Here is a 56,947-nt window from a genome sequence, read left to right as displayed (position 1 = left end):
AGTAGGGATCTCCATTATCCTCTCTCACCTGTCAGGCTGGAAACTGGGCTGGTTTATTTTCATCCTTAATATTCCGTTTTTTTACATAGGATACAAGCAGATTGGGAAAACCTTTGCTCTTTCTACGCTGCTGGGGATTGCCGTATTATCAGCAACCACCCTCCTTTTGCACGACGTTCCTGTTTTTACAGAGGACTTGCTGTTAGCAACAGTATTTGGCGGCATTGTTCTTGGTGTAGGGGTCGGCATGGTGATCAGGTATGGGGGATCCTTAGATGGAACAGAGATACTGGCCATTCTGGTAAATAAAAAACTTCCGTTCTCTGTCGGGGAAATTATTATGTTTTTCAATATCTTCATCTTTGCTACGGCAGGCTTTGTTTTCGGCTGGAACCGGGCAATGTATTCAATCCTTGCTTATTTCATTGCTTTCAAAACAATTGATGTTGTTATCAGCGGGCTGGATGAATCAAAATCAGCCTGGATCATCAGCGACAAGCATAAGGTAATCGGCGATGCGATTATGGCCCGGCTGGGCAGAGGAGTTACCTACTTAAATGGGGAAGGTGCATACACGGGGGATGATAAAAAAGTAATCTTTTGTGTCATCACCAGACTTGAAGAAGCGAAATTAAAATCCATCGTTGAAGAAATAGATCCCGGTGCTTTTTTAGCAGTTGCTGATATTGCGGAAGTCAGGGGCGGTAGATTTAAAAAGAAAGCCATTCATTAAGACTAGTTTATTAAAAACATGGATGCGCCAGTTTAAATCAAAATAACAAATAAATATATTAGTAATAAGATAAATATCAAAAAGATAACAGCTGTTATTAAGTATATTAGAGATCGGGATGATGAGTAGGTCTGCAGGTTAATTCTTTTTCTGATCTGAAAATAATTCAAGGTAGAGTAAACCAGGATTGTCAGGCCGGTAACCAGAGAAAATAGACTTAATAAAATGGCAATGCTGTCCGCAAACTTATTTACTGTCTGCACATTATTAAAATGCAGTGTGGAAGCAAGTACGCCTATTCCAATTACAGCGATCGATGTTCTTACCCATGCCAGGAAGGTTCTTTCATTTGCCAGATGCTGCTGTATGTATTTCGACTCTTTGGTTTCTTCCATCAGAAACAGCTCTCCCTTATCTGAAGTATACGATTATTTTTACCGCTTAACCACAGGTTAAACATTAAAGGGAACAGCACCCGCTGCCCCCTCCCCAGAATTATAAAATATCCATCCAGATCTTAATGGATGTAGCCAGTATTAGTACAGCCAAAATAACTTGGAGAATTTTTGTATTTACTTTCTTTCCTGAAGCAGCTCCTAATGGCGAAGCAATTAAGCTGGCAATAATCATAATGGCTGCAGGAACATAGTCTACCTGTCCGGTTGCCAATTTACCAGCTGTAGATCCAATCGATGAAATAAAAGTGATTGCCAGTGATGTCGCAATCGTCATCCTTGTAGGAATCTTCAATACAACCAGCATAATAGGAACCAGTAAAAAGGCACCTGCTGCACCGACGATACCAGCCCCGATGCCGACAATCAAAGCAAAGAAGGCTGCAAGCCATTTATTGAACTTTACTTGATCCAAAGGGATATCATCCAAACCTTTTTTCGGTACAAACATCATGATTGCCGCAATTAAAGCTAAAACACCATATACAAGGTTAATGCCGCCTTCAGTCATAAACCTTGAACCGTAGCTTCCGATTAAACTTCCTGCCAGTATGGCTGAACCCATATAAGTAATTAGTGTTTTATTCAGATATCCGCCTTTCCTGTAGGCCCAGACACCTCCGATTGTTGCAAAAAATACCTGTACTGCACTGATTCCGGATACTTCATGAGCAGAAAAAGCAGCTAATCCAAATAACGGCGGAATGTATAAGAGCATTGGGTATTTAATGATTGAGCCGCCGATTCCTACCATGCCGGAAATATAAGACCCGATAAAACCAATTAAAAATATAACGATCAAAAAAGTAAAATCCATGTGGCCATCTCCTCCTTTTAAGCAATAAAAGGGAGTCGAAACCCCCTTTTATTTTTTCAATAGATTAGCCTTTTTTTATCCAGAACTTTAACACTCCGTTGTCATCCTCATGTTTTAAAAGCTCATGTCCTGTTGACTCTGTCCAGGCAGCCAAATCCTTAACTGCGCCTTTATCTGTTGTATGAACTTCAAGCACTTGCCCTGATTCGATTTCACCTATTGCTTTCTTCGTTTTTACGATGGGCATTGGACAAGCTAAACCCTTTGCATCCAGTACTTTTGCTGCGTTCATGTTCCATTCCTCCAATTTTTATAATTAATATTTTGAATTAAACTTACTAAAACATTATCTTACGGCACAGCGATTTGGACCGATTTCCATTTCACGCTGTTTTTCTTCGTCCGGGCTGATTTTTCCCATATTTGTTTCACGGATTTCCTGATAAGCATTTGGCTGAGGAGGAAGATTTTCAGAAACTAATTTTCTGAACTCCCCTTCGTCTTCAATGTTTAATCCGTGATTATTAGCAAATAATGTGCCAAGCTTTTCTGATACGCTGCCATCCTCATTTAATTCTTCAATAATCATGAAGTGTGCAGGCATAACAACTAATTCGCCTGATAGGTCTTTATAGCGTTTATAAAGTGTTTCTCTTAAATCTCCAGCCCAATCCCCAGCTTTACCGGCAAGGTCGGGACGTCCGATAGAATCGATGAATAGAATATCACCTGAAAGAAGGTATTGATCGTCCACTACAAAAGATGTTGAACCAATTGTATGGCCAGGTGAGTAAATAGCTTGAATGCTGATTTTAGTAGAACCAATCATTACTTCGTTTCCATCTTCAAGACGGTTGTATTCAAATGTTACTTCTTCAGCATCCTTAGGAGGAAGCCAGTAAGAAGCACCCGTTTTTTCAGCAATTTTGCGTCCGCCTGAAATATGATCTGCATGGAGATGTGTATCAAAGACATGCTTGATCTCTGCATTCTTTTCAGCAGCAAAATCAGTAAATACGTCTGTCATTCTTGTTGCATCGACGATTGCAGCTTCGCCGTTTGAAATCACCATGTAGGACAGGCAGCCTTTTCCGATGCGGACGAATTGATACATTTCTCCGCCATCCTTTAAATCGCCCACTTTAACAGGCTCAAGGTATTCACTCCATGATTTCATTCCGCCTGTCAGGTAGGAAGCATCGCGTCCTGCTTCTTCAAGCATTTCTGCGACCATTACAGAAGAACCTTCTTTTGCACACACTACTAAAAGCTCTTTATCTGCCGGAATTTTATCAAGAATAGGCTCTACTCCATCAAGAAGGTCGAAATATGGAACATTCAAGTATTCAAAGTTTCTGCCTTCAATCTTCCAATCATTAAAGTCGGTTTCATTGCGCACATCAAGTATAAATAGTTCTTCATTATTAATAACCTTTTTTGTTACTTCTTTAGCAGTCATTGCTTTCATCTTTTTATACCTCCCACCGTATAATTAAGATTAAATTTTTTTAGTTTACTTTTTTTGCAGTTGGTCCACTCCACTCGGACATTCCAGGAATAACGTTAATTACGTTTGTGAAGCCTTTTTTGGCTAATGTCTGTGACGCCATATCACTTCGGCTTCCTGTCCGGCATACAACGTAGGTTTTCTTATCTTTGTTAAGCTCTCCGATGCGCTCTTCCAGTTCGCCGAAAGGAATTGAAACAGCGTTCGGAATATGGCCGAATGCAAATTCTGCCGGTTCCCTTACATCAAGAATGACGATATCTGAATTTGAGTCCATCTCTGTTTGAAGCTCTTCATTTGAAGCTACAGTCTCAAAGTTTGCCGCATCTCTCTCTTCATTTGCACTTGCTTTGCGGATATAATGCTTAAGCACATCTCCTTCTTCAATGGTTCCCAGATACTGATGGCCTGAGCTCTTAGACCATGCTTGAATATCAGCTTTTGATCCTTTATCCGTTGCAAGAACCTCAAGGACCTCTCCTGGATTTAAGTCATTAATCGCTTTTTTTGTTCTAACAATCGGCATCGGGCAAGCAAGACCTTTCGCGTCAACCGTAAAATTTGTTTTCAATGCTTCCATTCATAAATCCCCCTATCATCTTTTGATTATATAAATAAGTTGACATTGCCATCTTCTGCATCAGCTAAGTATGCAGCAACACCGGCAAATTCAACACCATCAATAATTTCTTCTTGTTTAAATCCAAGTAGATCAACAGTCATTTGGCAAGCTACAAGCTTAACATCCTGTTCTTTTGCCATTTCAATAAGGTCGCTCACTGGCATCGTGTTGTGTTTTTTCATAATATCTTTTATCATCTTGGGACCCATTCCAGCCATATTCATTTTTGATAAGCCCATTTTTTCAGGTCCTCTTGGCATCATTTTGCCAAACATTTTTTCCATGAACGATTTATTCACTTGAATCGGTTCGTCTTTTCTTAGTGCATTTAATCCCCAAAAAGTGTGAAAAATTGTTACTTCATGATCATAAGCAGCAGCACCATTTGCAATAATATAAGCTGCCATTACTTTGTCATAGTCCCCGCTGAAAAGAACAATCGTTGTTTTTTTCTTTTCCATTCGTTCTTTTTCCTCCCTTTTACCCTAGTGGGTATTTATCAAAACAAAAAAATTTAGTTATTATAGTGTTATTAACTTAAATACCTTACAGGGTATACAATACAGTGTATTTGTCTTATTGTCAATACCCTTTCTATTCTAGGCTAACATGGGATTTTATTCTAATGGCCCTTCCCAATTCATCATACCGCCAAGCATATTAATTACACTAAACCCTTGCCCTTCAAGAAAACGTGCAGCTAATCCGCTGCGGTTGCCTGATCGGCAAACCATTACATATTCTTGATTCTTATCCAGCTCATGCATACGAAATTCAATTAATCCAAGCGGAATATGAATAGCTGAAGGTATCTTTCCTTCTTTTAATTCATCCGCTTCACGCACATCAATGATATTTAATTTTACTCCGGCAGCAAGCTGCTGCTCTACTTCTTTGACAGTCATTGTTTTCATTTAGAATTCTCCCCTTTATCTCCAGGCACTTACTCCGCCTTTGATGTTTGTAATGTTCTTATATCCGGCTTTTTTTAGAATTTTACTTGCTTTGCTGCTTCTCATTCCGCTTTGGCAGATAACAACTACTTCCTTGTCCCTTGATAGCTGTCCCATTTTCTGGTGAAGCTGATGAAGAGGCATGTTCTTAAATCCTGGAATATGGAAGCTCTTAAATTCTGCTGATGTTCTCACATCAATGTATTGCTTTGTTTTGTCCTTCATTTCATTCTTAAGCTGAGCAGTTGTCATCTGCTTTACGCCCTTTACCGGAATCAGCTTTTGAGCCAGAAAAATAATAACCAGGACGATAATAATTCCATTTGCAATAGTCATTTGCTTACCTCCCAATTTATGTGATAACTCTTCTGTTTTTATACCTATTTGGGTATATTATAACTAAATAAAAAAGGAAGTCAACTGAGCATCATCTGCTTTTAACAAGTAAGTTGACAGCCTCTTCAATCATAATGGAACTCTCAATTCCCTTTTCTGCGTTTTCAACAATACATTGTTCAAGATTCGAACTGACTATAACTGCAATTGCTTTATCAATTGCTGATCTTGAAGCTGTTAGCTGGGTAATGACAGATTTGCAATCTTTTTCACCCTCCATCATTTTTAAAATACCTCGAAGCTGGCCTTCCGCCCTTTTGATTCGATTTTTAGTTTTTGGATCGTATAACACAAGCTTCACCCCATTATAGTTTTATTTTACACATAGGCAATCAGGCATTGAAAAACCAACAATCTTATACCCCTTTTTTCGGAGCATCCTTATTCCCACATTTTTCTCTAATGAGCTGGATGCAATTAAATGGATTTGGTTATAAGGTATATCTTTTATATGCCTATTTATATATGGAATGGGCAGATTGATCGCTCCGGGTATTTCACAATGACAGGACTCATTATAGTCCCTGACATCCAGCAGTGCTGTGCCTTCCTCGGGCAGGCATTGATCCAAACGATAACAAGGGATGTCTCTAATAGGATAATACCTCTTAAATAATGGGAAACTAACTAGCAGCAAGGTTAAAAAAATCAGCAGCATATTTCTCTCCTCTGCATAAATAATTCATTTACAATTCATATAATATACCCTAATGGGTATATTGTCAACACCTTAGTTTTTAATAATAGAAAAACACCCAAGCGGGTGTTTTAATTTTAACTATTAGCAGCAGTCGCTTTCATTGCCTAACAAGACCAGTCTTTCATTTTCCTGATCATAGTCAAGAACCATACTTTCCGTATGCGGCTTGATTTCCGGGTCGATTGCCACCTGGATTTCATTTATTGTTTCGATTATATCATCTGCTTCCGGCTCATCCAGAGCCAGTCCAATTTGCGGGCCTCCTCAGCCAAAGCCTGCAAAATAAACTCTAATCCCGCCAGTATTTTTCTCTTGAAGAACCTGTTTCACGAGATCCCGTGCTGAATCTGTAATTATCAAGATCATCATCCTTTCCTCAGTTTATCAATGGATGTAAAGCAAATTTCAGTAACTGGGAGTTATCAAATTGCCTTTCCAATACCCCCGCCTGTACACGTTAATATTACTGTAATACTCCTTAGGAAGAAAGTATTTAGTTTTATCCTGCCCATTTTTTAAGAACCTGTTTGCAGCACAACTCAAAAAAGACGAACCACAACATGTGTGGTTCGTACGTCATTTTTATAAATATTTTCTGTGGATGCTCTTCCCGTCGTAAGTGAAAAGCATGTTCTTGCCTTCAACAATGGTCTCCATATGGACGCCCCTTCCCCAAAGCTGGTGTACATAGGGAAGTACTTTTTCAAGATATTTAAGATCAAGCTCCACACCTTCAAACCAGTGCTTTAAGTACAGTTCCCCGTTCTTCATATAATCTCCGTCATTAACCGTCAAATAGGGAAATCCTCCATTTACACGCATGCTGACAAGCTGATCGCGCACATGCTCCCACTGTTTATCCACAATTTTATAATCCTTGCCCTGTTTTTGGAACAGATACATATCTTCTCTCATGACAAGGTCTTTTGTTAAATAATTTCTTAAGAAAGATATATCTGACTCGATTTCACGCACCTCAAACATTTTTTCCCTGCCTGAACCTGGCACTACACCGCGTCTCTTCATTTCCTCCGTCGGATTGTTATACCGTTCTTCAATATCTTCGAAAATTTTCAGACCCAGATAATATGGATTGATTCCGGTTCTTGACGGCTGCACCACTCCTGCATTCAATTTGGCAAATTCAAGCGCTTCTGCAGATGTCAAATCCATTTCCCTTAAAATACGCTGATGCCAATAGGAAGCCCATCCCTCGTTCATGATTTTTGTTTCGAGCTGCGGCCAAAAATATAGCATTTCTTCCCTCATCATCGTTAAAATATCCCGCTGCCAGTCGGTGAGCTCCCTGCTGTAGCTTTCAATAAATAATAGTAAATCCTTTTCGGGTTTTGGAGGGAATTTCTTTTTCTTCTTCTTTGGCTCATGCTTCTTGTTCCTTTCATCCAACCCCCATAAATCATCATAAGGGCTAGGTGCTGCGGTATCACCGCTGCTTTCATATTCATCTTCCGTACTCCAGGCGAGCTTCGGTCTCATAAGAGACGGATCAATATGTTCTTCTATTGCCAGCACTGCATCAAGGAAAGTTTCCACTTCCTTCTTCCCAAACTCAATTTCATATTGTCTGATTCTTTCGGCGGTTGCAGCCATGCTCTCTACCATGTCCCTCTTTGTATTTTGAAAACGGACATTATTTTTAAAGAAATCACAGTGTGCTAAAACATGCGCTACAATTAATTTGTTTTGAATAAGGGCATTGGAATCGAGCAGAAACGCGTAGCAAGGATCCGAATTGATTACAAGCTCATAAATTTTCGATAATCCTAAATCATAATGCAGCTTCATCTTGTGAAACTGTTTTCCAAAGCTCCAATGAGAAAACCTGGTCGGCATGCCATAAGCGCCGAATGTATAAATGATTTCTGCAGGACAAATTTCATACCTCATTGGGTAATAGTCCAAGCCAAACCCATTTGCAATTTCAGTAATTTCCTGAATGGCATACTCCAATGGCTTATTTTCTTCTTCCCGCATTGCCACTCCCCCTTTTAGTCCTTACCATAATCTATGAACCAACAAGAGGATTGATGAGTAGTCTCTTCATAAGCTTGTAACAAATTACAGCAAAAAGCGGAGCATTCCGCCCCGCTTTTATTTGTGCTATTGCGCTTTTCTCTCTACAGTGAGGCTAACTGCTTTGTTATCCTTTAGGTTATGCGTGACCATCACCAATACTGTTACTGGATTCCCATCTTCTTTTACGGTAAAAGTGAAGGTGTCCGTTACATCTGTTTCAGTAACTTTCTTTCTTCCTCCATACTGATAATCCACTACTTCTTCCCCAGGATAGTCTTCTTTTACAACTGCAATGGCAATTCTCCCATACTTTTCATAATCCGGTTTTTGTACAGCTCCTGCCAATGAACCTCCCCCGGCTAATAAACAAATAAGCATAAAAATCGATAAATACCTTTTCATTCTTGCCTCCAAAGCATGTGTCGTTAATTCTATTTTTGACCCAGGCTTCGATTTTATGTATGGAATTGCCTTATAAATGAATGTGGCCAATATATACAGGAAAATGATGAAAACCCTTGTAAATCAACAAGTCCAAGATTTACTTTGAAATAAAATGCCGCATCATCATAAACTATAATCAACTCCTGGAAGAGGAGGAGAGGACAAATGAATAAAGTGGATTATGACCGTGCGTTATATTATACACACCGGTCTGAATGGGATAACCTGCTGATCCTGATGGTCAGGACAGAAGATCAGTTTCTTTCGAAGAAAATTGAACATTTTCTTCATGCCTACAATTTCGAAAAAGACTATTCTGTCATTGAGAAACATTTATACTCACTGCTTAGATATATTGACCATGCCAATGAATTATCGGAAAAACAGCTGCCAAACACTGTATTTTATGAACTAACCTGACAAAAGAATTCCACCAATAATAAAACACGGATTTTTAGGTCCGTGTTTTTGTTTTTTTATTGTTTTAATTCCTGCTTAACTTGACCATATGCCTTCATATATACCTGAAGTTCATTCATTAAACCTTCTACGAGTTTGGCTGGTTCCTCAAAAAGGCCATCATTTTCATAATCAAAACAATGCGGGTCCAGGACAAGCTGTTTAGGTATAACATTGGCATATACCCCTCTGCCGGCAATTCTTAAATTATTCAGCGCATTGATCCCGCCTTTACCGCCCCCTGCCACAACCAGCAGGCCGACTGGCTTATGGGCAAATTGCTCACTCCCCAGGAAATCCAGGGCATTCTTTAATGCTCCGCTCATGGCACTGTGGTACTCAGGGGATGCCAGAATAACTCCATCAGAGTCAGCAATCTGCTGGCGCAGTTTTTTAACAGCAGGCAGCCCATATTGTGCTTCTGTTCCATTGTATAAGGGAATTTCTCCAAGGCTTAAGTCGATCAGTTCAGCATTATATTTTCTTGCAATATAGCGGGAGGCTATTCCCGTGCGTCCCTTCATTCGCGGACTTCCATTAATAATTGTAAGCTTCATTATAAACTCTCCTTTAGGATCCTATATTCTTTAGTATATAGAAACATGCGCTTTTACACATCGTCAGGATGGCTGAGTTTTATAAAGCTTGTTTCAGTACTAAATCAGTAAATATCTCCTCAGACTTTTGGATGAGTTTTTTATTATGACTCTGCAATACCATGACGCACTGCATAAAGTGCTGCCTGTGTCCTGTCCGCGAGCTCTAATTTGGACAGCAGGTTAGAAACATGCGTTTTGACTGTCTTTTCTGTTATATAAAGGGATGAAGCAATTTCTTTATTGCTTTTTCCTTTTGCGATCTCTCTCAGTACCTCGAGCTCTCTCTTCGTCAGCTCTTCAAGCGGCTGTCTTTCTGTACTGTTTTTATTCGTTAAATGTGTGAGCAGATGGGAGGTGGCTTTTGGATGCAGCTGATTCTCCCCTTTCATCAGCTGGATAATTGCCTGAACAAGGATATCCGGCTCAATATCCTTCAGCTGATATCCTGATGCGCCAGCCTCAATTGCGGGAATTACATGATCCTGGTCTGAAAAGCTTGTGAGTATCATGATTTTTACAGCAGGATAATTCAGTTTAATCTGCCGTGTGGCTTCAATCCCATTCATTACAGGCATATCCAGGTCCATTAATATAACATCCGGCTTGTTTGTTTGCACCATCTCAACAGCTTCAAGGCCGTTTTTTGCCTCTCCGATAATTTCGATTTCCGGCTGAGTTTTGAGAAAAAATACAAGTCCCCTTCTCACAACATGATGATCATCCGCTATTAAAACCTTGATGGCCATTTATTTCCCTCCCTTTTCCAAAGGAATGATAATTTCAATATTCGTTCCTTTGTTTGGCTCTGTTTTTAACTTAAATAAACCATTCAGTGCTTCCGTTCTTTTCTTCATGCTTTTGAGGCCGAGAGAAGGGATATCGTTTTCACGATAATGAAACCCTCTGCCGCAATCGGAAATCACCATGGCAACTGTTCTTTCATCCACAGTCAGTACTACATCAGCTGTTGATTCACCAGAGTGCTTTTTACAATTAGCCAGGGCTTCCTGGCTAATTCTCCAAAGTGTTTCTTCGACTTTCCCCGGAAGACAGATTACACCCTTTACTTTTGAGTTCAGCTTCAGGCCAAGCATTTGACTGTAAGTCTGCATAGCGCATATTATTCCATTTTCCAGTCCGCGCGGTTTGAGCTGCCAGATAAGCGCTCTCATCTCGCTTAAGGCTTCCTGTGCGAGATCCTGCATGTAGGAAAAGGTCTCTTTTATTTCCGGGTTATCAGACATTTCCGCTCCTCCCCTCGCCGTTAAGCTTAAAGAGAACAAAAGCTGGTTGACAGAATCATGCAGGTCCCTTGCCAGCCTGTTTCTTTCCGCAGCAAGTGCCGTCTCCTGTTCCAGCTGTGTCAGCTTGATTCGTTTTATGGCTGTTCCGATTTGAAAAGCAACTGATTCAAGCAAAGCCAATTCTTCCGGTGAAAAATGGGTTTTAGCAGGTGAACCAATATTAAGAACACCAAACTTTTCCTCTCCTGCTCTCAGCGGTACGGAGGCATGATGGGTTAGCCCGTTAGTATCGTTTCTTTGCTCGGCAATTGCATCTTCTATTCTTTTGCATTCAATTATATTAGAAGCTTTGTTTAGTCTGCCGTCATTATAGCGGTCAATGCACCAGCAATCTCCTTTGCACATCGGCCTGCAGTTATCCGCCGAAAGGGCAGGGGGCAGTTTCTCTTCTGCTGCCAGACGGAACTCCCCATGGTTATCGATCAGAAATACCCATCCCGTTTCCAGACCGGTGATATGAAGCAATTTTTGCAGTACCTCTTTAAGAAGCGAATCTATTTCTGTTCCTTCATTCAATAGTTCTGCTATTTCTTTTAAAATTCCGATTTCTGATTGCCTTTTTTCCCCTAACACCCTTATCCCCCTTGGAACTTTCATATTATGTACTTTTATTATATAACTTTTATTCCCTTTCTTCCTTGGCATTTTGGAGGAAGCGGCCTGCGACTAAAGTTGCAGACAGAAAAACACCGAAGAGGAGGCCTCTTCGGTGGATATATTATGAAATTGGATAGTTTTGAACAAATGGATGAAGAACAATTTCGTCGATCATCATGTGTTTCGGGGCTGATGCCATGTAAACAACAGCATTTGCGATATCTTCGACCTTCAGCCAATCTTTTTTCTCTTCAAGTCCCTGCTTGGATTCTGCAAAAAACGTATCAACCATTCCAGGATTTATCGTTCCGACGCGAATGCCATATTCTCTGACTTCCTGAGCTAAAGATCCCGAAAAGCCTTGAACTGCATATTTTGTTGCCGTATAGGCTGAGCCATTTGGGATAGTATACCTGGCTACATCTGAAGAAATGGTAATGATTGTACCGGATTTTCGCTCTTTCATGTGCGGCAGTACTGCCCTGCTTCCGAGAAAGACTCCCTGCACATTGACTTCAAATACCTTTTTCCACTCTTCCAGTGTTGTTTCATCAACCTGTTTGAAAAATCCCATACCTGCATTGTTCACGAGAAGGTCAAGCCGTTTGTATGTTTGAAGAGTCTTTTCAACTGCAGCCATTACTTGTGCTTCATCTGAAATATCCGCCTGAATAGGCAGTACATCTGTAAATCCCATTTTATTAAGGTCTTCTGCTGATTGATGTATTTCCTCTGAACTTCCAATCAGGGTTAGCTTCATGCCCTGCTGAGCCAGCTTAACAGCGATTTCCTTGCCGATCCCTCTGGATGCACCTGTTACAATTGCCGTCTGTCCCTTTAACATCATATCTTCCTTTCTGTTAACACTACTGGGTGCAGTAATTTATTTTGACACTGAAATGCCCATTCTTTCTTCGACGATGTCCATAAATGCTTTTTGAACGGATTCCAATTTCTCCTTGCTGCTGACTAATGAAGAGTCATTGATTCCAAAGTAAAATTTAATTTTCGGTTCTGTACCTGATGGCCTTAGGCAGATCCAGTTCCCTTCTTCGAAGAAATACTTAATAACATTAGATTTTGGCAGGCAGATATTCTTCTCTGTTCCATCTGCTTCGGTTCTGATTCCTGTTAAGTAATCTTCAACCGCCTGCACTTTCATGCCTTCAAGTTCCTTTATCGGATTAGCGCGGAAAGAGGCCAGTGTCTGCTGAATTTTTTCTGCGCCTTCAATTCCTTTGAGAGTCATTGATTTTAATCCTTCAAGGAAATAGCCAAACTCTTCAAATAAGCTGAGCAATGCCTCATAAAGGGACATGCCTTTCTTTTTATAATATGCAGCCATCTCAGTCGCAAGCAGAGCTGCCTGAATAGCATCCTTATCCCTGGCAAAGTCGCCGATAAGATATCCATAGCTTTCCTCATATCCGAACAGGAAGCTGTATTCACCCGACTCTTCATATTCTTTGATTTTTTCTGCAATGAACTTGAAGCCAGTTAAAACATCTACGGTTTCTACACCAAAAGAAGAGGCAACCCTGCGGCCAAATTCAGATGTAACGATCGTTTTTAACATGATGCCATTATCAGGCAGTGTATTCTTTTCCTTTTTCTGAGAAAGTATGTAGTGAAGCAGCAGCGCACCTGTCTGATTTCCTGTCAGAAGAACATATTCACCTTCTTTGTTCCTGGCAGCGATGCCAAGGCGATCGGCGTCCGGGTCTGTAGCAATTAACAGATCTGCATTAGTTTCTCTTCCATCTCTCATTGCCAGCTCAAATGCATCTTTTTCCTCTGGATTAGGACTTTTTACTGTTGAAAACTCAGGATCTGGGAGCTCCTGTTCCTTTACTACATGCACATGTTCATAACCCAAAGCAGCCAAAGCCTCTCTAACCGGCTTATTCGCTGTACCGTGCAGAGGTGTAAAAACTACATGAACATCCGTTTCATTTGCTGCATCAGGGTTTTCGGAAATGGTAAGTAGCTGCTTCTGATAAGCCTGATCGACTGTTTTGCCAATCATGGTAATGAGTCCCTTTTCCTTTAACACTTCTTCATCCATTACTTCTATCAGCAATTCGTTTTCTAATTCATTTACTTTGCTTATAACAATGTCAGCTTCGGCAGGAGTCAGCTGAGCACCATCCGATCCATACACCTTATAACCATTGTATTCCGGAGGGTTATGGCTGGCTGTAATGACTATCCCCGCATACGCATGCAGGTACCGGACTGCGAATGAAAGTTCAGGGGTTGGACGAAGTTCATCAAATACATATGTCTGTATGCCTCTGCTGGCAAGTGTTTTAGCTGCTTCCATCGCAAATTCGGGGGACATGCGGCGTGAATCATAGGCAATTGCAACCCCTCTGTTTTTTGCCTCCAACCCTTTTTCCTCTATGTATGCCGCTAATCCTGCAGACGCCTTCCTTACAGTATAGATATTCATGCGGTTTGTTCCCGGGCCAATTTCCCCGCGCATACCGCCTGTTCCGAATTCCAGTCCCTTATAAAATGCTTCTTCAAGGAGCTTCTCATTTCCCTGCAGACGTTTTAGCTGTTCTAATAATTCAATGTCCAGATACTCATGGTTTATCCATCGTTCTGCTGCTGTTTTCCATTCCATTGTATGACCTCCTAAAAAAAGCTTCTGCATAACCTTTTCGAGTTCCAGGCGGATTTTCCTTTTAAAAACATCCGAGGAATTTTGACAAATTCCACCCTGGCTTAATGCAAGCTACGTCAAAGGCTTTATTATCCGGTAAAAGCACTTGAGCGCCAGGTGAAAGGCGCTCAATCTGCAACTATATATTACTTCTTATATTTAATGCTGTAAATATCATGCCTGCGGTCTTTTAGCTGGCGCACCGTGCCATCCTGCCTCTGGCGGCGGAGGATTTCCAAATCAACATCACCTATCAGGACCATTTCAATATTTGGATTTGTCTCCCCCACAATGCCATCCCTCGCAAACTCAAAATCGGATGGTGCAAAAATGGCCGATTGTGCATACTGAATATCCATATTCTCTGTTTGCGGAAGATTGCCAACCGTACCTGAAATAACCGTGTATATTTGATTTTCAACAGCCCGCGCCTGAGCACAATAGCGCACTCGTAAATATCCCTGGCGATCTTCGGTACAGAAAGGGGTAAATATAATTTTTGCACCTTTATCTGCCGCAATTCTCGCCAGCTCAGGGAATTCGATGTCATAGCAGATTTGAATGGCTATTTTTCCGCAGTCCGTATTAAATACCTTTACTTCATCCCCGCGGCTGATTCCCCACCATTTACGCTCATTTGGCGTAATATGGAGCTTATACTGCTTTTCAATCGTCCCATCCCTGCGGAAAAGGTAAGCGATATTGTAAATCTCATCATCATCTTCTTTAACAAAATGAGAGCCGCCAATTATATTGATATTATACCTTACTGCCAAATCCGTAAATAACTCGATGTATTGCTCAGTGTATTCTGTCAGCTTTCTGACCGCAAGGCTTGGTGAACGTTCCTCCAAAAAGGACATCAGCTGGGCAGTAAATAACTCGGGAAAAACGGCAAAGTCGGACCCTGAATCTGAAGCAACATCTGTAAAATATTCCACCTGATGCGCAAATTCATCGAAAGATTTTATTTGCCGCATTAAATATTGAACCACGCATATACGGACCGGGTAGCTTGTTTTATAAAACCGTTTGCTCATTGGCCTGTAGTCGACATTATTCCATTCCATCAGAGTTGCATATTTATTTGACTGCACATCATCGGGCAAATAGTTGGGATTAATCCTCATCAGGGTAAATCCATTCAGCAGCTGAAAGGACAAGACCGGGTCATAGATTTTATGGAGCGAAACTTCGTTTACATACTCTCTTGGGTTCATTTCATTCGAGTATTTATGATAGTTTGGAATACGCCCGCCTATAATGATGCTTTTTAAATTTAAAGACCTGACAAGCTCTTTCCTTTCTTCATACAGGCGATGGCCGATTTTCATCCTGCGGTAATCAGGATGAACCATTACTTCTATTCCATAGAGATTATAACCATCGGGATTATGGTTCGTTATGTATCCTTTGTCTGTCACATCATCCCAGGAATGACGGTCATCATACTCATCAAAATTTATAATAAGGCTTGAGCAGGAACCAATGATTTCCCCGTCATATTCTGCAACAAACTGGCCTTCAGGGAAAATTTCCAGATGGCTTTCAAGCTGATCCTTCTTCCAGGGAACCATGCCGGGAAAACATAGCTCCTGAAGGGCAATAATATGATCTATATCTGAATGCCGGGTATTTCTGATAATCATTTTCTTTTCAAATTTCTTTAAATCAAGCTTTGTCAATGGTGGTGCACTCCTTTTTTTAGAAAAGCGGAAGCGCCTTGCCCACCCCCGACACCTCGAGGGGGTATGCTTGCGCTAGACAGTTTTCAAAGTTAAGATTTTATACTTGCTTTCTCTCGTAATAATTATCCTGGGAGCTGTTGCGAAAGATCAGCCTCTCCAGTGATATTCAGGTTTCTTTTCCCTTTTTTACTGCAATTATAACACTATCAGAATTTTTCTCAGCTATTTCCCTCTTGTTCTTATTTTGCTTCTTTTCCTTCATATATATTTCTATATAGGTAATTGAATATCTTCTTTTAATTTTCTTAATTCCCCCTGTTTCTTGCCTGATGCCATTTCAATATTACAAATGCCCTATTTCGGTATGTCCTTTGAACATGTTGATTTACAAGGGATGTCCAATAGCTTTATAATTTTAGAGGACATATTTATAAGGAGATTATTATGGAGAAAACACAAACAGACCGGCGGGAGAATTTGCTGTTTATTGCCTGGGCAGCTTCGATTCTTGCTATGTTCGGCAGCCTTTATTTTTCGGAAATCAGGCAATATGAACCTTGCGAGCTTTGCTGGTATCAGAGGATTGTCATGTATCCCTTTGCTGTCGTCCTAGGCTTGGCTGTGGTTAAGAAGGATTATCGCATCAGCTTATATACAATGGTGTTATCTGCTGTTGGAGCAGGCATTTCCATCTACCACTATTCCATTCAGAAGATTTCATTCATGGCTGATCATGCAGCAGCATGCGGGAGAGTTCCCTGTTCGGGGCAGTATATTAATTGGCTGGGATTTGTTACAATTCCATTTTTAGCATTAACAGCTTTTATAATTATTTTTATTTGCAGTTATCTTGTCTGGAAGAAAACGAAGGAGGCAGCAGAATAATGAAAAAGGTCATTATATTTCTTGCTATTATCGTTGCATTATTTGCAGCAGTTGGAATTTTGACTAAAATGCAAAATGAAGAAAAAGTGTCAGAGAAAAATCCATATGGAAAGGATACACTACATCCTGAAACAGTCAAACAGCTTGAAGACCCAAATTATCAAAACCTGATCCTTCCCGAAGAATTGGAGAAAAAGTTAAATAACAATGAAGATGTAACCGTTTATTTTTATAGCCCGACATGCCCTCATTGCCAAAGGACAACTCCTGTGGTGGCTCCGCTTACAGAAGATATGGGTATTGATCTGGTGCAATTCAACCTGCTTGAATTTGAAGACGGCTGGGACAATTACGGAATTAAGGAAACTCCAACAATCGTTCAATACAAAGACGGCAAAGAGGTTAACAGGATTACCGGTTCTCAGGAAAAAGAAGTTTTTGAACAATGGTTCAATGAGAATTCAAAATAACCAAAAAACGCCTGCAGCAACAGGCGTTTTTTTCATACAAGCATTTCATTTGCGGCTTTAGCATAAACACTGAATAAATCATTCCGGGGCATTCTTTCTCCGCAAAAATGACTGTAATCAAACGGAAATGATAAACCGAATTGTTGAAGTATTTGAACATTTTTAATGAATATTGTTTCATATTTACCGCTGAGTGTCCGTGATTCCAGAATAGCCATAAGCGTCTGCAGCCCTGCTATAACCTGATATGCCTCCTTTAATGTTCCGAAGTATTCAAAGTGCCTGGTAGAAGTATGCAGTATCTTCTGCTGTTCAAATTCTCTTATATCATCGTCTGTGAAATAAAGAGGAAACACATTTGAATAGAATTTTCTTATTAATTCTTGAATTTTTTGTTCCTGATCAGGAGTTGATGCAAATACAACCTTCACTGATAACCCACCTTTGTAATCCTTGTAATCAGTTCGTAATATATACATTAGAATATCATATTCTGAAAGCCCTTTAGGGTGGTAATTATACCCATGGAGAAGGGATTTGTTGGTATTTATTCCTCCTCCGGAAATAGATGGCACATGTCTAATGCATTATAATTAGTTCTAAAGCTCTATAATAACCCCATTTCCAGCAAATAAAAAGGTGATTTTAAATATTACAATAATTTTCGGAGATTACTATTCCTTTTATCAGCTGTCTTTAAAGGCTAAAATATTATTGTCATTAATTTATATGTATTAAAGGTACGATTATTCAATCAGATAAGGAGTAATTTATGGTTAAAATACATAGGTTTGGCGAATGGTGTGAAATAGAGGTGCCTGACCACTGGGAAGGGCATTCAATCGAATATATTGTCCGGACATTATGGGGGGCACCCAAAAAACAAACACACAATATGAGAATGAAAAAACAGGTTTTATCCAATGATGAACCTGCTAATTGGACAAAACCCGTGCATGCAGGAGATAAATTAAAATTTCAATTTTTCCAGGATGAAGATCCAGGCGTTATCCCCTCCTATTATGAGATTGATGTTCTTTTTGAAGATGACCATATGCTTGTTTTAAATAAACCGGGCGGAATGGACACGCATCCCAACTCACCTGATCAAACGAATACCCTCGCAAACGCTGCAGCTTTTCATATTCAGATGCAGGGGGAAAGTAGAGGCATAAAACATATACATCGTCTTGATCGTGATACAACCGGTGCCATATTGTTTGCGAAGCATGCACTAGCGGGGGCAATTATGGATAAAGAGCTGGAAGAAAGAAGAATTAAACGCACATATCTGGCTATAAGCCATGGCAGAATTTCAAAAAACAAAGGAACCATCAGGGAACCTATTGGGAGGGACAGACATCACCCAACCAGAAGAAGAGTATCCCCCGGCGGCCAGCCTGCTTCAACGAACTATGAATTAATTGAATACTTTCCTAAACAAGATCTTTCACTTATTAAATGCCGTTTGGATACAGGCAGAACACACCAGATCCGTGTTCATCTTAGCCATATCGGACATCCTCTAGCGGGGGATACTTTATATGGCGGGAAACCTGTTTTTGCACGGCAGGCACTGCACGCCGTAAAAATTGAGATTCCACACCCATTCTTAGAGGAAACTATAGTCTGTCATGCGCCTTTCCTGGATGATCCTGGGATTTTCAAAGGAATTGACCCGTATCGTTTTTAATATAGAGCTGCCTTTTCTGAGGCAGCTTTAAATTTTATGCAAGAAGATGAAAGCTGAATGAAAAAAGAAGCCCCAAACGGGACTTCTTTGAACTAATTCAATTAGTCATGGGATTTACGCATAGCCTTCATGATGAAGCCTACGATGAATACAAGCACGATAGCACCAATTAAAGCAGGAATAATAGCAAAGTCCGCTACGACTGGACCCCAATCACCAAGAATTAATGAACCTAACCATGCACCAATGAAACCAGCGATGATGTTACCAATAATACCGCCTGGAATATCTCTTCCCAGGATCATACCTGCTAACCAACCAATGATACCACCTATAATTAATGCCCATAAAAAGCTTAACATTGAAAATCACTCCTCTTTTTAATTTAATTTAGCTTTTGTTCAGATAAAGAAATTAATACAGCAGCTGCGCAGCTTTTGGTGACCTTATCTGCTTGTACAATTAAATTACCCAGGATTCATTATCTAAAACCAAAAATTTAAAAACTATTCTTCTGGAAAAATTTTATAAAATAAAAAAACACCCGTTAGGATGTTTTTTGCAATACGATTTTAAAAATCAAAATTGTCCGGATCGGCTCCAAATCGATGATTATTATTTAAGGCATTCAATTGTCTCATTTCATCTTCAGTTAGACCAAAATCAAAAATGTCTGCGTTTTCCCTTAGTCTATCTTTTTTAACAGATTTAGGAATGACCATTATGCCGTTTTGGAGATGCCATCTTAGAATAATCTGGGCTGCTGATTTACCGTGTTTTTCGGCAATTTCTTTTATGGCATTGTCCTCAAGCACTCTTCCCCTGGCAATCGGAGACCATGCCTGTACTTTTATATTGTGTTCACCGCAAAATGCCCTCAAATCTTCCTGAGAAAGAAGAGGATGCAGTTCAACCTGATTGACTGCAGGCTTTTCAGAAGCATTCTCTAGAATGTCCTTAATATGATGAATTTGAAAATTGCTAACACCTATGGCTCTTGCTTTGCCATCCTTATAAAGTTTTTCCAGCGCCCTCCAGGTTTCAAGGTATTTCCCCTTAACCGGCCAATGGATAAGGTATAAATCTATGTAATCCAACCCCATCTTTTTCAAACTATTATCAAAGGCAGTAAGGGTCTGATCATATCCCTGAGCCGTATTCCATACTTTTGTCGTTATGAAAAGCTCTTCTCTAGGCACCCCGCTTTCTTTTATTGCCTTTCCAACACCTTCTTCATTTTCATAAAAAGCCGCAGTATCAATCAGCCTGTATCCTAAGTCAATGGCATCTTTTACTGTATTTTCAATCTGCAATCCATTTTCGACTTTATATACTCCGAGCCCGAATTGAGGCATTTCAACTCCATTATGTAAGGTTAAAGTGCTGCTGATATCCTTCATATGATGGAACCATCTCCTTCAATGTTTTAATTCATTTTATCATTTAAGGAAAAGGAGACCTACTGTTTACACTCCAAAATAAAAGCGATTGCCTTAGAGAAGCAATCGCCCATCTATATAAACGGCAGATGCCGGGATTTTATATTTTCGCATTCTTTGCCATTTTTTCTCATGTAAAAATGATTTTCCCGGTAAAAAATTGTCCTAAACAAGGGACAGATCATTTTCTCAAAAAGAAGAAGCAGCTGACAAATCAGCTGCTGAAGTTTTATACTACTATGAAATTTCCTTGTTCCAATCCATAAAAATATAATCGGTGAAGTGGCCGTGTCATGGCGACATATAGCAACTTAATATCAAGTTCAGAATTTCTGGAAAACTCTTCTTCCATGGACAAAATCATAACGGCATCAAATTCAAGTCCCTTGGCCAAGTAAGATGGCACGATCACAATTTGATCTTTCGGGATGCTTTCCTGCTCCTCAAGCAGTTTAAAAGGAAGACTGGCATGCTTTTCAAAAAGGCTGTGAATGAGCTGACAGTCTCTCATCGTTTTTCCGATCACTGCAAATGTTTTATAATCTTCTTCTTTCAATGAAACAACCTGTTTCTCAAGCTGTTTTACCAGTTCAATTCCATCTTCCCTCCTGATAAACTCAGGATTTCTGCCATGGCGGACGACCGGCTCCACCTCGGGGAATGAGTAAGGGAGAAGTTTAAGTAATTCATTTGCTTTTTCCATAATTTCCACTGTTGTACGATAGCTTTTCTGAAGCTCTGTATATGTTGCACGGGGAAAAATATAGTCCAGAACCTCCTGCCAGCTTGTAAGCCCCCTGTAGGAATGAATTCCCTGGGCAAGATCCCCCACTAGTGTAAACATATCTGTATCAAGTGACTTTTTTAATGAGAGAAGCTCCATAAAGCTGTAGTCCTGTGCTTCATCAATAACGATATTTTTCGCCTTCAGCTCTTTGGGAATCCCAAATAGGCTTTCCTGCAGATAAAGCATTAAAGCTAAGTCTTCCCTCTCATAAACTTTTTTCCTAAACAGCTCCCGGCAAAATTCACAAAGTTTATATGCATCGTCAACAGGCAATTTTCCGCCTGATAATCTTGAAAGACGTACAGGATCATCAAATAGGTCATTGTAATACCGGACCAGGCTTTTTTTCGGGAATTGCTTCATGTATTTAGGCACTGCTGTTCTAAAGCTTTTCTTTAATTCTTCCAGTCTGGCTGCCTTTTTATCAAGCGCATCTGAAACATACTGTCTTCTTTTTTCAGGATCTTTCCCTCTGTAAAGGGCCCTTTCGATTCTCTCGTCATAATACGTTTCGATTTTCTTTATGATATTTTTCTTTTTCTTTGCAAGATCGTTTTGAAGCACAGCCTTCAATTTTTCCAGCCTGCGGTAAAGAGGGAGGTAATTGTAGTCCTCTAAAAAAAGCTGGAAGAATTTCTTGCGGCCAAAAAGCCTGAATTTATCTACCATAAAATCATCACTGGGGCAGAAGCTATTATATATTTCTCTGAGGTAATTAGTGAGAATGGTTTGAAATACAGGCGAACCTTTAATCGATGATGCCCAGACTGCAAGTTCTACTTCCTCACTGTCATGGTCTTCAAGCAGATTCACTAATTTAGTGTCTTCCGCCAATTTCAGTTTCTCGCCAAGACATGCCAGCACATATTCCTGATAGGTTGTCTGGCGGACTCTTTCTACCCCAAGTTCAGGGAGCGCCTCTGAAATATAATCAATGAAAAGCCTGCTCGGCGCCAGTATCATCAACTGTTCAGGGGCAAAATTTTCTTTGTACTGATAAATAAAATAACTTATTCTGTGCAGGGCAATCGTTGTCTTGCCGCTGCCTGCCGCCCCCTGTACTATGATGGGCTTATTCAGATCAGCACGTATTATTTTGTTCTGTTCTTCCTGTATGGTTGAAATAATTTCAGTGAGGCGGTTGCTTGAGCTTTTGGATAGTGATTCCTGAAGCAATTCGTCTGTGGTCGTGAGGTCAATATCCCGTATTTCTTCCAGAATCCCGTCTTCAATCATATATTGCCTTTTCAATGACAGGTGTCCCGTAAAGCTTTCTTCATAGGATTGGTATTGAACCTCTCCCAGCCTGCCTTCGTAGTATAAATTGGCTATCGGAGAACGCCAGTCAACAATAATCTGCTCCTGATTTTCCCTTGAATACAATGAAGTTTTGCCTATGTACAGTATCTCTTCTTCGTTTAAATCTTCCCTTAAGAAATCAATTCTGGCAAAGTAAGGTTTTTTCCTTGCTTTTTTCAGCTGCATCAATTCATCTTTGGACATTTCAAAAAAACGGGCATTAGTCAGCAGTGAAGAGTAACTTAAGCTGGATTCAAGCCAGTCAACGTCTTCGAAAGCTTCTTTCATATTTTCCTGAAACTTGTCTTTGCTGGATTCTGATGTTTTAATCACAACATCAATATAGCGTTTCGTAAATTCAAGACGCTGAAGTTCCTTTTGAAAATCGGGGTGTTCAAATTCAGATGACATATGTTTCTCCTTTCAAATTTTTTCAGCCGCAATGGAGAAATACATATGAGCGAACGCGTGGGCAGAAAAATATATTATCAGAAAAGTCTGCAATAAGCAAGTGGTGACAGGCACCACCCGAATTTTGTCGATTTGAGCAGATATATACATCGGTAATCATTTTAATTTATAATATGATAAAACCACTTTTTAGGAGGTGATGAAGGTGGTCATTGCAGTTGCAATGCCTGATAATGCAGCGTCTCATGCAAAGCCTGATATTGGTGGCGATACTTTGCATGAGGCGGTAATGTACTAAACTATTATCGCCCATTCAGCTAAAACCATTTCTGATATCGGCTTTGCACCTTATTCATTTTTTATTTCCAAAATAAATAAGGAGCTGGCAGAAATGAGTTATGTAAAAGCTAATGCCGTTTTACCGGAGAATCTGATAGCAGAGATTCAAAAATACGTTCAGGGTGAGGCTATTTATATCCCCAAGCCGGAAAAGGACTACCGAAAATGGGGTTCCCGCTCTGGAGCAAGAAAAGCTCTGGATGAAAGGAACCATTCTATTAAAAGCGCCTTCCAGAACGGCAAAACAATCAGCAAATTGGCTGAAGAATACTTCCTTTCAGCCGAAACAATCAAAAAAATAGTTTATAAAAAGTGAATTATTGGCACTGAACCTTGTTCAGTGCTTTTTCATATGCCAAGTTCATTTCCTAATCATTTTATACATTTACATTTTTATGTCATTCTTATAAAGTGAAGTTGATATACGAAGGTGCTGAAGGTATAGGAGTGTGTATAATGGAACCTTTCATCAGAAATGATCAATATAATTTTATTAAATATCAGACACAAGTGCTGATCAACGGCCATGCATCTGTCAATGATACAGGAGTGCTGAATGCACTGAAATCTCTTTCTGCAGAAAAAGTATTGGGCCTTTTTGCAGAGCTAAGTGATGAACAAAACCAGCTTCTTTCCACAGTCAGTGATATAAAAGAAAGGGATCAGGCAGATGCCTTCTTAGCGCATATAAAGGACTATGTAATACCCTTTCCGTCTATAACTGAACAATCGATCAAAAAAATGTTTCCAAAGGCAAAAAAATTAAAAATGCCAGCACTTGAAGATATCGATTTCAGGGAAATAAGCTACTTGGGATGGGACGATAAAGGGACAAACAGGAAGTATATGATCAGCCTGCTGGCTGGCAAACTGACTGGCATATATGGAACATTTAAACCTCTTGGCAAAAAAGGAATCTGTGCCATCTGCAACAAACTCGGGGAAACAGGCATGTTCTTAACTGAAACTAAGGGTTCTCAGTTAGGCACCTATACCAAAAAAGGGAATTACATTTGCCAGGACAGCCGGAAATGCAATGAAAATTTGAATTCACTGGAACAGCTTCATGACTTTATTGGAAGGCTGAAAGGATAGTTTGCTATCCGCTTATATAAGACACCTGCCGGATAAATGGCGGGTGTCTTTTTTCAGTTAAATTGACTTCGTTTATTCTCATTAATCTGGGGAATATTACTGTAATAAAAAAACTATCATATTTTGTCGATTTCGTATAAAATAATTACGTTTGATTGAAGTTTTCCTAAAATATTGGGGGTAAAAAAATGGTTTTTAAGAAGAAGGACAAGTTTAACACATTGTTAAGCAATATTTCCATGAATTTAAAAGAAAGTGCAATTTACTTTGCAGACTATAAAATTAACAATGTCAGTGATTTAAAAACCTTTTCAAAAACAATGAAGGATTATGAAACAAAAGGCGATTCCTATGTTCATGAAGTCATTAAGGAATTAAATAACGCTTTTATTACACCAATCGAAAGAGAAGATATTCTTCACCTTGCCATGAGCATGGATGATGTGCTGGATGGATTTGAAGAATGTGCTGATTTATTTGAAATGTATTCTATGACACAGGCTGATGAATTTATGCTGAAGTTCGTGGATGCCATCAAGAATTGTGCAATTGAAATTGAAAAGTGCGTAGAACTGCTGTCAACTAAGAAATTATTGCAGATCAGAGAACATGCAATCAAAATTAAAGATTACGAATCCAAATGTGATGGAGTCCGCCGCCAGTCAATCAAGCATCTTTTTGCTACAGAAAAAGACCCTATTCGGATCATTCAGTATAAAGAAATTTATGAAACGCTTGAAGATATTGCGGACAGCTGCCAGAATGTCGCCAATACGCTTGAAACCATCATCATGAAAAATGCTTAAGGGGCGATTACAATGGATGCAGTTTTCATTATTACAATTTTAATTGTCATTGGAGCTCTGGCATTTGATTTTATCAATGGATTTCACGATACGGCTAACGCAATAGCTACCTCGGTCTCCACTAAGGCTCTTAAACCAAGGCACGCCATAATATTGGCTGCCGTCATGAACTTTGTTGGCGCCATGACATTTACTGGAGTTGCCAAAACGATAACAAAGGATATAGTAGACCCCTTCACATTGCAGAATGGTTCTCTTGTCATTCTTGCTGCTTTAGTTGCTGCAATATTCTGGAACCTGCTGACTTGGTATTATGGCATTCCAAGCAGCTCTTCTCATGCGATCATCGGGTCGATCGCCGGTGCTGCGATTGCGGCGGCAGGATTTTCAGCTTTAAATTATCAAGGGTTCTTAAAAATTCTTCAAGCACTTATCTTTTCGCCGTTAATTGCTTTTGCAGTCGGTTTTATTGTTTACAGTATTTTTAAGGTTGTCTTTAAACATAACAACCTTACAAAGACAAACCGGAATTTCAGGCTTTTCCAGATTTTCACGGCCGCTCTGCAATCATATACACATGGAACAAATGATGCACAAAAAGCTATGGGTATTATTACAATGGCACTTATAGCAAACAACTATGTCACTTCAACCGATATACCATTTTGGGTACAGTTTTCCTGTGCATTAGCTATGGGTCTTGGAACTTCCATCGGCGGCTGGAAAATCATTAAAACAGTCGGCGGGAAAATCATGAAAATCCGTCCTATAAATGGAGTGGCAGCAGACTTAACTGGTGCAATGATCATTTTTGGCGCAACCTATATTCATTTGCCAGTCAGTACTACTCATGTTATCTCTTCTTCCATCCTGGGTGTGGGCTCTGCCCACAGACTTAAAGGTGTTAAATGGGGAACTGCACAGAGAATGCTTATCACCTGGGTGATCACATTGCCGATTTCTGCAACATTAGCGGGTATTGTTTACCTCATCTTGAATGCAATTTTTTAATGTTAAAAGGAGCGGGCCAGGCCTGCTCCTTTTTTTATCCAGCTATTTCAGTATTCAATCATTCTAGCATCAGTTTCATTAAGCGAGCTCTTCTTCCTTTCTTCTTCCTTTACTCACAGTACCGATGCTCTTTTCTTCAAGATAGACAAGAAAGTCATCTAAAGCCGTCACTTCTGTTCCCCCAGTCCAGCTGTCCTCAGTGCCGACCTTCTGAATGGCTATAGCTCTTCATCTGCACAGGGGCCTTTGTTAAAAATTCGGCCTGCTGAATCAGGTTAGTAAATTTCTGCATCAGCATTAGAGAAGCTTTTTTCTATATATTAGGATGAAACAGCCAATATATAGAAAAATAACATTAAGGTCTTGAAATTTTCATTAAAAACGAATATTATATTATTTGTGCTTTCTTAACGTTCGTATTTATCAATAACACATATAACCTGAAAGAAGTTATAGTTTATGGGGGACTTTTTATGTTCAAATTAAAAGAAAATCAAACAAACGTAAAGACCGAGGTCTTGGCAGGTATCACGACTTTCTTAACTATGGTTTATATTGTGGTTGTAAACCCTGTCATCTTATCTGATGCAGGTGTACCTTTTGAGCAAGTCTTTTCCGCAACCATTATTGCAACTGTTGCAGGTACTCTCTGGATGGCACTGTTCGCTAATTATCCGATTGCCATTGCACCTGGAATGGGCCTGAACGCCTATTTTGCCTACTCTGTTGTCGGCACTCATGGAAATATTGATTACATGACGGCATTCTCAGCAGTATTTATTGCAGGTATTATCTTCATTATATTGTCGCTTACCCCTTTCCGGGAAAAACTGATCATTGCGATCCCGGATAATCTAAAGCACGGGATTACTGCCGGAATCGGTTTATTTATTGCCTTTATCGGTTTGCGCTTGACCGGGCTGATTACAAGCCACCCAACAAATCTTGTTGCACTCGGAGACTTGCATTCTCCTCAATCGATTCTTGCCCTTGTCGGCCTTGCAGTAACTTTAATTCTCATGACGCTCGGGATTAACGGGGCTTTATTTTTTGGCATGATAATCACTGCCCTGATTGCCTTCTTTACAGGACAGCTTTCTTTTGACCAAGGATTTGTTTCACTGCCTTCGCTTCCGGATGGACTCATTATTTTAAATCCATTTGAAGCAATTGGAAATGTTATCCAGCACAGCTTATACGCCGTTGTTTTCTCCTTCCTGCTTGTAACTATTTTTGATACGACTGGAACGATGATCGGTGTTGCCCAGCAGGCCGGATTAATGAAAGGCAAAACGATGCCCAGAGCACGTGAGGCCCTCTTGTCGGATTCCATCGCTACTTCTATCGGTGCCATGTTTGGCACAAGTCCGACTTCAGCCTATATTGAATCTTCAACAGGAGTATCAGTCGGCGGAAGAACAGGATTAACAACCTTGACTGTTGCAGGTTTGTTCCTGCTTTCAGCTTTCTTCGGACCACTTGTCAGTGCGGTGTCAGGTCTTGCTGCCATTACTGCACCTGCCCTGATTATCGTTGGAAGCCTGATGATGGGCAGCATTTCTCATATTAAATGGAATGAACTTGATGAAGCATTCCCTGCATTCCTGATTATCTTAAGCATGCCGCTGACATCCAGCATAGCAACAGGTATTGCACTTGGATTTATTGCTTATCCGCTTATGAAAGTGGTAAAAGGGAAATGGAGAGACGTTCATCCCCTTGTATATTTATTTGCAGTATTATTCTTTTACCAGCTCGCGTTCCTGCCTCACTAACCGGAAGCGCCAAACTGAACAAGATCAAAAGCTTGTCCAATCCGGACAAGCTTTTTTGCATGGAACCGCTTCTATTTCATCCCTGACCATTCATATTCTATAAGTATAGAATGGACAAGTTAGGGTGATAGGCTTATGTTTGAAAAGCTGCTTGTAACTTTAATAGGAAGTTTATTATTAGGCATTGGCATTAACGGCTTCCTTGTCCCCCACCATTTACTTGACGGGGGCATTATTGGCATAGGGCTGATCCTCCATTATTATTACGAATTCCCCACTGGATTGAGCATGATTGTCCTGAGTATTCCATTATATGTACTTGCCTGGTTTTATGAGAAAAAATACTTCTTCTATAGCCTGCATGGCCTTCTGATTTCATCCTTCATTATTGATATGCTTTCTGCTTTGCGAGGTCAGTTTGAGCTTTCCATATTGCCCAGCTCCATTTTAGGCGGCTGCCTGGTGGGTTTTGGGATCGGCCTTATGCTCCGTTATGAAACCAGCACAGGGGGAACAGACCTGCTTGCACAGCTGATGACAAAGCTCCTTCCTATTAACATCGGCGCTTTAATATTTGCAATTGATGGATTGGTTATTCTAAGCGGATTAAAAATAGTCGGTATTGAAAAATTCCTGTACTCGTTTATTACCATAATTTTTGTTGGCGCCATGACGTCCTTAACGGTTATAAAAAAGACGGTTAAATGAAAAAAATCGACAGGTGCCTGGCACCTGTCGATTTTTTATGCTTCTGCTTCAATTTTTTCATTCATATCGTTATAAAGGTTTCCATCCATTTCACCTGTGACTCTGCTCGTTAGGATACCGGAGGTCATGGATCCGCTGACATTAAGGGCTGTGCGTCCCATGTCGATTAGCGGCTCAATGGAGATCAGCAAACCAGCCAGTGCAATAGGCAGGTCAAGGGCAGATAATACCAGGATCGCTGCGAATGTCGCACCGCCGCCGACCCCTGCCACACCAAAGGAGCTGATCGCTACAATGAGAATGAGCGTAAAAATAAATCCTGGTGACAGCGGGTTAATGCCCACAGTCGGAGCAATCATTACAGCCAGCATTGCCGGATAGATTCCCGCACATCCATTTTGGCCGATGGAAAGGCCGAATGATCCTGCAAAGTTGGCAATTCCTTCAGGTACACCGAGTGACTTTTGCGTTTTAATATTCAAAGGCAATGCACCGGCACTTGTTCTTGACGTAAAAGCAAAGGTCAATACCGGAAATGCTTTCTTTAAATAGGTGATTGGATTTAATCCGCTTAATGTTAAAAGCAGCAGGTGAATCAGGAACATAATGGCAAGCGCCACATAAGAAGCAATAACAAATTTGCCCAGATTTAAAATGGAGTCAAAATCACTCATTGCGACTGTTTTCGTCATAATTGCCAAAACTCCATATGGTGTTAAGCGTAAAATTAATGTAACAACTCGCATGATAATTGCATAGAATGCATCCACAATTTTCGCAAAGAGTTCAGCCTGCTCTGGTGATTTTCTTCTCACACCAAGATAAGCAATTCCTAAAAAGGCTGCAAAGATAACGACTGAAATCGTAGATGTTGGTCTTGCCCCTGTAAAATCAAGGAACGGGTTGGCCGGAAGCAAATCAAGCATTTGCTGCGGGAACGTTCTCCCTTCAATGCCCTGATATGTTTCTTCAAGCTGTTGACCGCGGGCAGTCTCAGCATCCCCTCCGCTGATTTGGACAGCCTCCAGATCAAAACCGACAGCTGTTGCAATTCCGACAGCAGCAGCAATTGCAGTGGTACCTACAAGCAGTCCAAGGATAAGGACACTTATTTTTCCAATATTATTTGTTAATTTCAGTTTAGTAAAAGCACCTAAAATCGAAATGAAGACAAGCGGCATGACGATCATTTGCAGGAACTTCACATAACCTCCGCCAACTAAATTAAACCAGTCTGCCGATTTCGCAATGACCTCAGCACCCGGTCCATATATCAGCTGAAGTGCGAAGCCAAACAGGATCCCTAAACCAAGCGCTGTAAACACACGCTTTGAGAATGAGATATGTTTTTTCTGCATAAAGAATAATGCGCCTAAAAGAAGCAGCATTACGATAATATTTAAAACTAAAAGTCCTGTACTCATCGGACTGAATCCTCCCCAAAAGATGTTTTTATAATGACTTACTATAATACACGTATTCCTATGAGTCAAGTCGGAATTAAAATTTAAATTTTCTTATTATATATTCCATTCGGCTGTGGAATGTTCTTGTTTTTCTTTATATTTGTGCCTAAAACCATTTGAAAACCCGGCAGTATATAATTGCCGGGTCTTGGATAAATAACTCTTGTCTAATTATTTTTCCGGGAAAGTGCCTTTGTCTTTTCAAAGCATTGTTCCATCGCACTCATTACCGCTGCACGGAATCCTTTTCTCTCCAGTTCGGCAACGGCTTCTATTGTTGCACCTCCCGGAGTGCAAACCTCATCCTTCAATTCCGCAGGATGCTTGCCTGTTTCCAGCACCATTCTGGCTGCCCCCAAAATAGCCTGTGCTGCGAGCTCATAAGACTGATCACGGGGCAGTCCGGCTTTTACACCGCCATCTGCCAATGCTTCAATGAACATGTAGGCATAAGCGGGTGAAGAGCCGCTGATAGCGGGAATTGCGTCCATCATCTTTTCTTCCATAACAGCTGCTCTGCCGATACATGAAAATATTTTGGTTACATCTTCCATCTCCTCAGGAGATAGTGATTCATTCGCCGAAAGCACGCTCATGCCTTCTCCTACTAATGATGGAGTATTAGGCATGGAACGGACTGCTTTAATCTTTCTGCCAAATGACTTTTCCAGAAAAGAAAGACTTATGCCTGCCGCAATCGTTATGATAATTGTATGGGAAGTAATTCTTTCTTTAATTTCTTCAATAACCGCAGCATGCGCATCAGGCTTAATAGCCAGAAACAGTATATCTGCTGCCTCCGCTGCCTCACTATTAGAAAAGCGTGTTTGTATACCCCACCTGCTTTTAACGTCAACAAGCGTCTTCTCCGTTTTCGCTGAAGCAATAATCTGCCTTGCATTCACCAGTTCAGATTTTAATATACCCCCGATTATCGCCTGAGCCATTTTTCCGCATCCGATAAAACCGATATTTTTATTCATTAATGCACACATCCTGTCTTGTATTCCTTTTGCTATTATACTGCAGGTATGGTTATGAAAAAATAGCACAGGGTAAAAACATAAGACCGAACTTCATAAAATACTATTGGAGAGATTGACTATGAAGGAAATTAAACAATATACTCCTCTTCCAGAAAGCTTTTACCAGCAGCCGACGCTTCTGCTGGCTGAAGCACTTCTGGGCTGCTTATTGATCAAAGAAACTGAAGAAGGAATTGCCTCAGGCTATATTGTCGAGACAGAAGCTTATATGGGCCCGGAGGACAGAGCAGCACACAGCTTTGGGAACAGGAGAACAAAAAGGACCGAAATCATGTTCAATGAACCCGGTTTTGTCTACACTTATGTGATGCATACCCATTGCCTGGTGAATGTGGTGAGCGGTCCAAAGGAAAAGCCGGAAGCTATATTGATCAGAGGGATTGAACCTGTCGACGGACTTGAGTTAATGAAGAAAAGACGTAAGAGGGAAGACCTCAAAAACCTCACTAATGGGCCCGGTAAATTAACTAAAGCCCTTGATATAACAATAGATGATTATGGCCGTCATTTTACCAGCCCTCCTCTAATGATTGTTAAAGGAATCCCTCCCGGGGAAATCAAACGGGGAACACGTATAGGTATTGATAATTCCGGTGAAGCACGGGATTATCCCTGGAGATTCTGGATTGCGGAAAGTCCTTATGTATCACGGAACAGAAAATAACAGCTATGTAAAAAAAGCAACCGGAAAGCCCCCTTCTGATTGGGTTTTCCGGTTATTAATTTGTCTTAACCTGCTTAGTTTTTTTATTTTTTCTTAAATTGGATAGGATAGGAATAACTGTGCGCTCTGGGAAGTGGTGAATGGAATGAATGCTCTTTATGCTTTTTTGTGGATTTTCGCTCTATGGAAGTGGGGTGACTGGAGAAATTGGAAAATGTATTATCCCACCATCCTTTTTTACATATTAGGGGACTTTTTATATTTATATCTGCTCTCAGACTTTTATCCGATGTGGACATATGATCCACAGGGGGTCGATGAGAAGGTGAATCTTACAAATACCCATGTCAGTTTTTCCATAATGGCTGTAAAGTATCCGGTAACCATTTTGATCTATTTATACAGATTTCCTGGTGGCAAACTTATTAAGAAACTGCTTTATATTTTAGGCTGGGTCCTTCTCTATACTGTAAATGAGGTTGTTGATATCAAATTAAATTTGATAAAGTACCATAATGGCTGGAATTTAAAATGGTCGATTCTTTTCAATGCTGTAATGTTTATCATCCTCTGGATGCATCATAAGCGGCCAGCTGCCGCATGGGGGCTGTCTATTCTTTTCATCCTCTTCCTATGGAGGCAGTTCGATGTACCATCAGCTGTTTTTAGATAAGTGTCTAATTTCATTACAATTTGTCGATAAAAAAACAAGCTATTTTACTGGACTTTTTTTATTAAAGCGTTTATTTTACTATAAAAAGGCAATATTCTATGTATAAGTTTCAATAAATTGGAATGGGATGGTGTTACGATGGCAAACAAGAAAAATGTTAAATCTCCCGGCAAAGATCTAAATATTGGTGCGAATGTTTCATTAAACGGCCTGGTAACAGCTGTTTTTGATAATATGGTCCATGTCCAGATTGGCGCTAAGATAGTAACAGTTCATGTTAAAGACCTGTATTCCGGATTAAATAATCCTTTATTTAACAAACAGCAGGCTTAGTATCCACCATCTCTAAACATACTTCAGGAGGGGCAGCTCAAAGGCTTGCCCCTTCTGTTTTTTAGACCGGCTGTACCTGCTTATACTTCCCTGCCGTGACTGTATAATCTCCAAGAACTTGATAAGCCTTCAAATCGGATTTCTCTAATAATGACACAGCTTCTGCAGCTCCTTTAACGATCAGGGCCTGTTCTGACACTTTGCTGGCGATTTCAACTCCCTCAGGGATTTCATATCCTTCAGCATCACCCAATATAACCCAGAGCGGCTGTTCAGGAACAGATTCTTCCGATCCAGCTTCTTCGAATACTGAAGGTAAATCGGCTTTTCCCACATGAATTAAATCTTCAATAATCGCACTCGCTGTCGGGAACATGCCTGCTCCAGGTCCCTGCAAACTGATATTTCCGACAATATCCGCATCGATGGAAACGGCATTCTGCACGCCTTCTACTCTGTATAAAGGATGAGATTCTCCTGTCAGTACCGGCTTTACTGTACAGCGGACAGAATCTTTTTCCTTCTGAATTGATGCTATATGTTTAAATTTCAGCCCCAGCGAATCAGCCAAACGGATTTGTTCAATCGTAATATCAGTAATGCCTTCTCTTACAGAGTATTCCTGTTCCGGCGCTTTCCCGAATACTAGCTCGCTCAGAACAACTGCTTTGTAAAAGGCGTCATATCCTTCGATATCGTTTTTAGGATCGGCTTCTGCATAGCCTTTTTCCTGAGCGATTTTCAATGCTTCTTCAAATGATAAGTTCTCCTCCCGCATACTTGTCAAAATGAAATTGGATGTGCCATTTAAAATTCCTTCAATCCGTTCAATCCTGTTGGCATTCAGCAGCTGCCTGATGGTCTGAATGATGGGGATTCCGCCGCCGACTGTAGCTTCAAATCCCAATGATACATTCTTTTCTTTTGCCAGCTTCGCAAGCTCACTTCCATGAAATGCAAACATCTCCTTATTTGCTGTAATGACATGGCATCCTCTCGATATGGCCTGGCGGAGATACGTATAGCCCGGTTCCCTGCCAACAATGGCATCAATTACGACATCGAGCTTTGGAAGTTCAATAATATCCTGAAAGTCATCTGTTAAAAGCACCTCATCATCAGGCAAAGAATGTTTATTCACATTTTTGACCAGGATAGCGGAAACCTTCACTTCTTTCCCGAGTATCGCCTGAAGCCTTCCCTGATGCTTTCTGATTGTTTCATACACACCTTTTCCAACAGTTCCAAATCCCAATAGTCCGATCGTTATTGCTGACATTATTTATTCCCCCTTGTTAAAATTTGTAAATCCTGCCGTAAAAACAAAAAACCCCTTCCGTCCATTACAGACAAGAAGGGGTTTGAATTTATATTCCGTTCATTCCGCCTTCTTATCTTCGGAAAATGTATTCCTCTGAATTTGGCACCGTGCATGAATGCTGGTTGCCGAGGCTTCATAGGGTCAGTCCCTCCGCCTCTCTTGATAAGAAGTTTCTAAGTATTCAATTTATATGAATCATAAACATTTATCAGGACTGCGTCAACCTTTTTTGAAAAATTATTTTCTTCAGACGATTTCACTTTCATTGAAATCTTCCGTTATGATCTCAAGAAAATGCTTAAGAATTCTGGCAGTCAGTCCCCAGATGACCTTATCCTGGAAATAGTAAAATACCTCTTCCGCTCTCCTTGTCTGCCAATTGTAATTTTCACCTCCGGCAATCAAATCAAAAGGGAAATTTTCCTCTGGCTCTACCTTAAAATTAACGTGATACGTTTCCGGTTTTACTTTTTTCAGAAAGGACAGGGGCACAGTAAAAACCTCTTCTACTTCATCAGGGTTAGGCACAATCTTGTCCGGGTTTTGAATAATGCCTGCATAAGGGTAAATAATTTGACCGAAGGAAATCATGTAATCCAGCGGGGAAACATTTGTGATGCTGTCTTCACCCACACCGAGTTCCTCAGAGGTTTCACGAATGGCCGTATGCTCTTCATCCCTATCTTCCGGATCTATCCTTCCGCCGGGGAAACATACCTCCCCAGGCTGCCTTCTCATTTTTAGTGAACGCACTTCAAATAGGACATGTACCTCATTATTGATTTCAACCAGCGGAAGCAAAATAGCGAACTTCGAAAATCGCTCACTCCCCAAAATAATGGGGGTTCTGTTCCTTAACCTTTTAGCCAGTTTCTCAATCTCCATATCTGCCCACCTCCAGCAGCAATTCAATTCAGTTATTATCTCTTTATCATACTGTATTCTTTGCGTTTTATTAATTTTTACGGCTTGTGCCAAATAATGATTCCGGACTAAATGCTATTGCATCCTGCCTTCTAAAGTAAAAGAACGTTTCTCCGCCTGCAAATCAGGGAAAATATAAAAATATCATAATACACTGGGAGTGAAAAATTTGAAGAAGAATATATTAATAGGCGGATACGATACACAGCAAGAGCTTAAAGAAGCCATTGAAGGTGCAGGGTCAAATGGATATCAGAAGGAAAATCTTGTGATCGTTTCAAAGGATGGCTCAAATCTTGAAAGCTTTGCAGACAATTACGGAGTGAACTTGCGAATAGTCGGTTCCCAGGAGCTGGGCAATCAGCGTTTTCTTGATTCTGTTAAAGCTCTTTTCATGGGGGAAGACCCGGCCACAAGTTCAGGAATTGATCCCGATAAAAAAGATGGTACACGGTTTGATGAACATGACCTGGATCAATACGCAGGCATGGTTTTTGACGGAAAATATGTTTTAATCGCTGACTATTATGGGAAATATCCAGACTCCACACAGGATAATCAGAGAATCACTGCCGAAAACTCTGAAGGATATTTGGAGAGTGCTTCAGCCCGGGAGGTTGTCCATGAATCCGATATCAAAACACTGGCAGATAAATCCGCTGATACATGCTGTGTCAAAGAGAATCATAGTCGTGTTCAGGATTCACCCAAGTCAGCGGAGATGAAAACCAGTGCTGAAATAAATTGGGATGAACAGCTTACTAATGACAGGCTTAAATAGCATCAGCCCCCCGGAAAAGGGGGGCTTTTTGCTGAAACAAAAAGAGAGGTTTCCCTCTCTTAGGCATATTTCTTCTTATCCTCTTCCTGTTTGAAAAAGCTTTTCATCGCATGGAATACATCTGCTTTTTGCTTAAGAATATAATATCGGAAATCATCATTTTTGATATTTTTATAGGCGGACATCAGGGTCGAGTGGCGGTTATACTGGTTGACCTCACCGTATCCAAACATATTGGACACCTTCATCAGGTCTTCCACCAGCTTGACACAGCGGGCATTATCAGAGGTCAGGTTATCACCGTCTGAGAAGTGGAAAGGGTAAATATTAAATTTTCGCGGATCGTACTTGGCATCTATAAGCTCAAGCGCTTTTCGGTAGGCTGATGAACAAATGGTTCCACCGCTTTCTCCTTTTGAAAAGAAGTCCTCTTCTGAAACTACCTTTGCTTCAGTATGATGGGCAATAAATTCAATTTCGACTGTCTCATATTTTGTTCTCAGGAACCGCGTCATCCAGAAGAAAAAGCTTCTGGCCATATACTTTTCCCAGATCCCCATCGACCCGCTCGTATCCATCATCGCAAGCACAACAGCCTTTGAATCAGGCTTTACAATTTCATTCCAGGTCTTAAACTTCAAATCTTCCTTATAAATCGGGTGGAAAGCTGCCTTTCCCTTCATTGCGTTGCGCTTGAATGCCGACATCATGGTCCGTTTCTTATCAATATTGCCCATTAATCCAGTCTTTCTGATATCATTAAATTCAATGTCCTCTATGAGATTTTCATCCTGCTCTTTTCTCTTTAAATTAGGCAATTCCAATTGTTTAAATAAAGCTTCTTCAATTTCCATCAGTGATACTTCTGCTTCAAAATAATCCTCGCCTGCCTGGTCGCCTGCTCCCTGCCCCTTTCCGGGTCCTTTCTGGCTGCCGGATCCGTCACGTGCCACTACATCTCCAATCTGGCTATCTCCATCGCCTTGGCCGACATGTTTATTTTTATCATAGTTATAACGGATTTTGTATTCATCCAATGAGCGAATCGGAATCTTTACTACTTCCCGCCCATTCGACATTACAATGTTTTCTTCCGTTATTAAATCAGGCAAATTGTTGCGGATTGCTTCCTGGACTTTATCCTGATGACGCTGCTGGTCATCATAGCCTTTGCGATGGAGGGACCAATCTTCTTGGGAAATCACAAACTGATGGTTATTGACATTCGTCATGTTAACCCCTCCTTTTAAATTAAATTTCACACATTACAGCTTTCCAACATACAATATCGCGAGTGTCAAAAAAAGATGAAACATCCCCAAATCAGCAGTCTGCCTTCTTTTCATAGACTCATTTCCCGGCAGTGAATTTGTTATTAATACACCAATACAAAGAAATGTTTATTACTCTATCATATGCGGGAAGATAAAATAATTTACAAATAATTTTGACAATAAGACGTTCGAAGTATCTTTTGGACAAGCCTATTTTTAATACAAAAATAAACCTCCGCGTTTAGCGAAGGTTCTTGTCTTTGTTTTTATTCTGAATGGGATCCGGATATTTATCATAATCCTCTTTTAATTCTTTATTGGTCCGCAAATTTTCCATCTGCTTGCCCAGGTTTTCCATTTCTTCAATATTTTCTGCCATTGAGCTGTTTCTCGGTGTATAATCCTTATCTAATTCTTTCTTTTTCATGAATATCACCTCTGCTGTATTTATACCCCTAAATGGGCTAATCTAAACTTTTATACAGATTCGGCAGCATAAATATGGCCAAGCGTAAATAGGATTATATAAAAGGGGGGATTTTATGAGCGAAATCCTTTGCTGCAGCTGGTGCGGTGAATTATCGATATTTGACCGGACCGTTTACCTTGAAAATAAGCCAATCTGTCCGGAATGCCAGAAAAAAAAGAAAGAACCTGCATTAAAAATCGACAAAAATTGATGAAGAGGCTTTTCGAAGCCTCTTTTTTATATGGGGTATTTTCATTAAATCTATTAATTACATACTAAAAAATAAGCCTGGCAGCAATACTGCCAGGCCCCTCTTTTATCGATTCAGCAAGCTTCCCACATAGCGGAGCAATTCGTTTGCTGATGTGGAGTTATAGCCATGTTCGTCGATCAGACGTGCTACTACCTCATTCACCTTCTTCAGCTGCTGCTCATCCGGCGTTTTTGAAGATGTTGTGATTTTCACGACATCCTTCAGGTCGGCGAAGAGTTTCTTCTGAATGGCTTCGCGCAGACGGTCATGCGAATTATAGTCAAAGCGCTTGCCTTTTCTGGCATAAGCGGAGATGCGGATAAGGATTTCCTCCCTGAATGCTTTCTTCGCATTCTCGGAGATGCCGATCTGCTCTTCGATTGAGCGCATCAGCTTTTCATCCGGACTGATTTCCTCACCGGTTAATGGGTCGCGCAGCTTTGCTTTATTGCAGTATGCTTCAACATTATCAAGATAATTTTCCATAAGCGTTTTCGCAGATTCTTCATAAGAGTAAACAAATGCCTTTTGGACTTCTTTCTTCGCAATATCATCGTACTCTTTGCGGGCCAGAGAAATAAAGTTCAGGTATCTTTCCTTCAGCTCTGGAGTGATGGATGGATGCTGATCCAACCCTTCTTTAAGCGACCGCAATACATCAAGCGCATTGATGCTTGTGATATTTTTGCGGATGATTGTCGAAGAGATCCTGTTGATGACATAACGCGGGTCAATGCCGCTCATGCCCTCATCTGCATGCTCTTTTTTCAATTCTTCCACATCTGCTCTATTATAGCCTTCAACGCTCTCTCCATCATACAAACGCATTTTCTTAACTAAATCAATATCGCCTTTTTTCGGATCCTTCATGCGGGTTAAAATCGTAAACATCGCTGCCACTCTTAAAGTATGCGGTGCAATGTGCACATTGGAAACATCGCTTTCACGGATCATTTTATCGTAAATCTTCTCTTCCTCTGAAACCTTTAAATTATATGGGATTGGCATAACGATTATTCTGGAATGCAAAGCTTCATTCTTTTTATTGGAAATGAATGAACGATACTCTGTTTCATTCGTGTGAGCGACAATTAGCTCATCTGCCGAAATAAGAGCGAAGCGTCCGGCTTTAAAGTTGCCTTCCTGAGTCAGGGACAATAAATGCCATAAAAACTTCTCGTCACACTTCAGCATTTCCTGGAATTCCATCATACCGCGGTTTGCTTTATTCAGCTCACCGTCGAAACGATAGGCACGAGGATCTGATTCTGAACCATATTCAGCAATGGTTGAAAAGTCAATGCTTCCAGTCAGATCAGCAATATCCTGGGATTTTGGATCTGAAGGGCTGAAGGTTCCAATCCCTACCCTGCGATCTTCTGAGAAAATGATTCTTTCAATTAAAACATCTTCTATGCGGCCGCCATACTCCTGTTCGAGACGCATACTATTCAATGGCGATAGGTTTCCTTCAATTCTTATTCCATACTCATCATAAAAGTCCTTGCGGAGGTGATGCGGAATTAAATGAAGCGGATCTTCATGCATAGGGCAGCCCTTAATGGCATAGACCGCACCCCTATCAGCGTGAGAGTATTGCTCTAATCCTCTCTTTAGCATTGTCACCAATGTTGATTTACCCCCGCTGACCGGCCCCATTAATAAAAGGATCCTTTTACGGACATCAAGGCGTTTGGCAGCAGGATGAAAATACTCTTCTACCAGCCTTTCCAATGCTTCTTCTAAACCAAAGAGCTGATTGCTGAAAAATTGATATCGTTTTTGCCCCTTCACTTCTTCGACACCGGCATCCTTAATCATATTATATACCCGCGAATGTGCTGACTGGGCAACCCATGGCTTCTCTTTAACAATTTCTAAATACTCTCCAAAAGTCCCTTCCCATTTAAGCTTTTCTTCCTCGTGTCTGTACATCTCAATTTTTTTTAGAATATCCATAAGGACCTCCCCCTGTCGCATTATCAGAGACGATTAATATACTCTATGCGCACCGGCAATCGAACATGCGTAAACTATTGAGAGTTTGGTTTGTACTTTTTACGGGGATTATTAATTAGGAATACTTTACTGCAGGATTCTAACTGTAAAAAAAACTCCATACTTTTCATTCACAGTTATTCATTTTTGGGCTATAATAAGCTTATATTTACATGCTTGCCTATTGATATACCGCTAAAGGAGGATTACATATACATGGGTACAATTATTATTATCGGTGTAATGGTTGCTTTCCTTGCTGCTATTTTCACTGCTGGTTATGATGACAAGCCAGGCGTAAGCAAAAAATAAGCTGCTGATCTATTCAGCAGCTTTTTTCTTATTTCAATACACTCCTATCTCAAATCCATCTTGTTCTTCTGAACAAAATCCTTCATATACATCCGTGTCTGCTTTTCGAGCATGCCTGCAATTTGACTGGTCCAAGTGTCCTTCCGCTTGCCGCCTGTACGCTCATCATAATACTCGGAAATAATTTTATTATACACTTCCAGCTCTTGGCGATAAGCTGTTTCATCCTGTTTATACTCATTTTCATGATAAATGTGCTGAACAGGGAGCCGCGGTTTTTTGTCATTCTTTTTGGAAGGGTAGCCAACAGCCAGTCCAAACAAAGGAATCACACGATCCGGTGTTTTTAATAGCTCAGCCACTCCCTCAAGATTGTTTCTTATTCCGCCAATATAGCAGATCCCAAGTCCCAGCGATTCTGCAGCAACGGCAGCATTTTGCGCAGCCAAAGCAGCATCAATGACAGCCACCATAAACTTCTCTGTACTTTCGATTGATGGAATTACATTTTTATTTTCCATTTGTCCGATGACTTCATGACGATGCAGATCAGCACAAAACACGAAAAAATGGCCATTTTCAGCTACATAATTCTGATTGCCTGCCATTTCAGCAAGTTTCGCTTTCTTTTCTTTATCTGTCACTCCGATTATTGAATAAGCCTGGACAAAACTTGAAGTGGAAGCAGCTTGAGCAGACAGTACAATTGTTTCAATCTGCTCTTTTGACAGAGGCCTGTCTTCAAAATTCCGGACGGAACGATGGTCCATCAGCAAGTTAGTAACTTCATTCATCACATCTCATCCTTTCCATATGTACTTTCTCATTTTACCCAGAGAAGAAAGTTTTCTCCAAAGGAAAAGGCCTGATAATCTTTCAGGCCTTGTGTTTTCCTATTTTAAATGTAAGTATTCCTGCTGGCGCAGTGCTTCATAGACAAGAATGGCAGCTGTGTTGGATAAGTTAAGCGCACGGATATTATCGTTGATTGGTACCTTTAACAAGCGCTCTTTGCTGCTTTCAATAACTTCTTTTGGAAGACCGGCCGTTTCCTTGCCGAAAATAAAATAATAATCCTTCTCGACGCTGCTATAGTCAAAAGTGGAATATGGCTTTGTGCCATCCTTCGTTAAGTAGAAGTATTCTCCAGGTTCAGTGCTTTTAAAGAAATCGTCCAATGAATCATGATAAACAATTTTTACAAATTGCCAGTAATCCAAGCCTGCCCGCTTCAGCATTTTATCATCTTCTGAGAAGCCGAGCGGCCGGATCAGATGCAATGTCGTATCAGTAGCCGCGCAAGTACGGGCTATATTGCCTGTGTTCGCCGGAATTTCCGGCTGATATAATACTACATGCAATCCCACTTTTTTCACCTCTAAATTAAATCTGCATGTGTTATTATATCACTTTGAAATCCCCAAACAAATTACTGGTCATCGGTTATAGTCAAAAATTTATATTTAATATTGGGTGTATAGGCTGTTGAATCTTCATAAGCCCAATAGCGCATCCGGCTGTTATAGGTGTGGGCATTGACGAGTGGCATTCCTGATGCATCTTTACCCGTCACGATTGTTGTATGGTCAAAGCGCCCGTCTCCCTGGAAATCATAGCAGATGACATCTCCTATTAAGAGCTGATCCGGACTGGAGACTTCCTCAGCCCTTAACCCCGAATTTGAACTGGGCAGATACCACCGCATTGAATTCGCTACTGTCCAGCTGTAGCTCCAATTCCCGCTTCTCATCCACCAGCCTTTTCCTCGGTTGGGGTATCCCCTCATTGGGCCGCCGCCTGCATGAAGGCACTGGGAAATATAATTGGTGCAATCCACTTCAAATTTCTTATAAGCCGGATTAAAGCTGTTCCACCATTTTTCTGCATACTGTACAGCCTTCATGCGGTCATATTCATACTCATACCTTTCTTCCTTTTCAAATTCCCGTTCTGGAGACGCCTCTTCTTTTTTTATACCTTTAAAAGGGTTTTTCTCCCGGTCTTCAACAAATACTCCTTTATAGAAGTCGGCTGTCCGCTCTTCAATCTCTTCTTCCATATAAAATATGCCTTTTTGTTTAATTAAATATTTGAAGTGTACTCTATAATCAACTGGAGTCACATCTTCCTTCACCCTGCCGACGCTGATCACTTTTCCGGCTGCCTGCGCTTTCACAATCTCACCGGAGCGGCCGGAAAGAGATTCTTTCTTTTTCTCAATCTTAGGGCATGTATAAATTGAACTTCTTGAATGGGAAACGCACTGCTGCACTCTTTTCTTTAACAGCTCATGAAGCTGGTCCCTCACGCACCTCACTCCTCTCCTATTCAATACATATGAGAGGAAGCAGAGGACATTGCTTAATTTTTCGCGCAATAATACAGTAAAATTGCCGGGCTCGCCAGTTTCTCTGCCTATGAGTCGCATAGCTTTTACGGTCACAGGATAAAAAAGCCATAAAAAAGGAGGGAGTTTCCTCCCCCATCATCATTGTTCAAAATAACTCAAACCCTTTTCAATTTCAGCGATGACTTCTCCGTCTTTCTCCTGCTGCAATGCCTGTTTTAGTGCAGTCAGTGATTTTTCTCCGCCGATTTTCCCGAGTGCCCATGCGGCCGTTCCCCGGATTACCGGTCTCGGATCTTCACTCATAACTTTAATCAGGTCTTCTGCCGCTGTCTCATCTTTGTAGTGAGCCAGGGCAATGATGGCATTTCGCTGGATCGGCTTTTTCCCTCTCCAGGATCCTGAGACCGGGCCATATTTTTCTTTGAATTCACGGTTGCTGATAAAAAGAAGCGGCCTTAAAAGCGGCTTTGCCACTTCCGGATCCGGCTCCATTTCCTCATGCAGATGAAAATCCTTGCCTTTATTTTCAGGACAAACAGTTTGACAGGTATCACAGCCATAAAGCCTGTTCCCCAGTTTTTCTCTATATGGCTCTGCGAGAAAGCCCTTTGTCTGTGTCAAAAAAGCAATGCATTTCTGTGCATCAAGCTGACCTCCCTGAATTAAAGCTCCCGTCGGGCAGACATCAACACATTTATTGCAGCTTCCGCATCTGTCTTCCATTGGCTTATCAGGCTCAAATGGCAGATTTGTTATCATTTCTCCAAGATAAACATACGATCCGAATTCCGGTGTGATAATGGAACAGTTTTTTCCGCTCCAGCCTATTCCGGCACGCTGTGCAACGGCCCGATCAACCAGCTCACCTGTATCCACCATGGATTTGCATATCGCCTCAGGAATTCTTGACTGAATGAATTCCTCCAGCTTTTGAAGACGTTCCCTCAGGATATGATGATAGTCTTTCCCCCATGAAGCCCGGCAGAAAATCCCCCTTCTTTCACCTCTTTTGCTGACAACCCTTACCTTCATTTTGGAAGGATAAGCAACTGCAATGGAAATAATAGACCGGGGCTTGTCCATTAGCAGGCCGGGATTCACCCTTTTCTCAATATCAGGTTCTTCAAATCCTGAATGGTATTGAAGCTCCTGCTGGCGAATCAGCCTATTTTTCATTTCATCAAAAGTGCCCGCTGTCGTAAAACCGATTTTATCAATGCCAATTGTTCTGCTGTATTCAATCACTTCCTGCTTGAACTGTGCAAAGTCCATAGGTTACCCTCCTTTCGTGGAAAATTTAATTTATATGAAAGTCTTTAATTTATTGAATCACCGCTTATTATGATAAACTATTTTAAAGTAATTTTGGAGGTGGAAAGCTTGGAAATTATGATTGCTCCAGAGCTGTGCAGGTTATTGCCCCATTTTAAAATCGGATTCATTACATATAAAAATATCGAAGTCGGACAATCTCCTCAAATGGTAAAGGGCAGACTCCAATTATTTCAGGAATCTATTTATTTTGACTTAGAAGACAAGAGTGTTACAGAATTTGAAGGGATCAAGGAATGGCGGCAAATCTTCAAAACAGCTGGCAAGGATCCAAACCGCTACCGCCACTCTGCGGAAGCACTGTACAGAAGAATAAAAAAACAAAATTACCTGCAGCCGGTCAACAGCTCCATTGATATTAACAACTTCTTTTCCCTGGAATATGAAATACCGATCGGCATATATGATGCTGATAAGCTTTCAGGCCATCTGACTATCAGGTTAGGCAAAGAAGGAGAAGAATATAACGGCTTAAACGGAAGACCCAATTCGCTTGCCAATTTAATAATCAGTGAAGATGCGGCAGGGCCATTTGGCAGTCCGTTTGTGGACTCTGAAAGGACAGCTGTCACGGAACAGACTAAAAATGCCGTTCAAATTGTTTATTTGCGCCCTTCTCTGGAAACGGATAAGGCTGAAAAAATGACAGAGTCATTAATGAACATGTACACTCAGGTGCATGGTGGAGAAGGGGCCTTTAAGGTAATAGGATGTTAAACTAGTTTATTAAAAATCGAGTGGTATCTGCGGATGCCGCCCGATATTTTTCTTAATAGCCAAAGAACATGAAAAAACGCAATACCTCGTTCTTTTTGAACGAAACACTGCGTTGGCTATGTATGGAGCGGGTGAAGGGAATCGAACCCTCATCATCAGCTTGGAAGGCTGAGGTTTTACCACTAAACTACACCCGCGTATATATATAATTATTATCTACTGACTTCTTTCCCGTTCTTGCATGCCTCTTCCTCTGAAAGATTATTCAAGGCAGCCTATGCGTCGAGGCAACTCGCTGTTGATTCATGGATGTGTCGCTCGTGGCTGAGGTTTTACCACTAAACTACACCCGCGTTTGTGAATGTATATTCAATCATTAATGCAAATATGAATAAACATTTTGTCGAATCAACTATTTAATAGTACTAAATTCAGCGTAAATGGTCAACCCTTCATTGAAAAATTTGTCGAAAAAACAGGGAGGGCTGTTCCCCCCTCCCTGTTTATACCCACCACATTTCCGAAGGCTGCTCTTCGATTAAGATGGATTTAAGGTTCCTTACTGCTCTTGTAAACCCTTCTTCAATCGACATAAGTGGATCCTCGTGCTCAATGCTGACAACATAGTCATAACCAAATGTGCGCAAAGCGCTCATCATATCAGACCATTCCTGCAGGCTGTGTCCGCACCCGACTGACCTGAATGTCCACGCCCTGGTCTGGACATTGCCATACGGCTGCATATCCGTTAACCCGTACATATTCACGTTTTCCTGGTCAATATAGGTATCTTTTGCATGAAAATGATGAATGGCATTTTCTTTTCCAAGTATCTTTATTGCTGCCACAGGGTCAATGCCCTGCCACCATAAATGGCTTGGATCCAGATTAGCCCCAATGGCGTCACACGTTTCTTCCCTTAATTTTAAAAGTGTGTACGGAGTGTGTACAAGGAATCCTCCATGCAGTTCGAGACCGATTTTTACATTATGATCTTTGGCAAATTGTCCCGCTTTCTTCCAATATGGAATGAGTTTCTCCTCCCATTGCCATTTCAGCACTTCTCCATACTCATTCGGCCACGGAGCGACCGGCCAATTCGGATGCCTGGCTTCTTCCCCATCACCTGCAGTGCCGGAAAAACAGTTAACAACCGGAACATTCATTAAGCTGGCTAGCTTAATCGTGTCGTATAAAACACGGTCCGATTCCTCTGCAAATGCTTTATCAGGTGAAATCGGGTTGCCATGGCAGCTGAATGCGCTGATTTCAAGCCCCCTCGACAACACCTTGTTCAGGTAATCATCACGGAGTTCCTTGCTTTCCAAAAGCTCCTTCAGGCTGCAGTGAGCGTTTCCGGGATAGGCTCCCGTTCCGATTTCAACAGCCTTAAGTCCTGCCGCTTTCACATGATCGAGCATATCTTCGAAATTTTTCTCAGCAAATAATACGGTAAATACACCGAGCTTCACAATATCCCCTCCTGGCTTCTACTATATTTCTCGTTTGCTGCTACTGTAAATCGCATCAATAATCCTGGTTGTCTGCAGTGCTTCTTCTGCTTTAACCATAAATTCTTCAGTGCCCAAACAGCTGTTAATAAAGTTCCTTGCCTGCGTCAAAGCATAGTCATCTTCACCCGGGAGCCATTCTGAACGTGTATTCAGGAGCATCCCATGTTTGGATTGATTTAAACTGAAGGGGAATAAATCAATCCCTCCATGCTGCCCTGAAAGACTGAGGCTTTCATCATCCCGTTCAATATTGGCAGACCAGGAAGTCTCAAAAAGCAGGGAAGCACCATTCGCAAATTTTATGTAAGCTGTCACATGATCATCAACATCAAAGGATTGATGGTCAAAGCTGCCCCATAGATTTACCTGATCAGGCATTTTGCTTAATGTATTGTAAGCTGTACCGGATACCTCAGTTTCCGCCGGGTTTCCCAGCAGCCAAAGCGAGAGGTCAAGCAAATGGCAGCCGTAATCAATCAAACTTCCGCCGCCCTGGAGTTCCTTATCGGTAAAAACACCCCAGCCCGGCACCTTTCTTCTTCTCATCGCCCTTGCCCTGGCAACAAACGGAGTGCCAATTTCATTTTCTGAAATGAGTTTTTTGGCAGCCTGTGCCTCTTTCATGAAGCGGTAGTGATAAGCAATGGCCAATACCTTCCCGGACCTGTCTCTTGCCTCGATCATTTTCCTGCATTCTTCTGCTGTCATGGCCATCGGCTTCTCACATAAAACATGCAGCCCGGCCTCCAGCGCAGCAGCGGTAATTTCAGCATGAAACTTATTCGGTGTACAAATAACCACGGCATCTGTTTCAGTGAATACTTCTTTATAATCTGTAAAAACGCCGCCAATTCCAAACTTCTTTGCTGCCAGCTGTGCAGTATCTTCATTCACATCGCAGATAGCTGTTATGGAAGCACTATCCGATAATTTTAATAAAACGGGAATATGCCTGGATTGGGCAATTCCGCCAGCACCAATAATTCCTATCCGAAGTTTCTTCATGGATGCACCTCAATTAATTTTGACAATCTGCTTTGTTTCGCTTGACTCCAGGGCAGCAAGAATCACTTGGAGCGACTTCATCCCCTCGGAACCAGAGATCGCAGGCTCCTCTTCATTTAAAATACTTTCAACAAAATGGTCAATGACACCTGAACTCTTTTGCCCGCCTTCTTCATTTGTCTGGATTCCGCCGAGTTCGTACTTCACTGTTTCATCGTTTGCATACTGAACAATGAGAGAGTTCACCGGATCATCCTCCAGTCTCAAAATCGCTTTCTCACCATAAATAATCGTTGAATTGTCTTCTTTAGATACGTAAGACCAGCTTGCAGCCAATGTACCGATCACACCGCTTTCCGTTTTCAAAACGCATACGGCTGTATCATCGACATCAGCACCAATTTTCGCACTCGTTTCAACAAATGCCCCTACTTCAGCAAACTCTTCACCCAGCAGATAACGCAAGAGGTCGGTCTTATGGACACCAAGGTCTCCCATAGCGCCAATAAAAGCCTGATCTTTTTTGAAGAACCAGCTTTCTTTTCCATCTGCACTCCATCCCTCTGGCCCGCCGTGGCCAAAAGCAGTCCGGAAACTGTAGATTTTTCCCGCATCACCCCTTGCAATCAATTCCTTTGCTTTTTTATGAGACGGAACAAAGCGCTGATTGTGGGCAATCATTAATTTCTTTCCATTTTTACGGGCTGCTTCTATCATTTCCTCTGCCTCTTCCTTAGAAGTGGCCATTGGTTTTTCACATAAAACATGCTTGCCCGCGTTCAATGCTGCAACTGAAATGGGGGCATGCAGATAATTCGGGGTGCAGACACTCACTGCATCTATCTCCTTGTCAGCTAACAATTCCCGATAATCAGTGTACGCCTTCGCCTCGTAAAGATCAGCAAACACATTTGCACGCTCTTCATTAATATCACATACTACTGCAATGACAGCCCCGCTGCTTGCATGATATTCAGGCATATGCCGATGCTTCGCAATACTTCCGCATCCAATGATCCCGATTTTGAGTTTTTTCATCTTATTTCTCCACTCCTTCATGTTTCACACTGATTCTCTCCAGAGGCTTCGCATTACCATAGACCGGAACCGGAAGATCAGCCGGCTTAGCCCACCTAACAGCATTTTTAATAACCTGCTGAACGTCCTTATGATAATAGGTTGGATACGTTTCATGTCCCGGGCGGAAATAAAAGATTTTTCCTTTTCCGCGCCTGTATGTACAGCCGCTCCGGAAAACTTCCCCGCCTTCAAACCAGCTCACCATTACAAGCTCATCCGGTGCAGGGATATCAAAATGTTCTCCATACATCTCTTCTTTTTCAAGTTCAATATATTCTCCAAGTCCTTCTGCGATTGGATGGCTCGGGTCTACAATCCAAATTCGTTCCTTTTCATCGGCTTCTCTCCACTTTAAATCACAGGAAGTTCCCATCAGCACTTTAAAAATTTTAGAAAAATGGCCGGAATGAAGGACAATCAGCCCCATTCCATCCAGAACTCTTTGTTTCACTTTTTCAACGATTGCATCCTCAACTTCCCCATGCGCCAGATGCCCCCACCAGACTAAAACGTCTGTTTCCTGTAAAACCGCATCACTGAGTCCATGTTCGGCCTCATCCAATGTCGCTGTCTTCACTTTGAAATTTTCTCCATTTAAAAAATCTGCAATGGCAGCGTGGATACCATCGGGGTAGACAGCCCTTACCTTTTCATCTTTTTGTTCATGGCGATTCTCATTCCAGACAATCACGTTAATCATGAATCTTCCTCCTTCTTAATTCATACTTCTATATTCATTCGGGGAAATTCCCTCTATCTTTTTAAAGACTTTGCTAAAATACTTTTCATCCTGATAGCCAACCTGGAAAGCAATTTCATAGATTTTCAGTTTATGGTTCTGCAAAAGCTCCTTGGCCTTGTTCATTCGGACCTTCGTTATAAAGTCTGTAATAGTAGCCTGATATTCCTGTTTAAACTTCCTCGAGATGTACTCCCTGCTTAAATAAAATCTGTCTGCAATTTCCTGCAGGTTAATATCTTTGTTATAGCTTTCCAGCAGAAACTGTTCTATTTGCTGGATTACATTCAGCTCCCTGTTTTTCTCCTGCTGGCATTCCCCTGAAGAATTTTGCTGCTTCCATTCATTAATGGCTTTCTCCAGGATTTCATTCAATATATCCGGATCGATAGGCTTCAAGATATAATCAAAGCTTTTATAACAGATGGCATTCCTCATATAGTCGAAATCATCATATCCGCTGACAACAATCGTCTTGCTGGATAGATCTGAAGAATGTATCCATTTTAAAAGGCTTATGCCATCTCTTTTTGGCATGCTCATATCTGTGAATATGATTTCCGGGCGATGCTCTTTAATCAGCTTTATGGCTTCATTTCCATCTGCCGCCTCCATGATCGTGTCAACCCCAAAGCGGCTCCAATCTCCCAGAAGCATTAAGCCTTCCCGCACATGCTGTTCATCATCCACAATAATTGCTTTCATCTTTTCCACCTTCCATCCTTTTTGGAAGTTTAATAGAAACCAGCAGCCCGCCCTGCTCAAGGTTCTTAAGCTGCAGGTAAGCCCGGCTGCCATAATAAAGTTTTAACCGGACATAAACATTCTTCAGTCCGATATTCATTAACTCTCCCTTTTGCCCTATCCTTTCATTCATCAAATGCATGCGGATTTCCTCCAGCCTGCTCTCCGAAACGCCTGTGCCATTATCCTCTATAAGAATATCCAGATAAAATTCATCCTGTCTGCAGGTTATCTTAACCTCTCCAGTTTTTTCTCGTGCATCAAAGCCGTGTTTAAAGTAATTCTCCACTAAAGGCTGTAAAATCATTTTCGGAACATGAAACCCCAGTGCTTCTTCATCAAGCTGAAAATTGAAGTGAAGCTGATCACCGAACCGTTCCTTTTGCAGCAGAAGGTAGGACTTGGTATGTTCGATCTCTTTTTGAAGAGGAACCATACCCTCCTCCATATTCATGCTGTACCTCATGATTTTTGAAAGACGGGTAACAGAAGAATAAATTTGCGGACCCTGATTTTTCAAGGCCGCTGTTCCTATTGACTGCAATGCATTATATAAAAAATGCGGATTAACCTGGGATTGCAGAACCTTAAGCTGATTCGTCTTGTTTTCAAGCTGGAGCTTATACTCCCTATTAATCAGATCATTAATTTTATCGATCATTTGCCTGAATCGATCACCAAGATAACCAATCTCATCATTGCCGAAAGATTTAAAACGGACATCAAGATTTCCCTTTTCAACCTGATCGATATTTTTCAGGAGGATTCTGATGGGGGAGGTAATTCTGACAGAAATAAAGAGCGTGGCGAGAATAACCAGGCACAGCCCGATTACGCCAAACATGATATTGATTTTCGCCACACTGAATGCACTTTCATATAAAGTGGTGTATGGGACCCGCTTAACAAGATACCAGCCGCCTGAATTTTGCGATAATTGATCATATATCATTACACCGCTGAATGTATCTTCCTCCCATTCAACCGTGCCATTTTCTTTATTTGTCCCTATCACCCAATCAATCCAATCAGGCGTTTTATCTTCTTTATCAGCTTCATCCGTTGAACGATAGATCATGTCACCTTCAGGAGATATAATATAGAATTCTTCATTATCCCCAGAATAAAGATTACGGCTGATATTGGTTATTTGATCCGGTGAAAACTCCAATGAGATATAGGCCAATAGATCATCCGATGGAATATTGATTAAAGACCGGTGGAGCGTAATTACATTTTTAGGCTTTTGGTCATCAGGATCCTTTATCTTATGGATGGGCTCAAGAAACATATTGTTTGGACTTTCTTTTGCTTTTTCGTAATATTCCTGATTGGCATTTGTCAGCCTCTTTGAAAAAACAACAGTAGAGCGGCGGGAGGCTGTTATGAGCCGATCTTCCTTTGCAACAGCAATATTAACCCGTTTGATATTTTCCTCAGCATACAATATGGTTGAAATTACATTTCTTACAGCTTCGACAGCCTGATAATTATTTTCCTTCCTGGGATCCTTTAAAAAATTTATAAAACCTGGATTATTGTAGAGAGATAGTGTCAGCCCATCCAGTTCATTTATGTACCCCTCCAGGTTCACTTTTCCTTGATATAATAGGTTGCTATTTTCTTTAATGGCCTGGTCTTTCAATGATTCCGCTGTATGGTAGTAAGTGATGATAATTGACGCTCCAAATGGAACGATTGTGGCTACCATTAATAGAACGATCAGTTTATTCCTAATGCTCTTTTTGAACATTTACATCCCCCGCTGCTATCTCTTTTACAATAGTATAAAGCAACTTCCCTTTTTGGGGATGCCTTTTTTGCTATGGGATCTAACAGGTTATAAAAATAGAAAACAGAAAGCATATCTTTTGCAGACATGCTTCCCGTTTCACCAAATTTATTTCAAGTTATCCCAGGATGCCTGGAAGCGTTCAACAACCGTATCATAATCAATCTTTCCGGCAGCATATTCCTGGATTGTTGCTGCAAACTCTTTATTTGCACCATCCGGCCATCTGAACCATGTCCAAGGAATCGTTTTCTCTGCCTTAGAATACTCAAGAATATGCTTTCCAAGTGGCCCTAAACCGGTTGGCTCAATATTGTCAAAGGCTGGAATGAAAGCAAACTCTTCTGTGATATAACGTTTGCCTGTTTCGGATGAAACCATCCAGTTAAGGAATAACTTGGCTTCTTCAAGATGCTCAGAGTTTTTGTTAAGAACCCAGTTGTTCGGCACGCCTACCGGTAAACGGTCTGCCTCCGCTTCATCATCAGTCAGAGGAATCGGGAGGAATCCCATATTAATGTCAGGGTCAATTTCAAGAATCATGTTCTCTGTCCAGTTCCCCTGCTGAAGCATAGCTGTTTTGCCGGAAGCAAATAGTGTAACTTGCGTATTGTAATCAGTTGTTAACGGATTGTCATTTCCGAAGTTAATTTCAGTATCAAGAACTTCTTTGAATTCTTTAAATTTATCATTGCCGGTTAACTTTTCAGATCCGCTGTATAAGCCTTCAATAAATGCAACAGGATCCTCCTGCTGTGCAAATGGAATGTTTAGCAAATGCTGCCCAATGACCCACCACTCACCGTATCCGGCAGAGAAAGGAGTGATTCCTTTATCTTTGAGCTTTTCAGCAGCATCCTTCAGTTCAGAAATCGTATTAGGCGGTTCAGTAATTCCCGCTTCTTCAAATAAATCCTTGTTATAAATAAAACCGTATCCTTCCAGGTTTACCGGCATTCCATAAAGCTTGCCATCTGTATCGGTCGTTGGAACCTTACCAATTGGAAGCACATGCTCTGCCCACGGCTCATTTGAAAGATCAGCTAGATGTTCTTTCCAAAGCTCCAATTCCTTAAAACCGCCATTGTTAAAAATGTCAGGCTGTTCGCCGGATGCAAACTTCGCTTTTAATGCGGCACCATAATCAGCTCCGCCTCCAACTGACTCAAGCTTTATTTTGATATTTGGATGCTCTTTTTCAAATTCGCCAATCATTTCCTGGAGCTGATCGGCAATCTCCACTTTAAATTGGAACATGTTCAGTGTTACCACTTCATCACCATTTTTTGAATCATCCTTAGGCTTTTCATCCCCTGAAGAGCTGGAAGAAGAACAGCCCGCCATAATGCCGGCCATCAGAATCAATGACAGCAGTAATAGAGCAAAGCGTTTCATTTTGTTTCCCCCCTGAATAATTTTATATAAACTTTCACAGCCTCTTTGGTTGCAAAAGTCTCTACCACTACTTAATGGAACCTTGTGCAATGCCTTTTATTATATGTCTCTGCAGAAACAGGAAGAAAATAACCACCGGTGTAATGCCCATCACAAGGGCAGCCAGTCCCATATCCCACTGCTTCGTATATTGTGCGAAGAATGAGCTTGTGGCCAAAGGAATCGTCCTAAGCTCTGCATCCTGAAGCACCAGAAGCGGCAGCAGATAGTCATTCCAGATCCACAATGTATTTAGAATGACAACCGTTACAGTAATTGGTTTCAGAAGCGGAAAAACAATTCTCCAAAAGACGCCAAACTGGCTGCACCCATCAATTCGGGCTGATTCTTCTATCTCGATTGGAACTGTTTTAATAAAACCGTGATAAAGGAAAAGCGATAACGGTACCCCAAAGCCAAAGTACATGATGATGAGACCGGGTATGCTGTTTGTCAGATTCAGCGTGCCTCCGAGCTTCATCAGAGGAATCATAACAGTCTGGAATGGAATAACCATTGCAGATACAAATAAAACAAACAGGATTTTGCTGAATTTCCCCGGAGTCCTGACCATCTTCCAGGCAGCCATAGAACTGATGACAACCAGTCCAATATTGCTGATTACCGTTATTATAAGCGAATTCCAGAAGGCCCGCGGGAAATTAATAATATCCCATACCTTCATATAATTGGAGAATAAAAACTCCTGCGGCCATGCTGCAGCATCAATCAAGATATCCGCAAAGCCTTTTACAGAATTAATAAGCACGAAGTAAAAAGGAATGAGGAATATGATTCCTAATACGATTCCGATGATCTCCAGCAGAAACGTAATTTTTGTATATCTGGGACTCATTATGCCTCAACCTCCCTTTTCTTCGTCATCATCACCTGAACCGTTGTAAATATAGCTACCACAAGGAAGAATAAAATGGATTTCGCGGTACCAAGACCATACCGGTTATTCTGGAATGCTTCTTGATAAATGTTAATCGCAACCGATTGTGTCGAGTTAAATGGCCCGCCGCCTGTGAGTGAAATATTCAGGTCAAAAATCTTAAATGCCATTGATATAGTTAAAAAGAAACAAATCGTGAATGCCGGTAAAATGAGCGGAATGATTATTTTTGTCAGCAGTGTCCAGCTGGATGCTCCATCGATTCTTGCCGCCTCAAGCAGCGTCTGATCCACACCCTGCAGTGCTGCAATATAAATAACCATCATATATCCGCTGATCTGCCAGGCAAACACAATCACAATTCCCCAGAATGCTGTTGTCTCATCTCCAAGCCATGGCAGCTTAAAAACCGAAAGATCCGTTAGATTTCCAATTGCAGCAAACCCTTTTACAAAAATAAACTGCCAGATGAATCCAAGCAATAATCCCCCGATAACATTCGGAATGAAAAACACAGTCCTCAATAAATTCCTCGATTTCAAGGCTGCGTTCAATAATAAGGCAAGCCCAAACCCTAGCAAATTACTAATAATAACCGAAGCTAACATAAATTTAGTAGTAAACATAAAGGAATCAAAAAACTTCGGATCATTCTTAAAAATCTTTATATAATTTTCAAGCCCAACCCACTCAACTACAGAACTAACGCCATTCCAGGACGTAAACGAATAATAAATCCCCATCAGGAATGGAATGATCTGGATCACCAGGAAAAAAATTAATGCCGGCCCTACAAAAGCAAGGTATGTTAAGATTTTTTTCAAATTTGCTTTTTTCCTGGAAACTGCTTTAACCTCTGACTTAATTGCCGGTTCCCCGATCTCAATCTTTGTCTCCAACTCTCTTCACCGCCCCCTTATCTATTGCAAACGCTTTCCTACATTATATTTGAAACCGTTTACATATATAGGTGACTCAATTGACTAAATGGTGCAATATTTTGACTTTTTCAAAAGGTCAATCGTCTTAGTCTTTTTTCGCAGCAGCCTTCCGAATAGTTCAGAACCCTTTTCGAAACCACCCTCTGAACCGTCCGGAACCATGTATTGATGATAAATATGCGTCAAATTTCTCAGGGATATACTTTTAAAAAACAAAAAAAGGATTTCCCAAATGGGAAACCCTTTTTTCAGATACCGGTGGTCGGGGTCGAACCGACACTCCAGAAGGAACACGATTTTGAGTCGTGCGCGTCTGCCAATTCCGCCACACCGGCATATTAAAATGTAGTAAATCTTGTGGTGCCGAGGACCGGAATCGAACCGGTACGGTAGTCACCTACCGCAGGATTTTAAGTCCTGTGCGTCTGCCAGTTCCGCCACCCCGGCGTGTATCAGCGAATCAAGATTTAAATTATGGAGGCGGCAACCGGATTCGAACCGGTGGTAAAGGTTTTGCAGACCTCTGCCTTACCACTTGGCTATGCCGCCATAAAAACAATGAAATTCTGGAGCGGAAGACGGGATTCGAACCCGCGACCCCCACCTTGGCAAGGTGATGTTCTACCACTGAACTACTTCCGCAAAATGGCTGGGCTAGCAGGATTCGAACCTGCGAGTGACGGAGTCAAAGTCCGGTGCCTTACCGCTTGGCTATAGCCCAATGATCGTTTCATAATACATTTATATGAGAGTTACTCTTGTACTGTTACATTAAAGTTATGGGGCGACTGATGGGAATCGAACCCACGAGTGTCGGAGCCACAATCCGATGCGTTAACCACTTCGCCACAGCCGCCATAATATTATTGGCAGGGGTAGTAGGAATCGAACCCACATCAAAGGTTTTGGAGACCTTCGTTTTACCATTAAACTATACCCCTATATAAATGGTGGAGGGGGGCAGATTCGAACTGCCGAACCCGAAAGAGCGGATTTACAGTCCGCCGCGTTTAGCCACTTCGCTACCCCTCCATATTAACATAAAAAAATGGTGCCGGCGAGAGGACTTGAACCCCCAACCTACTGATTACAAGTCAGTTGCTCTACCAATTGAGCTACACCGGCTAATCACATAACAAGGTGGCTCAGGACGGAATCGAACCGCCGACACAAGGATTTTCAGTCCTTTGCTCTACCGACTGAGCTACTGAGCCAAATATAATTTTATATCCCTAAAGCTTAATACATGTGCTTCAAAGTCCTGCGTTCTTTGTCGCAGATTTTAAAAGCATGCTATTCGATGATGTTAAGCTTCGCAGCTCATTCTTTTAAAATCCTCTACCGACTGATCTACTGAGCCAAATATAAAAAATGGCGGTCCGGACGGGACTCGAACCCGCGACCTCCTGCGTGACAGGCAGGCATTCTAACCAACTGAACTACCGGACCGGATTGCGGGGGCAGGATTTGAACCTGCGACCTTCGGGTTATGAGCCCGACGAGCTACCGGACTGCTCCACCCCGCGATAATAGTATTAATTAATAATAATGGTGGAGGATGACGGGATCGAACCGCCGACCCTCTGCTTGTAAGGCAGATGCTCTCCCAGCTGAGCTAATCCTCCAAAATGGTGACCCCTACGGGATTCGAACCCGTGTTACCGCCGTGAAAGGGCGGTGTCTTAACCGCTTGACCAAGGGGCCAATATGAAATTAAAATGGCGGAGAGCAAGGGATTTGAACCCTTGATACGCGGTTAGCGTATACACGATTTCCAATCGTGCTCCTTCGGCCACTCGGACAGCTCTCCATTTGGCTCCGCAGGTAGGATTCGAACCTACGACCGTTCGGTTAACAGCCGAATGCTCTACCACTGAGCTACTGCGGAATAATGATATTTGTAAAACAGCCCGGCAGCGTCCTACTCTCACAAGGGGACAGCCCCTAACTACCATCGGCGCTGAGAAGCTTAACTTCCGTGTTCGGTATGGGAACGGGTGTGACCTTCTCGCTATCGCCACCAGACTATTTTTCAAGACAAGTATTATTATACCGTCTTTCTATCATTTTTCAAGAGGAAATTTACTTTTTTTCGTTCCCTCAAAACTAGATAATGCATGAAGAAGCATTTGCCGAGTAATAACCATATATGACTTGGTTAAGTCCTCGATCGATTAGTATCAGTCAGCT

58 protein-coding genes, 17 tRNA genes, 1 rRNA gene and 1 riboswitch (1 of these 77 cut by a window edge) are annotated in these 56,947 nt (G+C 41.2%); of the genes, 17 read left to right on the top strand and 59 right to left on the bottom strand.

Features of this window, described 5'->3' with window-relative positions; all coding sequences use genetic code 11:
- Positions 1–733, top strand: the 3' portion of a protein-coding gene (locus PBF_RS02745; RefSeq protein WP_035326761.1) for a YitT family protein. The gene continues 161 nt to the left of window position 1, outside the view; only the last 733 of its 894 coding nucleotides appear in the window; the start codon falls outside the window, past its left edge; its stop codon occupies positions 731–733.
- Between the two features lie 32 nt (positions 734–765).
- Here PBF_RS02745 and PBF_RS02740 read toward each other — a convergent pair whose 3' ends face one another.
- The 11 genes from PBF_RS02740 to PBF_RS02685 all read right to left on the bottom strand — a co-directional run bounded on the left by PBF_RS02740 (position 766) and on the right by PBF_RS02685 (position 8,622).
- Positions 766–1,128, bottom strand: coding sequence for a YidH family protein (locus PBF_RS02740; RefSeq protein ID WP_035326759.1), 363 nt, complete (start codon positions 1,126–1,128; stop codon positions 766–768).
- A gap of 100 nt (positions 1,129–1,228) precedes the next feature.
- Positions 1,229–2,005: a sulfite exporter TauE/SafE family protein gene (locus tag PBF_RS02735; RefSeq protein WP_035326751.1), complete on the bottom strand. Its 777-nt coding sequence runs from the start codon at positions 2,003–2,005 to the stop codon at positions 1,229–1,231.
- Positions 2,006–2,069: 64 nt separating this feature from the next.
- Positions 2,070–2,297, bottom strand: a complete 228-nt coding sequence (locus PBF_RS02730) for a sulfurtransferase TusA family protein (protein ID WP_035326750.1) — start codon at positions 2,295–2,297, stop codon at positions 2,070–2,072.
- A gap of 54 nt (positions 2,298–2,351) precedes the next feature.
- Positions 2,352–3,473 carry an MBL fold metallo-hydrolase gene (locus PBF_RS02725; protein WP_035326748.1) on the bottom strand — a complete coding sequence of 374 codons (1,122 nt, stop codon included), beginning with the start codon at positions 3,471–3,473 and terminating at the stop codon, positions 2,352–2,354.
- A 40-nt stretch (positions 3,474–3,513) separates the two neighbouring features.
- Entirely contained in the window at positions 3,514–4,092 is a 579-nt protein-coding gene (locus PBF_RS02720; protein WP_035326746.1) for a sulfurtransferase TusA family protein, read from the bottom strand.
- Positions 4,093–4,118: 26 nt separating this feature from the next.
- On the bottom strand, positions 4,119–4,595 hold the full coding sequence (locus PBF_RS02715; protein WP_035326745.1) for a DsrE/DsrF/DrsH-like family protein: 477 nt from the start codon (positions 4,593–4,595) through the stop codon (positions 4,119–4,121).
- Between the two features lie 156 nt (positions 4,596–4,751).
- The gene (locus PBF_RS02710) at positions 4,752–5,048 is read right to left on the bottom strand and encodes a rhodanese-like domain-containing protein (protein ID WP_035326743.1); all 297 of its coding nucleotides are present in this window, start codon (positions 5,046–5,048) and stop codon (positions 4,752–4,754) included.
- A gap of 15 nt (positions 5,049–5,063) precedes the next feature.
- Positions 5,064–5,423 (bottom strand): rhodanese-like domain-containing protein, encoded by a 360-nt coding sequence (locus tag PBF_RS02705; protein ID WP_035326741.1) that lies wholly within the window; start codon positions 5,421–5,423, stop codon positions 5,064–5,066.
- 91 nt (positions 5,424–5,514) lie between these two features.
- Positions 5,515–5,775: a metal-sensitive transcriptional regulator gene (locus PBF_RS02700; protein WP_035326740.1), complete on the bottom strand. Its 261-nt coding sequence runs from the start codon at positions 5,773–5,775 to the stop codon at positions 5,515–5,517.
- Positions 5,776–6,765: 990 nt separating this feature from the next.
- Positions 6,766–8,178: a SpoVR family protein gene (locus PBF_RS02690; RefSeq protein ID WP_035326737.1), complete on the bottom strand. Its 1,413-nt coding sequence runs from the start codon at positions 8,176–8,178 to the stop codon at positions 6,766–6,768.
- 126 nt (positions 8,179–8,304) lie between these two features.
- Positions 8,305–8,622, bottom strand: coding sequence for a DUF3889 domain-containing protein (locus PBF_RS02685; protein ID WP_035326735.1), 318 nt, complete (start codon positions 8,620–8,622; stop codon positions 8,305–8,307).
- Between the two features lie 207 nt (positions 8,623–8,829).
- Here PBF_RS02685 and PBF_RS02680 point away from each other — a divergent pair, with 207 nt between their 5' ends.
- On the top strand, positions 8,830–9,084 hold the full coding sequence (locus tag PBF_RS02680) for a YhdB family protein (RefSeq protein ID WP_035326734.1): 255 nt from the start codon (positions 8,830–8,832) through the stop codon (positions 9,082–9,084).
- Positions 9,085–9,140: 56 nt separating this feature from the next.
- Here PBF_RS02680 and PBF_RS02675 read toward each other — a convergent pair whose 3' ends face one another.
- From PBF_RS02675 to PBF_RS02650, 6 genes are all read right to left on the bottom strand, one after another.
- A complete protein-coding gene (locus tag PBF_RS02675) occupies positions 9,141–9,680 on the bottom strand; it encodes an NADPH-dependent FMN reductase (RefSeq protein ID WP_035326732.1) in 540 nt (179 codons plus the stop codon).
- 143 nt (positions 9,681–9,823) lie between these two features.
- A complete protein-coding gene (locus PBF_RS02670) occupies positions 9,824–10,468 on the bottom strand; it encodes a response regulator (RefSeq protein ID WP_035326731.1) in 645 nt (214 codons plus the stop codon).
- Complete coding sequence (locus tag PBF_RS02665) at positions 10,469–11,599, bottom strand: GAF domain-containing sensor histidine kinase (protein WP_035326730.1); 1,131 nt, start codon at positions 11,597–11,599, stop codon at positions 10,469–10,471. It abuts the gene before it with no gap.
- Positions 11,600–11,744: 145 nt separating this feature from the next.
- Positions 11,745–12,467, bottom strand: coding sequence for an SDR family oxidoreductase (locus tag PBF_RS02660; protein WP_035326727.1), 723 nt, complete (start codon positions 12,465–12,467; stop codon positions 11,745–11,747).
- 39 nt (positions 12,468–12,506) lie between these two features.
- Positions 12,507–14,252, bottom strand: coding sequence for a phospho-sugar mutase (locus PBF_RS02655; RefSeq protein ID WP_035326725.1), 1,746 nt, complete (start codon positions 14,250–14,252; stop codon positions 12,507–12,509).
- 185 nt (positions 14,253–14,437) lie between these two features.
- Positions 14,438–15,940: a bifunctional GNAT family N-acetyltransferase/carbon-nitrogen hydrolase family protein gene (locus PBF_RS02650; protein ID WP_051488802.1), complete on the bottom strand. Its 1,503-nt coding sequence runs from the start codon at positions 15,938–15,940 to the stop codon at positions 14,438–14,440.
- A gap of 483 nt (positions 15,941–16,423) precedes the next feature.
- Between PBF_RS02650 and PBF_RS02645 the strand changes: the two genes are divergently transcribed.
- A complete protein-coding gene (locus PBF_RS02645) occupies positions 16,424–16,864 on the top strand; it encodes a disulfide oxidoreductase (RefSeq protein WP_035326720.1) in 441 nt (146 codons plus the stop codon).
- The gene (locus PBF_RS02640; RefSeq protein WP_035326716.1) at positions 16,864–17,334 is read left to right on the top strand and encodes a thioredoxin family protein; all 471 of its coding nucleotides are present in this window, start codon (positions 16,864–16,866) and stop codon (positions 17,332–17,334) included. Before PBF_RS02645 ends, PBF_RS02640 begins: the two co-directional genes overlap by 1 nt.
- 32 nt (positions 17,335–17,366) lie before the next feature.
- Here the strand turns inward: PBF_RS02640 and PBF_RS02635 are convergent, their stop codons facing one another.
- Positions 17,367–17,765 carry a YhcU family protein gene (locus PBF_RS02635; RefSeq protein WP_035326714.1) on the bottom strand — a complete coding sequence of 133 codons (399 nt, stop codon included), beginning with the start codon at positions 17,763–17,765 and terminating at the stop codon, positions 17,367–17,369.
- Between the two features lie 341 nt (positions 17,766–18,106).
- Here PBF_RS02635 and PBF_RS02630 point away from each other — a divergent pair, with 341 nt between their 5' ends.
- Positions 18,107–19,027 (top strand): RluA family pseudouridine synthase, encoded by a 921-nt coding sequence (locus PBF_RS02630; RefSeq protein WP_035326712.1) that lies wholly within the window; start codon positions 18,107–18,109, stop codon positions 19,025–19,027.
- A gap of 101 nt (positions 19,028–19,128) precedes the next feature.
- On the opposite strand, the gene PBF_RS02625 is transcribed toward PBF_RS02630, so the two are convergent.
- The 3 genes from PBF_RS02625 to helD all read right to left on the bottom strand — a co-directional run bounded on the left by PBF_RS02625 (position 19,129) and on the right by helD (position 22,963).
- Complete coding sequence (locus PBF_RS02625; RefSeq protein ID WP_035326710.1) at positions 19,129–19,389, bottom strand: GlsB/YeaQ/YmgE family stress response membrane protein; 261 nt, start codon at positions 19,387–19,389, stop codon at positions 19,129–19,131.
- A gap of 210 nt (positions 19,390–19,599) precedes the next feature.
- Positions 19,600–20,427, bottom strand: a complete 828-nt coding sequence (locus PBF_RS02620) for an aldo/keto reductase (RefSeq protein WP_035326708.1) — start codon at positions 20,425–20,427, stop codon at positions 19,600–19,602.
- Positions 20,428–20,695: 268 nt separating this feature from the next.
- Positions 20,696–22,963: an RNA polymerase recycling motor HelD gene (gene helD, locus PBF_RS02615; RefSeq protein WP_035326705.1), complete on the bottom strand. Its 2,268-nt coding sequence runs from the start codon at positions 22,961–22,963 to the stop codon at positions 20,696–20,698.
- A 391-nt stretch (positions 22,964–23,354) separates the two neighbouring features.
- On the opposite strand from helD, the gene PBF_RS02610 reads away from it, so the two are divergent.
- From PBF_RS02610 to PBF_RS02585, 6 genes are all read left to right on the top strand, one after another.
- Entirely contained in the window at positions 23,355–23,618 is a 264-nt protein-coding gene (locus PBF_RS02610; protein ID WP_035326703.1) for a CD3324 family protein, read from the top strand.
- Between the two features lie 140 nt (positions 23,619–23,758).
- The gene (locus PBF_RS02605; RefSeq protein ID WP_035326701.1) at positions 23,759–24,397 is read left to right on the top strand and encodes a FusB/FusC family EF-G-binding protein; all 639 of its coding nucleotides are present in this window, start codon (positions 23,759–23,761) and stop codon (positions 24,395–24,397) included.
- A gap of 188 nt (positions 24,398–24,585) precedes the next feature.
- The gene (locus PBF_RS02600) at positions 24,586–25,203 is read left to right on the top strand and encodes a DUF47 domain-containing protein (protein WP_035326698.1); all 618 of its coding nucleotides are present in this window, start codon (positions 24,586–24,588) and stop codon (positions 25,201–25,203) included.
- 12 nt (positions 25,204–25,215) lie between these two features.
- Positions 25,216–26,214, top strand: coding sequence for an inorganic phosphate transporter (locus PBF_RS02595; RefSeq protein WP_035326697.1), 999 nt, complete (start codon positions 25,216–25,218; stop codon positions 26,212–26,214).
- A gap of 473 nt (positions 26,215–26,687) precedes the next feature.
- Positions 26,688–27,989: an NCS2 family permease gene (locus PBF_RS02590; RefSeq protein WP_035326696.1), complete on the top strand. Its 1,302-nt coding sequence runs from the start codon at positions 26,688–26,690 to the stop codon at positions 27,987–27,989.
- Between the two features lie 135 nt (positions 27,990–28,124).
- Positions 28,125–28,697, top strand: coding sequence for a YitT family protein (locus tag PBF_RS02585; protein ID WP_035326695.1), 573 nt, complete (start codon positions 28,125–28,127; stop codon positions 28,695–28,697).
- A 35-nt stretch (positions 28,698–28,732) separates the two neighbouring features.
- On the opposite strand, the gene PBF_RS02580 is transcribed toward PBF_RS02585, so the two are convergent.
- Entirely contained in the window at positions 28,733–30,121 is a 1,389-nt protein-coding gene (locus PBF_RS02580; protein WP_035326694.1) for an L-cystine transporter, read from the bottom strand.
- 209 nt (positions 30,122–30,330) lie between these two features.
- On the bottom strand, positions 30,331–31,146 hold the full coding sequence (proC, locus tag PBF_RS02575; protein ID WP_035326693.1) for a pyrroline-5-carboxylate reductase: 816 nt from the start codon (positions 31,144–31,146) through the stop codon (positions 30,331–30,333).
- A gap of 121 nt (positions 31,147–31,267) precedes the next feature.
- Here proC and PBF_RS02570 point away from each other — a divergent pair, with 121 nt between their 5' ends.
- The 3 genes from PBF_RS02570 to PBF_RS02560 all read left to right on the top strand — a co-directional run bounded on the left by PBF_RS02570 (position 31,268) and on the right by PBF_RS02560 (position 32,879).
- Positions 31,268–31,873 (top strand): DNA-3-methyladenine glycosylase, encoded by a 606-nt coding sequence (locus tag PBF_RS02570; RefSeq protein ID WP_035326691.1) that lies wholly within the window; start codon positions 31,268–31,270, stop codon positions 31,871–31,873.
- 145 nt (positions 31,874–32,018) lie between these two features.
- Positions 32,019–32,546 (top strand): CBO0543 family protein, encoded by a 528-nt coding sequence (locus tag PBF_RS02565; protein WP_035326690.1) that lies wholly within the window; start codon positions 32,019–32,021, stop codon positions 32,544–32,546.
- A gap of 138 nt (positions 32,547–32,684) precedes the next feature.
- Positions 32,685–32,879, top strand: a complete 195-nt coding sequence (locus PBF_RS02560; RefSeq protein ID WP_035326689.1) for a hypothetical protein — start codon at positions 32,685–32,687, stop codon at positions 32,877–32,879.
- 61 nt (positions 32,880–32,940) lie between these two features.
- Here the strand turns inward: PBF_RS02560 and PBF_RS02555 are convergent, their stop codons facing one another.
- On the bottom strand, positions 32,941–34,158 hold the full coding sequence (locus tag PBF_RS02555; protein WP_035326688.1) for a homoserine dehydrogenase: 1,218 nt from the start codon (positions 34,156–34,158) through the stop codon (positions 32,941–32,943).
- 109 nt (positions 34,159–34,267) lie between these two features.
- Positions 34,268–34,369, bottom strand: a riboswitch (SAM riboswitch).
- A 77-nt stretch (positions 34,370–34,446) separates the two neighbouring features.
- The gene (locus PBF_RS02545) at positions 34,447–35,085 is read right to left on the bottom strand and encodes an NUDIX hydrolase (protein WP_035326686.1); all 639 of its coding nucleotides are present in this window, start codon (positions 35,083–35,085) and stop codon (positions 34,447–34,449) included.
- Between the two features lie 208 nt (positions 35,086–35,293).
- On the opposite strand from PBF_RS02545, the gene PBF_RS02540 reads away from it, so the two are divergent.
- A complete protein-coding gene (locus PBF_RS02540; RefSeq protein ID WP_035326685.1) occupies positions 35,294–35,905 on the top strand; it encodes a general stress protein in 612 nt (203 codons plus the stop codon).
- 59 nt (positions 35,906–35,964) lie between these two features.
- Here the strand turns inward: PBF_RS02540 and yhbH are convergent, their stop codons facing one another.
- Positions 35,965–37,137: a sporulation protein YhbH gene (gene yhbH / locus PBF_RS02535; protein WP_035326684.1), complete on the bottom strand. Its 1,173-nt coding sequence runs from the start codon at positions 37,135–37,137 to the stop codon at positions 35,965–35,967.
- Positions 37,138–37,420: 283 nt separating this feature from the next.
- A complete protein-coding gene (locus PBF_RS02530) occupies positions 37,421–37,606 on the bottom strand; it encodes a hypothetical protein (protein WP_035326683.1) in 186 nt (61 codons plus the stop codon).
- A gap of 115 nt (positions 37,607–37,721) precedes the next feature.
- On the opposite strand from PBF_RS02530, the gene PBF_RS26045 reads away from it, so the two are divergent.
- Positions 37,722–37,859, top strand: coding sequence for a hypothetical protein (locus tag PBF_RS26045; RefSeq protein ID WP_160169237.1), 138 nt, complete (start codon positions 37,722–37,724; stop codon positions 37,857–37,859).
- Between the two features lie 105 nt (positions 37,860–37,964).
- Here PBF_RS26045 and PBF_RS02525 read toward each other — a convergent pair whose 3' ends face one another.
- From PBF_RS02525 to queG, 5 genes are all read right to left on the bottom strand, one after another.
- Positions 37,965–39,860, bottom strand: coding sequence for a PrkA family serine protein kinase (locus tag PBF_RS02525; protein WP_035326679.1), 1,896 nt, complete (start codon positions 39,858–39,860; stop codon positions 37,965–37,967).
- 395 nt (positions 39,861–40,255) lie between these two features.
- Positions 40,256–41,005 carry an oxygen-insensitive NADPH nitroreductase gene (nfsA, locus tag PBF_RS02520; RefSeq protein WP_035326677.1) on the bottom strand — a complete coding sequence of 250 codons (750 nt, stop codon included), beginning with the start codon at positions 41,003–41,005 and terminating at the stop codon, positions 40,256–40,258.
- A 99-nt stretch (positions 41,006–41,104) separates the two neighbouring features.
- Entirely contained in the window at positions 41,105–41,578 is a 474-nt protein-coding gene (trmL, locus tag PBF_RS02515; protein ID WP_035326675.1) for a tRNA (uridine(34)/cytosine(34)/5-carboxymethylaminomethyluridine(34)-2'-O)-methyltransferase TrmL, read from the bottom strand.
- Positions 41,579–41,640: 62 nt separating this feature from the next.
- Positions 41,641–42,519 (bottom strand): amidase domain-containing protein, encoded by an 879-nt coding sequence (locus PBF_RS02510; RefSeq protein WP_035326673.1) that lies wholly within the window; start codon positions 42,517–42,519, stop codon positions 41,641–41,643.
- A 180-nt stretch (positions 42,520–42,699) separates the two neighbouring features.
- Entirely contained in the window at positions 42,700–43,833 is a 1,134-nt protein-coding gene (gene queG, locus PBF_RS02505; protein WP_035326670.1) for a tRNA epoxyqueuosine(34) reductase QueG, read from the bottom strand.
- 108 nt (positions 43,834–43,941) lie between these two features.
- On the opposite strand from queG, the gene PBF_RS02500 reads away from it, so the two are divergent.
- The gene (locus PBF_RS02500; RefSeq protein WP_035326668.1) at positions 43,942–44,610 is read left to right on the top strand and encodes a B3/B4 domain-containing protein; all 669 of its coding nucleotides are present in this window, start codon (positions 43,942–43,944) and stop codon (positions 44,608–44,610) included.
- A 123-nt stretch (positions 44,611–44,733) separates the two neighbouring features.
- On the opposite strand, the gene PBF_RS02495 is transcribed toward PBF_RS02500, so the two are convergent.
- The 27 genes from PBF_RS02495 to rrf form a co-directional block, all read right to left on the bottom strand.
- Positions 44,734–44,807: transfer RNA gene (locus PBF_RS02495), tRNA-Gly, on the bottom strand.
- A gap of 306 nt (positions 44,808–45,113) precedes the next feature.
- Complete coding sequence (locus PBF_RS02490; protein WP_035326665.1) at positions 45,114–46,082, bottom strand: sugar phosphate isomerase/epimerase family protein; 969 nt, start codon at positions 46,080–46,082, stop codon at positions 45,114–45,116.
- A gap of 21 nt (positions 46,083–46,103) precedes the next feature.
- Positions 46,104–47,129, bottom strand: coding sequence for a Gfo/Idh/MocA family protein (locus tag PBF_RS02485; RefSeq protein ID WP_035326662.1), 1,026 nt, complete (start codon positions 47,127–47,129; stop codon positions 46,104–46,106).
- A 9-nt stretch (positions 47,130–47,138) separates the two neighbouring features.
- The gene (locus PBF_RS02480; protein WP_035326660.1) at positions 47,139–48,167 is read right to left on the bottom strand and encodes a Gfo/Idh/MocA family protein; all 1,029 of its coding nucleotides are present in this window, start codon (positions 48,165–48,167) and stop codon (positions 47,139–47,141) included.
- Between the two features lies 1 nt (position 48,168).
- Positions 48,169–48,909: a ThuA domain-containing protein gene (locus tag PBF_RS02475; RefSeq protein ID WP_035326657.1), complete on the bottom strand. Its 741-nt coding sequence runs from the start codon at positions 48,907–48,909 to the stop codon at positions 48,169–48,171.
- Positions 48,910–48,924: 15 nt separating this feature from the next.
- Positions 48,925–49,653: a response regulator transcription factor gene (locus PBF_RS02470; RefSeq protein ID WP_035326656.1), complete on the bottom strand. Its 729-nt coding sequence runs from the start codon at positions 49,651–49,653 to the stop codon at positions 48,925–48,927.
- Entirely contained in the window at positions 49,631–51,445 is a 1,815-nt protein-coding gene (locus tag PBF_RS02465) for a sensor histidine kinase (RefSeq protein ID WP_035326654.1), read from the bottom strand. Before PBF_RS02465 ends, PBF_RS02470 begins: the two co-directional genes overlap by 23 nt.
- Positions 51,446–51,592: 147 nt before the next feature.
- On the bottom strand, positions 51,593–52,879 hold the full coding sequence (locus PBF_RS02460) for an ABC transporter substrate-binding protein (protein ID WP_035326651.1): 1,287 nt from the start codon (positions 52,877–52,879) through the stop codon (positions 51,593–51,595).
- Positions 52,880–52,946: 67 nt separating this feature from the next.
- On the bottom strand, positions 52,947–53,774 hold the full coding sequence (locus PBF_RS02455; protein WP_035326649.1) for a carbohydrate ABC transporter permease: 828 nt from the start codon (positions 53,772–53,774) through the stop codon (positions 52,947–52,949).
- On the bottom strand, positions 53,774–54,715 hold the full coding sequence (locus PBF_RS02450; RefSeq protein ID WP_035326647.1) for a carbohydrate ABC transporter permease: 942 nt from the start codon (positions 54,713–54,715) through the stop codon (positions 53,774–53,776). Before PBF_RS02450 ends, PBF_RS02455 begins: the two co-directional genes overlap by 1 nt.
- A gap of 295 nt (positions 54,716–55,010) precedes the next feature.
- Positions 55,011–55,092: transfer RNA gene (locus PBF_RS02440), tRNA-Leu, on the bottom strand.
- A 23-nt stretch (positions 55,093–55,115) separates the two neighbouring features.
- A tRNA-Leu gene (locus PBF_RS02435) sits at positions 55,116–55,204 on the bottom strand.
- A 28-nt stretch (positions 55,205–55,232) separates the two neighbouring features.
- Positions 55,233–55,306: transfer RNA gene (locus PBF_RS02430), tRNA-Cys, on the bottom strand.
- An 18-nt stretch (positions 55,307–55,324) separates the two neighbouring features.
- A tRNA-Gly gene (locus tag PBF_RS02425) sits at positions 55,325–55,399 on the bottom strand.
- Positions 55,400–55,403: 4 nt separating this feature from the next.
- A tRNA-Gln gene (locus PBF_RS02420) sits at positions 55,404–55,478 on the bottom strand.
- Between the two features lie 59 nt (positions 55,479–55,537).
- Positions 55,538–55,613, bottom strand: a tRNA-His gene (locus tag PBF_RS02415).
- Between the two features lie 11 nt (positions 55,614–55,624).
- Positions 55,625–55,698: transfer RNA gene (locus PBF_RS02410), tRNA-Trp, on the bottom strand.
- Positions 55,699–55,705: 7 nt separating this feature from the next.
- Positions 55,706–55,789, bottom strand: a tRNA-Tyr gene (locus PBF_RS02405).
- A gap of 17 nt (positions 55,790–55,806) precedes the next feature.
- Positions 55,807–55,882: transfer RNA gene (locus PBF_RS02400), tRNA-Thr, on the bottom strand.
- A gap of 16 nt (positions 55,883–55,898) precedes the next feature.
- Positions 55,899–55,971, bottom strand: a tRNA-Phe gene (locus tag PBF_RS02395).
- 158 nt (positions 55,972–56,129) lie between these two features.
- Positions 56,130–56,206 (bottom strand) — tRNA-Asp (locus tag PBF_RS02390).
- A 3-nt stretch (positions 56,207–56,209) separates the two neighbouring features.
- Positions 56,210–56,283: transfer RNA gene (locus tag PBF_RS02385), tRNA-Met, on the bottom strand.
- 23 nt (positions 56,284–56,306) lie between these two features.
- Positions 56,307–56,382, bottom strand: a tRNA-Val gene (locus tag PBF_RS02380).
- Positions 56,383–56,386: 4 nt separating this feature from the next.
- A tRNA-Glu gene (locus PBF_RS02375) sits at positions 56,387–56,461 on the bottom strand.
- 15 nt (positions 56,462–56,476) lie between these two features.
- Positions 56,477–56,567 (bottom strand) — tRNA-Ser (locus PBF_RS02370).
- A 3-nt stretch (positions 56,568–56,570) separates the two neighbouring features.
- Positions 56,571–56,645 (bottom strand) — tRNA-Asn (locus tag PBF_RS02365).
- Between the two features lie 20 nt (positions 56,646–56,665).
- Positions 56,666–56,782, bottom strand: a 5S ribosomal RNA gene (rrf, locus tag PBF_RS02360).
- Positions 56,783–56,947 lie beyond the last annotated feature (165 nt).

Origin of the sequence: Cytobacillus firmus DS1 (assembly GCF_000565285.1) — a bacterium.
Taxonomy (GTDB): Bacteria; Bacillota; Bacilli; order Bacillales; family Cytobacillaceae; genus Cytobacillus; species Cytobacillus firmus_A.
This window is presented reverse-complemented; position numbering and strand designations above follow the sequence as displayed.

Excerpts from the sequence above, each read along its gene's own strand:
- PBF_RS02740 (WP_035326759.1), bottom strand. The coding sequence starts at position 1,128 with ATGGAAGAAACCAAAGAGTCGAAATACATACAGCAGCATCTGGCAAAT.
- PBF_RS02735 (WP_035326751.1), bottom strand. The coding sequence starts at position 2,005 with ATGGATTTTACTTTTTTGATCGTTATATTTTTAATTGGTTTTATCGGG.
- PBF_RS02730 (WP_035326750.1), bottom strand. The coding sequence starts at position 2,297 with ATGAACGCAGCAAAAGTACTGGATGCAAAGGGTTTAGCTTGTCCAATG.
- PBF_RS02725 (WP_035326748.1), bottom strand. The coding sequence starts at position 3,473 with ATGAAAGCAATGACTGCTAAAGAAGTAACAAAAAAGGTTATTAATAAT.
- PBF_RS02720 (WP_035326746.1), bottom strand. The coding sequence starts at position 4,092 with ATGGAAGCATTGAAAACAAATTTTACGGTTGACGCGAAAGGTCTTGCT.
- PBF_RS02715 (WP_035326745.1), bottom strand. The coding sequence starts at position 4,595 with ATGGAAAAGAAAAAAACAACGATTGTTCTTTTCAGCGGGGACTATGAC.
- PBF_RS02710 (WP_035326743.1), bottom strand. The coding sequence starts at position 5,048 with ATGAAAACAATGACTGTCAAAGAAGTAGAGCAGCAGCTTGCTGCCGGA.
- PBF_RS02705 (WP_035326741.1), bottom strand. The coding sequence starts at position 5,423 with ATGACTATTGCAAATGGAATTATTATCGTCCTGGTTATTATTTTTCTG.
- PBF_RS02690 (WP_035326737.1), bottom strand. The coding sequence starts at position 8,178 with ATGCGGGAAGAAGAAAATAAGCCATTGGAGTATGCCATTCAGGAAATT.
- PBF_RS02685 (WP_035326735.1), bottom strand. The coding sequence starts at position 8,622 with ATGAAAAGGTATTTATCGATTTTTATGCTTATTTGTTTATTAGCCGGG.
- PBF_RS02680 (WP_035326734.1), top strand. The coding sequence starts at position 8,830 with ATGAATAAAGTGGATTATGACCGTGCGTTATATTATACACACCGGTCT.
- PBF_RS02675 (WP_035326732.1), bottom strand. The coding sequence starts at position 9,680 with ATGAAGCTTACAATTATTAATGGAAGTCCGCGAATGAAGGGACGCACG.
- PBF_RS02670 (WP_035326731.1), bottom strand. The coding sequence starts at position 10,468 with ATGGCCATCAAGGTTTTAATAGCGGATGATCATCATGTTGTGAGAAGG.
- PBF_RS02660 (WP_035326727.1), bottom strand. The coding sequence starts at position 12,467 with ATGTTAAAGGGACAGACGGCAATTGTAACAGGTGCATCCAGAGGGATC.
- PBF_RS02655 (WP_035326725.1), bottom strand. The coding sequence starts at position 14,252 with ATGGAATGGAAAACAGCAGCAGAACGATGGATAAACCATGAGTATCTG.
- PBF_RS02650 (WP_051488802.1), bottom strand. The coding sequence starts at position 15,940 with ATGATTATCAGAAATACCCGGCATTCAGATATAGATCATATTATTGCC.
- PBF_RS02645 (WP_035326720.1), top strand. The coding sequence starts at position 16,424 with ATGGAGAAAACACAAACAGACCGGCGGGAGAATTTGCTGTTTATTGCC.
- PBF_RS02640 (WP_035326716.1), top strand. The coding sequence starts at position 16,864 with ATGAAAAAGGTCATTATATTTCTTGCTATTATCGTTGCATTATTTGCA.
- PBF_RS02630 (WP_035326712.1), top strand. The coding sequence starts at position 18,107 with ATGGTTAAAATACATAGGTTTGGCGAATGGTGTGAAATAGAGGTGCCT.
- PBF_RS02625 (WP_035326710.1), bottom strand. The coding sequence starts at position 19,389 with ATGTTAAGCTTTTTATGGGCATTAATTATAGGTGGTATCATTGGTTGG.
- PBF_RS02620 (WP_035326708.1), bottom strand. The coding sequence starts at position 20,427 with ATGAAGGATATCAGCAGCACTTTAACCTTACATAATGGAGTTGAAATG.
- helD (WP_035326705.1), bottom strand. The coding sequence starts at position 22,963 with ATGTCATCTGAATTTGAACACCCCGATTTTCAAAAGGAACTTCAGCGT.
- PBF_RS02610 (WP_035326703.1), top strand. The coding sequence starts at position 23,355 with ATGAGTTATGTAAAAGCTAATGCCGTTTTACCGGAGAATCTGATAGCA.
- PBF_RS02605 (WP_035326701.1), top strand. The coding sequence starts at position 23,759 with ATGGAACCTTTCATCAGAAATGATCAATATAATTTTATTAAATATCAG.
- PBF_RS02600 (WP_035326698.1), top strand. The coding sequence starts at position 24,586 with ATGGTTTTTAAGAAGAAGGACAAGTTTAACACATTGTTAAGCAATATT.
- PBF_RS02595 (WP_035326697.1), top strand. The coding sequence starts at position 25,216 with ATGGATGCAGTTTTCATTATTACAATTTTAATTGTCATTGGAGCTCTG.
- PBF_RS02590 (WP_035326696.1), top strand. The coding sequence starts at position 26,688 with ATGTTCAAATTAAAAGAAAATCAAACAAACGTAAAGACCGAGGTCTTG.
- PBF_RS02585 (WP_035326695.1), top strand. The coding sequence starts at position 28,125 with ATGTTTGAAAAGCTGCTTGTAACTTTAATAGGAAGTTTATTATTAGGC.
- PBF_RS02580 (WP_035326694.1), bottom strand. The coding sequence starts at position 30,121 with ATGAGTACAGGACTTTTAGTTTTAAATATTATCGTAATGCTGCTTCTT.
- proC (WP_035326693.1), bottom strand. The coding sequence starts at position 31,146 with ATGAATAAAAATATCGGTTTTATCGGATGCGGAAAAATGGCTCAGGCG.
- PBF_RS02570 (WP_035326691.1), top strand. The coding sequence starts at position 31,268 with ATGAAGGAAATTAAACAATATACTCCTCTTCCAGAAAGCTTTTACCAG.
- PBF_RS02565 (WP_035326690.1), top strand. The coding sequence starts at position 32,019 with ATGAATGCTCTTTATGCTTTTTTGTGGATTTTCGCTCTATGGAAGTGG.
- PBF_RS02560 (WP_035326689.1), top strand. The coding sequence starts at position 32,685 with ATGGCAAACAAGAAAAATGTTAAATCTCCCGGCAAAGATCTAAATATT.
- PBF_RS02555 (WP_035326688.1), bottom strand. The coding sequence starts at position 34,158 with ATGTCAGCAATAACGATCGGACTATTGGGATTTGGAACTGTTGGAAAA.
- PBF_RS02545 (WP_035326686.1), bottom strand. The coding sequence starts at position 35,085 with ATGGAGATTGAGAAACTGGCTAAAAGGTTAAGGAACAGAACCCCCATT.
- yhbH (WP_035326684.1), bottom strand. The coding sequence starts at position 37,137 with ATGACGAATGTCAATAACCATCAGTTTGTGATTTCCCAAGAAGATTGG.
- PBF_RS02530 (WP_035326683.1), bottom strand. The coding sequence starts at position 37,606 with ATGAAAAAGAAAGAATTAGATAAGGATTATACACCGAGAAACAGCTCA.
- PBF_RS26045 (WP_160169237.1), top strand. The coding sequence starts at position 37,722 with ATGAGCGAAATCCTTTGCTGCAGCTGGTGCGGTGAATTATCGATATTT.
- PBF_RS02525 (WP_035326679.1), bottom strand. The coding sequence starts at position 39,860 with ATGGATATTCTAAAAAAAATTGAGATGTACAGACACGAGGAAGAAAAG.
- nfsA (WP_035326677.1), bottom strand. The coding sequence starts at position 41,005 with ATGAATGAAGTTACTAACTTGCTGATGGACCATCGTTCCGTCCGGAAT.
- queG (WP_035326670.1), bottom strand. The coding sequence starts at position 43,833 with ATGGACTTTGCACAGTTCAAGCAGGAAGTGATTGAATACAGCAGAACA.
- PBF_RS02485 (WP_035326662.1), bottom strand. The coding sequence starts at position 47,129 with ATGAAGAAACTTCGGATAGGAATTATTGGTGCTGGCGGAATTGCCCAA.
- PBF_RS02480 (WP_035326660.1), bottom strand. The coding sequence starts at position 48,167 with ATGAAAAAACTCAAAATCGGGATCATTGGATGCGGAAGTATTGCGAAG.
- PBF_RS02475 (WP_035326657.1), bottom strand. The coding sequence starts at position 48,909 with ATGATTAACGTGATTGTCTGGAATGAGAATCGCCATGAACAAAAAGAT.
- PBF_RS02470 (WP_035326656.1), bottom strand. The coding sequence starts at position 49,653 with ATGAAAGCAATTATTGTGGATGATGAACAGCATGTGCGGGAAGGCTTA.
- PBF_RS02465 (WP_035326654.1), bottom strand. The coding sequence starts at position 51,445 with ATGTTCAAAAAGAGCATTAGGAATAAACTGATCGTTCTATTAATGGTA.
- PBF_RS02460 (WP_035326651.1), bottom strand. The coding sequence starts at position 52,879 with ATGAAACGCTTTGCTCTATTACTGCTGTCATTGATTCTGATGGCCGGC.
- PBF_RS02455 (WP_035326649.1), bottom strand. The coding sequence starts at position 53,774 with ATGAGTCCCAGATATACAAAAATTACGTTTCTGCTGGAGATCATCGGA.